Genomic DNA, 57,671 nt, shown 5'->3' on the forward strand with positions numbered 1-57,671 from the left:
TTTTATTAATTAATAAGGCTGCAAATAATGAGTCGATATCGTCCCCCTTCACCGCCAAAATCCGCTTATATTACTCAAGAAGGAGCTCAGGCTCTGCTTGCTGAACTGAAATATTTATGGAAAGAAAAGCGTCCTGCTGTGACTGAAACGGTTCGCGAAGCGGCCGCACAAGGTGATCGTTCTGAAAATGCGGAATACATCTATGGCAAAAAGCAGCTGCGTGAAATTGATCGTAGGGTACGTTATCTTGAAAAGCGTTTAGACGTTTGTACGGTTGTGGATCGTTTTCCTAGCGATCAGGAACGTGTGTTTTTTGGTGCTTGGGTGACACTGGAAGATGAAGCGGGAAACATGAAAGAGTATCGAATTGTAGGACCAGATGAGCTGGACCATAACCCAAACTATATTAGTATTGATTCTCCGGTGGCTAGAGCTTTGCTTAAAAAACAAGAAGGGGATGAAGTGGTTATTCGTCTTGCCGGTGGAGAGAAAACCTATCTTATTGATACTGTTGAGTATCGACAAGTAACCGCATGACTATTTATTACGGCATGGCGCAGTGGCAACATCCAGCTTGGGTGAATTGGCTTTATCCCGCTTCTTTACCGACAGGGGAGAGAATTGGCCGATATTCTCAAGTGTTTTCAACGGTTGAAGTAGGCAGCACTTTTTATACTAAAGTCGATGATGCTCAGTTATTGCGTTGGTATGAGTCTGTTGCGGATGACTTTACATTTAGCTTCAAAGCGCCTCAAACGGTGACTCATCGATTGTTAGAGCGTCCTTGGCGCGATGTGCAACAAGATTGGCTTGATTTTATGCGCTCTTTACAGCCTTTGCAGAGTAAGCTTGGGCCCACTATGCTGCAGTTTCCAGCGGTATGTGATGAGCGCGCGTTAGACACTATTTTGGCGTTGTGTGATATGTGGAGCTTGCCTACGCCCTTGTCTGTAGAGGTGCGTAATCTTGCTTATTTTGATAAAAGCCAAACGGAGCCGCGTTTTTTAGCCAGCTTGTCCAATCGTCATGTAAATCGTGTGGTGATGGACTCGAGGCCAATTTTTTCAACGCCGGCGTATTGTGAAAGTCTGGTTGATGCGCAGAAGAAAAAGCCAAGAGTGCCTTGTCATCCTATCGCTACGGCAAATCATCCTGTCGTACGCTTTATTGGTCATCCGGATTTACCGCGAAATAATGTTTGGCTAGATCAGTGGGCGGTTAAGTTGTCACAATGGGTATCTGCTGGGTTGACGCCCAGTGTGTTTGTGCATTCTTCGGATAATATTGCGGCGCCTACTCTGGCGGCACAATTAGACGCAAAGGTTCGTGCGTTAGTGCCTGGTTATCAAGGGGGCTTGGTTTTGCCACAAAGTCAGGAGCAAGCGAGTCTTTGGTAGTATTTTTGATCATCATGGAGTAAGTAGCAGTATGTGTTGGTATTTTATGTGCCTGAATCTCATTTAGAGCTCGTTAAGCAGGCCGTCTTTTTGGCTGGCGCTGGTTCAATGGGGGACTATGATTCTTGTTGCTGGCAAGTGAAGGGGCGAGGTCAGTTTAGGCCGCTTAAAGGTGCAACGCCTTTTCTTGGAAAGATAAACGAAATGGAGTGTGTTGAAGAATATCGTGTGGAAATGGTATTGAAAGAGGACGTCAAGGCGAATGTGCAAAACGCTTTATTGTCTGCACATCCTTATGAAGAAGTGGCTTATCATTTTATTTCGACACAGTATTGAAATGAATACTGTCTTCGTGAAAACCATAATGACCGCTTTTATGGTCTTCTATGAAAAATTCAAGCGTTTTACTAACGCTGCTAAAAGCTAGCTCATCCCACGGTATATCATGTAGTTCAAACAATGCCACCTCAGAGCTTTCTTCCGTGACGTGGAAATCGGCTTTCTCTAACTCTGCGATATAAAAAAGATGAACCTGATTGATTCTTGGAATGCTAATCATGCTAAACGCTTGTTTGCATATGGCTTTTGAGCCGCTTTCTTCCAGTGTTTCTCGCAGCGCACCTTCACTGGTGGTCTCTTGGTTTTCCATAAAACCAGCAGGCAGTGTCCAAAAACCTAGGCGTGGCTCAATGTTTCTTCGGCACAATAAAACCTTGCCCTGATAGAGGGGGATCGTGCCGGTAATGAGCCTTGGGTTATCGTAGTCGATATACTCGCAACTTGGGCATACCGCACGTAGCCTATTGTCCCCAGTAGGGATGGTCATATTTACAGCGTGACCGCATTGCGGGCAGTATCTCATTGAACTTTCCTTAACGCTTTAATTGAAGTTTGGCGTATTTGACCACTTTGTCTTCGATTTCCTGGATTTCAATCATGTAATGCCCAACCCATAAACTAATTGGGTGCTCTGGAATGAACTCCAAGGTCTCAATGATTAGACCATTTAACGTTTTTGGACCATTGGTGGGCAAATGCCAATTAAGAGTTTTGTTGATTTCTCGAATATGGGTTGAACCCTCTATTCTGAAAGAGCCATCATCGAGAGTCTGTATCTCTTCTTCTTCGTCCTGAGTCGGTGGCGTAAACTCTCCCACAATTTCTTCAAGCACGTCTTCTAGGGCGGCAATACCTTGCACATCTCCATATTCATCCACCACGATGCCCATTTGTTGGTGATCTTTCTGAAAATTGAGCAATACCGTGTTCAATGACGTACTTTCTGGGATGAAATAAGGCTCAACTGTTGCTTTTAATAAAGCGGCTTTAGAGGGGGTTGGATCACGCAGAAACATGGCTGCATGTCGTGCGTGCAGTATGCCGATGATTTTGTTTATTTCACCATTGTAGACAGGCATACGGGTGTGTCTGCTCTGACAAATTTGTTCGATAATTTCTTCTATCGTGTCTTCAAGGTCTATGCCGACGACTTCGTTTTTAGGAATCATGATGTCTTCAACAGACACTTTTTCTAGATCTAAAATAGACAAAAGCATTTCTTGGTGAGCAGCGGGTATTAAGCCGCTTGCCTCGTTTACGACGGTTCTTAATTCTTCAGAGTCTAACGTGTCATGGTTTTTTTGAGAGGCATTGACACCAATCATCCGTAAAAGACCGTTAGATAGCGTATTTACAACAAAGACAAGTGGATACAGTGCCTTTAATAAAACAGACAGTACCCATGAAGCGGGAAACGCAATCTTTTCAGGGTGTATGGCGGCCAGGGTTTTGGGTGTGACCTCTGCAAAAATCAAGATCACCATGGTGAGTGCGCCTGTTGCTATGGCGACACCCGCATCTCCCCAAAGGCGAACAGCAATAATGGTGGCGATGGCGGAAGACAAGATGTTTACAAAGTTATTGCCAATTAATATAACGCCAATGAGTCTATCCGGACGTTCTAGCAAGGAGCTTACTTTCATTGCCGAGCGATTCTTACTCTTCACAAGATGCTTCAGTCGATATTTGTTTAACGACAGCATCCCTGTTTCAGAGCTTGAAAAGAAAGCGGACAGTATGATTAGACAGAAAAGTGTTCCACCAAGAACACTTAAGGGGATATCGTTCAAAAAGGGATCGCCTCAGTTATGTAGATAACAGGATTATTCGTATTTAGGATCTTAGTGTCAAACGACTTTGTGCCTTTGTTTATCAAGGCAATAAAATCTGCAGAACTATTTGGCTACCAAAATAGCCAAGCATCAGCAGGAAAAAGCCGCTCAAAGTGAGTTTTACCGCCAATTGACCGCGCCACCCGGCGATGTATCTTCCTAGTAATAGTCCAGCAAACACAAACCAAGAAGCAATGGTGAAAAAAGTTTTGTGGACAAGGTGTTGAGCAAACATGTCTTCAATAAAGTAAAAGCCTGTCAAAATCGTAACCGTGAGGAAGATGAAAGCGGCCCAAATGAATTCAAACATCAAGCGCTCTAATACTTGTAGTGGTGGTACTCTCAGTAGTTGCTTTAGCTTGTGGTGCTTTAATTGATACTCTTGTATTGAAAGTAATATTCCCACACCGCATGCTGTGGTAAATAAGCTATAAGCGACGGATGCGATCAGGATGTGGGCACTTGTTCCCCAAGAGTTACTGTGTAAGGGTGTTAAATTCCAAGGTTCGATGGCATTTAAGGCAATAATGACAGAGCCTAGAGGAAAAGCAGTCCCAAGTAGTAAGGACAAATCTTTGTCGCGATTGCTGAACCACAGTAAGCTGTTTCCGATTAATGCAATCAACAGCCCAATGGTTAAAAAATTAAAACCGTCTCTACTGAGCAGCAATTGGGTGAGTGAAAAAGTGTGCATTGCAATGGCAAGCGCCCCAATATACTGAGTGGAGCGATTTCTTGGACGTAAATAGTACGCTGTGCCAGCAACTAAACAAGCGATACAAGCAAGCCAAAGCGATAATTGAGTCATGAAACTAAAGGTTCCGCAGGGTAAAGGTATAGGGTGATAATCATTTATCCGTTATAATAGAGACAATTTCACCTTGGATAAACTGAAACCGTAGGTTTTTTCCATTTAGAGCCAAAATTTGAGGGCAAATATGTTCGACAATTTATCGAATCGCTTAACTTCCTCGCTTGATCGTATTCGAGGTCGAGCAAAATTAACTGAAGACAACATACAAGAAGTGTTGCGCGAAGTGCGTATGGCACTGCTTGAGGCTGACGTTGCTTTGCCTGTCGTAAAAGATTTTATTGCTGCGGTTAAAGCGCGTGCGATAGGGACGGAAGTTTCAAAAAGTCTGAGTCCTGGTCAAGTCTTCCTGAAAATTGTTAAGCAGGAGCTTGAGAGTGTCATGGGGCAGGCTAATGATGGCCTTAACCTTCGGGTGGCACGTCCTGCTATTATTTTGTTGGCGGGTTTGCAAGGGGCGGGTAAAACCACGTCTGCGGCAAAATTAGCAAAATACTTAAAAGAGCGTGAGAAAAAGTCAGTTTCGGTAGTCAGTGCGGATATCTATCGTCCAGCCGCTATCAAGCAGCTTGAAACGCTAGCGGGTGAAGTGGGTGTTGACTTCATTCCAAGTGACTTATCACAAAAGCCTATTGATATCGTTAACCATGCTATTGATTATGCCAAAAAAGCGCATAAAGATGTTTTGATTATCGATACTGCTGGTCGTCTTGCTATAGATGAAGACATGATGGCAGAAATTAAGGCCTTGCATGCGGCAGTAAACCCTATAGAAACCCTGTTCGTCGTAGATGCGATGACGGGGCAAGATGCGGCGAATACAGCCAAAGCTTTTGGTGATGTATTACCGCTTACTGGTGTGATCCTGACTAAGACTGACGGTGACGCGCGTGGTGGTGCGGCCTTATCCGTTCGTCATATCACGGGTAAACCGATCAAGTTTTTGGGTGTGGGGGAAAAAACCGATGCGTTAGAGCCTTTCCATCCTGATCGTTTAGCGTCTCGTATCCTTGGTATGGGGGATATGCTTTCCTTAATAGAGGAAGCAGAGCAAAAAATCGATAAAGAGAAAGCAGAGAAGCTTGCTGGTAAGCTGAAAAAAGGCAAAGGCTTTGATTTAGAAGATTTCAAAGAGCAGCTTCAGCAAATGAAAAACATGGGCGGCATGAGCTCTATGTTGGATAAACTGCCAGGTATGGGGCAGTTAGGTAATATCCAAGACAAGGTGAATGATAAGATGTTCGTTCAAATGGAGGCGCTTATTAACTCTATGACGCCAGCCGAGCGACGCAACCCTGATGTTATTAATGGTTCTCGTAAGAAACGTATTTCAACAGGGGCAGGATTGCAAATCCAAGATTTGAATCGTTTGCTGAAGCAGCATAAGCAGATGCAAAAGATGATGAAAAAGTTTAGTGCTAAGGGCGGCATGCAAAAAATGATGCGCGGATTAGGCGGAATGATGCCTGGCGGCGGTGGTTTTCCTAAATAACGAGCGTTATTTGGTTGTTTTTATTGAGGGTTGTTAAAAAACTTTCAATTAAAGTGTTGGGGCGAGTAAATCGCCCTTTTGTTTTTCTAGTTTATCGACTAGAATATGCCGCCTTCTTGTAGTATGAGTCAAAAATTCGACTCGGCAAGAGGTGTTTCGTTAAGCAATAAGGAACCAATCATATGGTAACTATTCGTCTTTCTCGTGGTGGCTCTAAAAAGCGCCCATTCTATCATTTGAACGTGGCTGATAGCCGTCGTGCTCGTGATGGTCGTTATATCGAGCGTTTGGGTTTCTTTAACCCTGTTGCTCGTGGTCAAGAAGAACGTTTACGCATCGATCTAGATCGCGTAAATCATTGGGTTAGCCAAGGCGCTCAACTTTCTGATCGTGCAGCTCAGCTTGTTAAAGAAGCTGGTAAAAACGCTTAATACTGAGGTAGTGCTATGTCTGAATTAAAACAAGCGGCCGCTCCAGAGCAAGCCCTTGTGGTTGGACGCATTACATCAGTTTATGGTGTTAAAGGGTGGGTGAAGTTATATTCGCACACCGATCCAATGCAAGGGATCTTTGATTACAAGCATTGGTGGTTGAAAACCCCTAGTGGGTGGAAGACCGTAGAATTAAGCCAAGGTCGCTTGCAAGGGCGAGGTTTGGTGGCATCAGTAAAAGGTTATAACGACAGAGATCAAGTAAAAGATATCTGCGGTATGGACGTTTATATCGATGCGGCAGAACTACCAGAATTGGAAGAAGGTGATTATTACTGGAGCCAACTGGAAGGACTGAGGGTTATTACCAAAGAGGGTGTCCTCTTAGGGAAGATTTCTCAACTTATGGAAACGGGTGCGAATGATGTGATTGTTGTCCGCGCGTGTGAAGGTAGCTTTGATCGTGAAGAGCGATTGATTCCTTATGCCCCAGGAACTTATGTTTTAAACATTGATTTAGAGCAGCAGGAAATGGTGGTTGATTGGGATCCAGAATTTTAAACCGATAAGCTGAGGTCACAACGTGAAGGTTAGCGTTATATCGCTCTTTCCGGAAATGTTTCAGGCCATTACCCAGTATGGAGTAACAGGCAGAGCCATTAAGTCTGGGTTGGTTGAGGTGGATTTTTTTAATCCCCGCGATTTTACACACGACAGACATAAGACTGTTGATGATCGTCCTTATGGTGGTGGTCCAGGGATGCTGATGAAAGTTCAGCCTCTCAAAGATGCGATTGCGAGTGCCAGATTATCGGTGCCCAATGCAAAAGTTATTTATCTATCCCCTCAGGGGCGTACGCTAACGCAAGAAGGCGTGCAACAACTTGCTAAACAAGCAGAATTTATTCTGGTAGCAGGTCGTTATGAAGGCGTTGATGAGCGTTTGATTCAGTCTGAGATTGATGAAGAATGGTCCATTGGCGACTTTGTCCTAAGTGGTGGTGAGTTGCCGGCAATGGTACTCATGGATGCTGTATTTCGTATGGTGCCAGGAGTATTGGGAAAGCAAGCGTCTGCGGATGAAGATTCATTCTCTGATGGTTTGTTGGATTGTCCGCATTATACTCGTCCAGAAGTGCTAAATGGTGAACCTGTGCCATCGGTGCTGCTTAGTGGCAACCACGAGGAGATTAGACGCTGGCGTTTAAAGCAAAAGCTCGGAAGAACTTTTGAGCGCCGGCCAGACCTTCTGCAGAACCTTGAGTTGGACAAGGAACAGCAGTTGCTGTTAGAAGAGTTTATTCGCGAAACTGAAGATTCAACCTCGGCAGAGTAGGAATTGCGAGCTTATCAGAAAGAAGAACCTTCATGCTGATAAGAAACCATATCATTAGGAGTCACATCCATGAGTAATAAAACTAAACTGATTCAGCAGTTAGAAGCTGAACAAATGACAAAAGAAGTCCCAGCCTTCGGTCCTGGCGACACTATTGTTGTTCAAGTTAAAGTTAAAGAAGGTTCACGCGAGCGTCTACAGGCCTATGAAGGCATTGTAATCTCTAAGCGTAACCGTGGTCTTAACTCAGCATTTACCGTTCGTAAAATTTCTAGCGGTGTTGGTGTTGAGCGTGCTTTCCAAACGTACAGCCCTTTGGTTGAAAGCATCGAAGTTAAACGCCGCGGTGACGTGCGTCAAGCTAAGATCTACTACCTACGCGAGCGTTCTGGTAAATCTGCACGTATCAAAGAAAAATTGGCTAAGCGTTAATTTTTCTTATTTAAAAAAGGCGACGCGAGTCGCCTTTTTTTATGGAACTAACCTACCTAGCTATGGCCTAATAGAGACTATTTATCATGTCTTTGAGGTTCTCCATGACGAAGTCTTTTCGTACTTCTTTTCTCGTTACTGCAATGAGTGTGTTTTTGTTGTCGTTATCAAACTCCCTGTTTGCAGATCAATCGTCCGTTTTATCATCCGTTCAGGCCGCTTTACCTCAATATGAGGTTGAAAGTGCTGAGTTGCATCAGGAAGCAGGGTTGTACGTTGTTGTTTTAAAAAATGGCCCGACTTTACATGTCACGCAAGACGGAAAATATTTTGTCGCCGGGGATTTGTACCGTATAGACAATACCAAACTTGAAAACGTCACAGAAAAAGCAAAATTAACCAAGATTGAGGCACTTCCAGAGTCTCAAATGATTGTTTATAAGGCTAAGAATGAGAAAGCACATATTACTGTTTTCACTGATGTCGATTGTGGTTATTGTCGAATGCTTCACAAAGAAGTACCAAAGTTAAATGAGGCTGGGGTAACGGTTCGCTACTTAGCGTATCCAAGAGCTGGGATCGGCTCGGAAGCTTATCGTAAAATGGTGAGTATTTGGTGTTCGGCAGACCCGAAAGAGTGGCTAACTCAGGTTAAGTTAGGGACAGAAATTCCTGAAAACAAATGTGTTAACCCGGTTGCGGATCAGTATAAACTAGGTAATGAAGTGGGAGTGCGAGGTACGCCGAGTATTGTGTTAGATAATGGCTCATTCCTACCAGGGTATTTACCAGCGGCCGAGTTGGTTAAAGAGCTTGGGTTATAGTCTTATCGCAAAATATTTCACTAAACATGAGTGTTCTTCAGCTGTTTCTACGTTGGGTTTGAAAATTACAGGCGTTATAATAAATCAGTTTGTCACTTAAGCAGGCACAAACACCTTTTTTTGCGTCAACTAAGTGTCCTATAAAAATTAAATTATCTCTGTGGGGTATTGTTTTGAAACCGGTAAAAGTCGGAATTTGTGGGCTGGGGACAGTAGGATCCGGTAGTTTTAATATTTTGCGTAATAATGCAGAAGAAATTACTCGTCGTGTTGGTCGTAGTATTGTGATCGAGCAAGTTGGTGCGCGTCGTGATAATGACTCGTGCGATACGACTGGAGTAAACGTTACCCGTGATATTTTCGACGTGGTCAATAACCCAGAGATCGATATTGTTTTAGAGTTGATTGGTGGTACCTCTGTTGCGAAAGAGCTGGTTCTGACCGCTATTGCTAATGGCAAGCATGTCGTAACAGCCAACAAAGCACTTATCGCAGAGCATGGTAACGAGATTTTTGCGAAAGCCCAAGAAAAGGGCGTTATTGTCGCGTTTGAAGCCGCTGTCGCCGGTGGTATCCCGATTATTAAAACGCTGCGCGAAGGCTTGTCTGCTAATCGAATTGAATGGTTAGCAGGTATTATCAATGGCACAGGCAATTTCATCTTAACTGAGATGAGTGAAAAAAATCGAAATTTCGGTGAAGTGTTAGCAGAAGCACAAGCACTGGGTTACGCAGAAGCAGACCCTACCTTCGACATTGAAGGAATAGATGCGGCGCATAAATTGACAATTTTGGCCTCCATTGCCTTTGGTATTCCCTTACAGTTTGAGAAAACTTACACGGAAGGTATCAGTCGGATTACATCGGAGGACATAGAGTTTGCTCATCAGTTGGGCTACGCGATTAAGCACCTTGGCATTGCGCGTCGTACTAAGGCTGGTATTGAGCTGCGTGTTCATCCTACCCTGATTTCTCGTAAACAATTGCTTGCTAATGTGAATGGCGTGATGAATGCCATTATGGTTCAAGGTGATGTTGTTGGCCCGACTTTGACTTATGGTGCGGGTGCGGGTGCATTACCGACAGGCTCTTCTGTCATTGCTGATGTGATTGATGTGGCTCGCGCTTTAACGGCAGACCCTACTAATCGAGTGCCTCATTTAGCGTTCCAAGCAGACTCGTTGTCTAGTATGCAAATTTTATCTGTAGAAGAAATTGAATGTGGTTTCTTCTTGAATATGACGATTAAAGACCGTGCGGGTGTGTTGGCGAATATCACCCAAATTTTGTCAATGAATGACATCAGTATAGAGTCTCTTATTCAACGCGAACGTGAAGGCAGTGAGCTAGTGCCTTTGGTGGTGATGACGCATGATGTCAAAGAGCGCAATATGAATGCGGCAATTGCAGCGATTGAAGCCTTGCCAGATGTCGCGGGGACTGTGCAACGAATCCGTGTTGAAAACTTGGCGTAAGAGAGAGCAACTATGAAATACATTTCGACTCGTGGAAAAGCGCCAGCGCTTTCTTTTGGTGATGTCTTATTGGCTGGTTTGGCGAATGACGGTGGCTTGTATGTGCCAGAAACTTTGCCTCATTACAGTAAAGAAGAGATCGCTTCTTGGGCGAAGCTAAGCTACCAAGAGCTTGCCTTTAAGGTGATGTGGCCTTTTGTGGAAGGTGATATTCCGGCGGATGCTTTTAAAACCATGATCAATGATGCTTACGCAGGTTTTAACCACAGCGCCATTGCACCCATGGTTCAAGTGGGTAATAACGAATGGATTCTGGAATTATTCCGTGGTCCAACTTTAGCGTTTAAAGACTTTGCTTTACAGTTACTTGGTCGTCTGATGGATTATGTTCTGTCTGAGCGTAAAGAAAAGCTGGTTATCCTAGGCGCCACATCTGGTGACACTGGTTCGGCCGCGATTGAAGGTTGCCGTCATTCAGAGCATCTGAATATTTTTATCTTGCACCCTTACCAGCGTGTTTCAGAAGTACAACGTCGTCAGATGACCACGGTGATTGACGATAATGTATTTAATATCGCTGTAAAAGGTAACTTTGATGATTGTCAAAGTATGGTGAAATCCAGCTTTGCCGATCAGTCTTTCTTGAAGGGCGCTAAATTAGGGGCGGTTAACTCAATTAACTGGGCCCGTATCATGGCTCAGATCGTTTACTACTTCTCTTCTGCCTTGGCTGTGGGCGCGCCGCATCGTAAAGTGTCTTTTTCTGTACCGACGGGGAACTTTGGCGATATCTTTGCGGGTTATTTGGCGAAGAAAATGGGTTTGCCCATTGATCAGTTGGTGGTTGCAACCAACCAAAACGACATTTTGCATCGTGTGATTGCTGAAAATGACATGAGTCGCCAGTCTTTAAATGTCACCTTGTCTCCAAGTATGGATATCATGGTGTCTAGTAACTTTGAGCGTTTGTTGTTTGATGCTCATGTTCGTGATGGCGCGGCAATTGATGATTTGATGGCGCGTTTTAATAAAGGCGATGTGTCGTTAAACGATCAAGCTTGGTCTTTTGTAAAAGCGAATTTTGACAGTTACAAAGTCGATGACCAGAAAACCTGCGAAGTGATTGCCGATGTGTTTGCTAAGACACAATACCTGCTTGATCCGCATACCGCGATTGGTCTTGAAGCGGCTCGTCATTGCTGGAAAGATCAGTCTGTCCCTATGATTACTTTAGCGACGGCTCATCCAGTGAAATTTCCAGAAGCGGTTGAAAAAGCGGGTTGCGAAACACCAATGTTGCCTGAGCACATGAAAGATCTTTTCGAGCGAGAAGAATCTTATGCCGTGCTAGATAATAGCTTGAGCGATGTTCAGGCCTTTGTTGCGGAAAAAATCTAGTTATAGACAGTAAATTGTCTATAATCTATTTAGATGAAAAACGGCCAATCAAAGATTGGCCGTTTCTTTTTGTTTTGCTTTCACTTTCTCTTTTTGTGCCTTTCCTATGAATATTATTTTACTTGATTCTAACAATACTCTTGCCGACGGTTTCTATGGGCTGACTGAGCGCCAACAAACCCATATATCAACGGTGATCAAAGCGAAACAAGGTGATGTGCTGCGTGTTGGCATACTAAATGGAAAAATAGGAGAAGGTATATATGAGCCACCAAGCCAAGATCGAGCGGGTTATATTCATTCATTAAACGTATTTTTATTGCCGCCAGAGCCTTTGCCAATGGTATTGGTGATGGCTTTACCAAGGCCCAATATGTTGAAGCGAACTTTACAAAATGTGACCGCGATGGGAGTGAAGGATTTATATCTTATCCATTCGGCAAAAGTGGAAAAAAGTTACTGGCAAAGCCCTGTCTTGCAAACGGAATCGATTCAGCAGTGTTTAATAGAAGGTCTTGAGCAAGCGAAAGATACTGTGATGCCAAATTGGTCTCTGATTCCTAGGTTTAGACCGTTTGTTGAAGATCAACTCCCTAGTATTTTAAAAGGGAAGATTGGTTTGTTAGCGCATCCCTATCTGGCTAAGCGATGTCCTGTCGATATACAGCAACCCTCTGTATTGGCACTGGGACCGGAAGGGGGGTGGAATGAATTTGAAGTGAGCAAATGGCATGAAGCAGGAATGGAATCGGTTCATCTAGGCGATAGGATTCTAAAAGTTGAAACCGTGGTCCCAGTTTTATTATCACGCTTGTATCCGGCTTAAAAATCAAATGTTGTTATTTGTAAAGCAAAGATATTATTAGGGGAGCTATTGAATACTTTGGTGTAGGATTGGGGGCATATGAGCCATATACGACTTAGAGCCGCTGGGTCGGAGAGTATGCATGACGAACAAATTAGATGAATTGAAAGCTGAAAATACGCTTAAAAATAAAGCCAAACCTTCTTGGCTGACTTTTTTCTACGTAGGGACAACTGACGATATTTTTTCCGAAGATATTCGTCGAGTATTTATTATTAATTTGTTCGCCTCAGTGGGTGTTCTTTTTACCCTTCCTTTAGGTATTGTTGCCCTCTACGAAAGAAAGCCTATTTTGGGCAGTTTCTTATTATTGATAGCCTTATTGTATACGGTTAATCATCTGTATTTGCGTCGTACTCATAATCACGCCTTATCGGGTAATTTTGTTATTTATCCTCTGTACATTTTGATGATTTACCTTGTCTATACCGGTGGGGTAAAGGGAACTGGGCATGTTTGGATTTATTGCGTTCCCGCTGTTGCTTTGTTTTTGCATGGAATGAAAAAAGGCTTAATAGAGCTGGTTTTTTTTACACTGGCTCTCATTATTACCATGTTTTTCACTAATAGCCACTTTGATGATTTTGGTTATGACCCTAGTTTAAAATCCAGAATTCTGTTTTCGTTTATCGTGGTGGTTTTTCTGTCTGGGATATACGAATACTCCATGTCTCGTTTTAATCAGGAATTGAAAGAAACCTCGGCTAAGTTAAAACTCGTAGCCTATCGAGATCCTGTGACGGAACTATTGAATCGAAGAGGCATGCTGCAGCGTTTGGAGGCGAGTTCTTACTCTAGTTTTCATTTACTTCTGGCTGATGTCGACTTTTTTAAGCGAATCAACGACGAATATGGTCATGATGTTGGGGATTACGCACTGGTTGAGTTGGCGAATCTTATTCAAACATCGCTTCCTGAAAAAGGTCTCGCGTCTCGTTGGGGGGGAGAGGAATTCTTAATCGCTGTTTGTGATTGCAGTGAACAGGAGGCTTATACATTGGCTGAATTGATTCGACATAAAATAGAAGAGCATGAGTTTGTTTATTCGGATCATAAATTTCGTATGACTCTTAGTTTTGGTATTGCCACTATGAATGAGTCGACGACATTACGCGAGGCGATTACGCTGGCCGATGGACGTTTGTACCATGCAAAACGTGCAGGGCGTAATCAAACCCGGAGAAATTAATCTCTCTATGAGGGGGGGCCTGCAAGAACGGCTTTGTTAAAAAGCCCTTATGAAGAGCATAAGGGCTTTGGAATTTAATTGCGTTATTTTGTTAGTGCGGGTTTAGAACCAATCACACCGTAATAGGCGATGTAGACGTAGCAAATGATAGGCAGAATAAATGAAATTTGTAGGCCTATCGAGTCTGCAATCAATCCTTGCAAGACTGGCAATATGGCACCACCAACGATGGCAAGGCAAAGCAAGCCGGAACCACGACTGGTTTGTGGACCAAGGTCTTTCAAAGCAAGGCTAAAGATGGTCGGGAACATAATAGAGTTGAAGAGACCAACTAATAAGATAGACCACATAGCAATATGGCCATCGTTTAATATGGCGCTGGTAATTAGTGCAATTGCCGCTAGGGCGTTAAAGGATAGTAGTGTCCCCGCAGAGATACGCTGCATTAGGGCGGCACCAATAAAGCGTCCCACCATGGCTCCTCCCCAATAATAAGCCACGTAATGCGCCGCCTCCATTTCTGCAAGTCCTGCAATATTGTCGAGTCCGAAGAAATTCACCAACAGACTGCCAATGGCCACTTCTGCACCGACGTACATAAAGATAGCAAGAGTGCCTAAAACAAGATGACGGTGCTTGAGAATACTGGCACTGGGTGCTTCCGTAGTATCTTCTTCTATATTTGACGGTGTCGGAAGGTGGATTTTGGTGAAAATAGCGGCCAAAAGCACCAGCAAAATAGCCAAACCAATATAAGGAATGATCACGCTTTCTGCTTCTTGAGCTTTTGTTTCATATTGACCTGCGACTGTAAACAAAAGAGCGCCACCAACGATAGGCGCGACGGTTGTTCCCAATGCATTAAAAGCTTGAGAGAGTGTTAAGCGGCTTGATGCGGTTTCTGTCGGTCCCATCACAGTGACTAGAGGGTTTGCTGCGACCTGAAGGATGGTTATTCCTGCTGCCAAAATAAATAATGCGGCCAAGAATATACTGTACTCTTGTGCTTTTGCTGCTGCGATAAAAAGCAGACAGCCAGCAGCGGCAATCATCAGACCTATGCCTATACCTCGCTGGAAACCGACTTTTTTCACTAGGTTACCGGCTGGGATAGAGACGATAAAGTAAGCGCCGAAAAAGCACATTTGGATCATCATAGCTTGTGTGTAGTTAAGATCGAATACCCCTTTTAAATGAGGGATCAAAATATCATTGAGTGACGTAATAAACCCCCACATAAAAAACAATGATGTTAAGGCGATCAAAGCAAACCGTTGGTTTGACTGTGGCTTATTCGTTGCGGTTGAATGGTTTTTCATATTTTTTCCGATCAGTTCAAACGAGTGAGACGTAATTTTTATCTTTGGAATATTTATTCAAGTCAAAAAAGTGCCGCATCATAGCACTGAACATCTTAACTTTCTGGTCAGCTATTGGTGTGAAAGATGATAGTCTAGAATATTCCTTTTTTGCCTTGGTTTTGTAAGAAAGTCTCTCTTTTCTATTGCTAATGTAACAAAGCTTAAAGTTTTATCTGTTTGATTTTTATACGGTTTATTTTTATCGGATTGACTGTTTCGTGAAGCATGTCTCTTTTTGTATCTTATTCTAGGCAGGTGCGAGTCACACGTCAGGGATCATTTTCGTGTTATTCTTGGGTTATCTGCTAATTCCTATTTTGAGATTGATATGCGTATTGAACGCCGAACTGTCCCTGCGAAACCACATGACTTCCCTTCCACCATGTCTGCGACCTTGCAGCGTGTCTTTTTGTCCCGTGATGTGGTGTCCGTTACTCAGCTAGACTATCGTTTACCACACCTGCTAAGACCGGATGCTTTATTTGACTTAACGAATGCGGCAAAAATACTGGCCGATGCCATCGTTGCTGGGCAAAAGATTTTGATTGTTGGTGACTTTGATGCGGATGGGGCAACCAGTACCAGTTTAGGAATATTGGCGTTAGAAGCGATGGGCGCTATTGCACCTGAGTATTTGGTGCCAAACCGGTTTGAGTTTGGTTATGGACTGACGCCTGAGATAGTGGAAGTGGCTCAAGCACGGTCACCGGATGTGTTAGTGACTGTCGATAACGGCATTGCCAGTATCGAAGGTGTACAGGTGGCAAAAAATTACGGCATGAAAGTGGTGGTGACGGATCACCATTTGCCTGGCGATGCCTTGCCAAACGCTGATGCCATAGTCAATCCCAACCATCCCAACTGTGGTTTTCCAAGTAAAAACCTAGCTGGGGTGGGGGTGATTTTTTATGTTATGTCGGCACTAAGGGCCGAGCTAAACCGCCGCAATTGGTTTAATGAGCAGCATATTCCAGAGCCAAAAATGGCCGATTATTTGGATTTGGTTGCATTGGGGACCGTGGCAGATGTGGTGCCTTTAGATGCCAACAATCGTATTTTGGTTCAGCAAGGCATCAAGCGGATTCAGGCAGGGTTGGCGCGTCCAGGGATTCTTGCCTTATTAGAAGTGGGGCGTCGTGATTATACCCAGTTAAAAGCATCAGACTTAGGTTTTGTGGTTGGGCCAAGACTGAACGCCGCAGGTCGTCTTGATGATATGTCGATCGGTATTGAATGCTTGCTGGCGGTTCATCCGCATCAAGCGCGTGATTATGCACAGCAGTTAGATCAGTTCAATCGGGAGCGCAAAGCGATTGAGTCTGATATGAAAGAACAGGCCGAGTTAGTGCTGGTGTCTTTGTTAGATGAAGAGCAAGAGATGCCCAATGGGATGTGCTTTTATGATGCGGACTGGCATCAAGGTGTGATTGGTATTTTAGCGTCGCGAATGAAAGACAAATGCCATCGTCCTGTTATCGCGTTTGCACGAGTGGGTGAAGATGAGTTAAAAGGTTCCGCCCGTTCCATCCCCGGAGTTCATATTCGCGATGCGTTGGATTTATTAGCCAAACGTTATCCTCAACTGTTAAGCAAGTTTGGTGGTCATGCAATGGCCGCGGGCATGTCCATTAAAGAGTCTCATTATGAAGCTTTTTGTTTAGCGTTTGATGCCATTATTACAGAGTGGGTAACGCCTGCACAATTAGAGGCGACATTGTTCACCGATGGACCGCTGGCACCGGAAGATTTTAGTCTGAGTTTTGCAGAACAAGTTCGTTTATCTGGGCCGTGGGGACAGATGTTCCCCGAGCCGTGTTTTGATGGTGTGTTTGATATTTTGCAGCAGCGTATTGTGGGTGAAAAACATTTAAAACTCATGGTGCGTGAACCAAACAGCGGACTTTTGTTGGACGCAATCAGCTTTTTTGTCGATTTAGATCAGTGGCCCAATGATAAGGCGACGCAGGCACGTTTGGTTTATAAGTTGGATGTGAATGAATTTCGTGGTCAGCGTAATCTACAGTTGTTGGTAGACTATTTAGAGCCCGCTTAAAAGAAAAGAGGGGATTCTTCCTTTTGCTTAACAAATTGGTGTTGGCACTGCGTATCAAGGCAAAAGTTGAGGTATAATGCGCCTCCCTCATACATCACTGTTTTATTTACTGGAGCTCCTTCATGACTGCACTGGTTCTTGACGGCAAACTTTGCGCCAAAGAAACTGAAAACCGCCTACAGGCTCAAGTGACCGAGCTTAAAGAGCGCACCGGTTGCACCCCTATACTAGCGACTATATTGGTGGGCGCTGATCCCGCCTCTGCCACTTACGTGAAAATGAAAGGCAATGCTTGTCGCCGCGTTGGTATGGATTCTATGGCCATTGAGTTACCTGAAACCACCACCACTGAACAGCTACTAGAAAAGATCAATGAGTTAAATAACAACCCAGATGTGCATGGCATTTTGTTACAACATCCAGTACCTGAGCAAATTGATGAGCGCCTATGCTTTGACGCGATTGCGGCACATAAAGACGTTGATGGCGTAACTTGCCTTGGCTTTGGTCGCATGGCTATGCAAGAGCCAGCTTATGGTGCGGCAACGCCTGCGGGTATTATGCGTCTGCTTGAAGCCTACGATGTCAATCTAGAAGGCAAGCATGTTGTGGTGGTGGGTCGTAGCCCGATTCTAGGCAAGCCAATGGCGATGATGATGCTGAATGCCAATGCGACCGTGACGATTTGTCATTCGCGTACACAGAACTTGTCTGAGTTTGTTAAACAAGCTGACGTAATCGTTGGTGCAGTGGGCAAACCAGAATTTATCAAAGCTGAATGGATCAAAGATGGCGCTGTGGTGGTTGATGCTGGTTATCACCCAGGTGGTGTTGGCGATATCGAGCTTGGCCCTTTGACTGATCGTGTGGCGGCTTACACACCTGTTCCAGGTGGTGTTGGCCCAATGACCATTAATACTCTGATTCTCCAAACCGTGGCTTCTGGTCTTAAACAGCTGGGCTAATAGGCTTGAAAGCGTTCTACGATAGCCCCATATTGTTGAGATAATATCGCGATATGGGATAAAAAGCCGTGCCATTAGGCGCGGCTTCTTTTTTTAGACGTTAGCCTCTGTTTTTATAAGTTAACCCCTATTTTTTATAAATTGAACTGCAAAGGTTGGCACGTTATGTCCACAGAAATGTTAAAAGACGCATTAGATTTCGATTTAATCGCTGATGTTTTTGTCACAGAATCCATTACCGCTTCACCTGCAGAGTTGCATGGTCAACTTTGTGGTTATCTTGCTTCTGGCGTGACTTTACCTTTAGAAGATTGGTTGACCATGGTGGTGGAATTTTGTGATATTGAAGGCTGGAAAGAAGACGCTAGCCGAGCGGTGATTATTGAACTTTATACCGCAACACTGACCTTGCTGCAAAATGGCGAATTTGCGCTTGTGCCGAGTATTGCCGATGAGGATGCCGAGTTGTGTGAAAGAGGCGTCACCTTATCGCAATGGGCGCATGGCTTTTTAGCTGGTTACGGTTTGTCGGGGCAAAAAAAGGATTTGTCTGATGAAACCAAGCAAATCTTGCGTGATTTTGCCAATATCTCTGGCATGCAAGCGGAAATGCGTGCATTAGAAGAGAACAATGATAATGAAGCGGATCTTACCGAGTTGGTTGAGTACGTGAGATTGTCAGCGATGATGCTGTATACAGAGCATCATGATATCAACCCAGACGTTGATCACACGAAGCAGAATTCCTTGCATTAAATTGATGAAAACGATATTTCATCACGATGATCCAATGGCATGACAATTATTAAGTGAGACCTTCTATGAAAATCGATACTCAAACTTATCAGGCTCGCCGTGAGCGCTTGATGCAATCTTTGCCGGAAAACAGTGTGGTGATTGTGCGAACGGGCGAGTTAGCCACTCGTAACAATGACTGTGAGTATGAGTTTCGACCCCATAGTAGTTTTTTTTATCTAACGGGATTTCCTGAGCCAAGTGCGTACGCCATTATCCAGGGGCATGGTGAAATGACCTTGGTGACGTTGCCAAAAGACCCTGAACGCGAGCAGTGGGATGGTTTTCGTTTTGGTAGCGAAGGTGCGATAGCTCATTTTGGCGCGAAGAAGGCGGCGCCGTTAGAGGAGCTCGATAAAATCGCATTCTCTGCTTTAGATGGTGCTGGGCCGGTTGTGTATTTGTTTAACGACGATGTCCTGCGTGAAAAAATCGCGGGCTGGCGCGATGCAGTGGCGGCGAAAATCAGAATGGGGGCATCGGCTCCAACGAGCTTCATCGATTTAGCGCCTGCGGTGTCGGAAATGCGTTTGCGCAAAGGTGCAGAAGAGGTTGCCATTATGGAAGCGGCTGCACAAATCAGTGTTGAGGCACATAAACAAGCCATGAGATCGGTTCGTCCTGGTATGAATGAATACCAGTTAGAAGCGGAACTGAATTATGTTTTTATGAAATCCGGTGCGCGCCAACCTGCGTATAACAATATCGTGGCGTCCGGCAGTAACGCGTGTGTGTTGCATTACATTAAAAACGACGAAGTGATCGACGATGGTGATCTGATCTTAATTGATGCGGGGGCGGAGTTGGGATGTTACGCCTCAGACATTACTCGTACTTTTCCAGCGAGTGGTAAATTCAGTGAGCCACAAGCGGCTTTGTATCAAGTTGTATTAGACGCTTATCATGCGGGAATGAAAGAGCTTAATGTAGGAACGCCTTATGAGGCCTGCCACAACGCCGCCGTGAGAGCATTAACCAAAGGTTTGGTCGCACACGGATTGTTAACAGGCGATGTGGATTTCCTGATCGAGAGCAAGGCCTATCGAGACTTTTACATGCACAATACGGGGCATTGGTTAGGTCTGGATGTTCATGATTGTGGTGCCTATAAAATCGCTGGTGAATCACGCTTGTTAGAAGAGGGCATGGTGTTAACCATAGAGCCTGGTTTGTATGTTTCGGCGGATAATGAATCGGTTGAGGAAAAGTGGCGTGGTATCGGTATCCGTATTGAAGACGATGTGCTTATCTGCGCAGAGGGTCCTTATGTATTGACCCATGGTCTACCAAAAGAAATTAAAGATATTGAGGCCTTTATGGCGGAAAATCGATAACACACTCTATAGAGAAGATGGCAAGGCGGAGAGAAGTAAAATGGCGAAGTCGTACGATTTGATTATAGTGGGCGCTGGTATGGTTGGTGCTTTGTCTGCTGTATTACTGGCTAAATCTTCTTTGCGAATCGCCCTTGTCGATAAACATAATGGTGAGTATCGATTGTCTACACCACCAGAGTACGATGCCAGGGTCAGTGCGATTTCCAGTCAATCAAAGAGTTTGCTTGAAAAGGCAAATGTTTGGCAGGGCATATCCCGTGATCGAATTGCGTCTTATGACAATATGGTGGTATGGGATGGCCTTGGCGAGGGGTTTATTGATTTTAATGCTCAGGCAACCGCTATGCCTGAATTGGGGCACTTAGTTGAAAATGCGGTTTTAAATCAGCAGCTAATGGCGCAGGTTCGCCGTTCAGCAAACGTCGATCTGTATTTAGGGGATACATTAGAGTCCCATGAATTAAGTGAGTCTGGTGTCAGAGTAGAATTGACCTCGGGACAGGTTTTGGAGGCCCAGGCCATCATTGCCGCCGATGGTGCCTTGTCAAAGCTACGCACTGAAAATGCTTTCGAGACGGTTGAATGGGATTATGGACATCATGCGATTGTAGCAACGATCGAAATTGCCCAATCCCATCAAAACACCGCTTGGCAAAGTTTTGGTGAAGAAGGCATTTTGGCCTTTCTTCCGCTTCCGTCAGTAGCGCAAAAGCATTATGTTTCCATTGTTTGGTCTGTGCCTCCAAAAGAAGCGGAATTATTGATGGCGCTTGATGAGCAAACCTTTTGCCGACGTTTGCATTATGCCATGAACAAACATTTCGACGTTGTTGGAATGACGCAAGATCGTCAGGCGATTCCATTAAGACAGCGTCATGCCAAACAATATGTCAAAGCTGGATTGGCGTTAATTGGTGATGCCGCGCATACGATTCATCCTCTCGCAGGCCAAGGTGCGAACTTAGGTTTTGGCGATGTGAAAGCGCTGGTAGAGGTGCTCGAAAAAGCGCATCGACGCGGTGAGTCTCTTGGGGCGAGCAAAGTGCTACGACGTTATCAACGTGCCCGTATGTTGGATAACATTGCGATGGCGGCGGGAATGGAGGCTTTTAAGCGCTTATTTTCAACCCAGCAACCCCTGTTGGTTCAGTTGAGAAATATTGGCATGAAACAATTTCATCGTAATACCTCGTTAAAGAGAAAGCTCGTTGCTCGTGCTGCGGGATTATCATCGTTTTCTTAATGTTTGCTGAACATTAATCTATGGCGTAATTTTTTGCGTGTTATGGGTGTTTTTTATCAACAGTAATCTGCGTGCAAACAAGTGCTTACAAAGAAGTGGTTGCAAAAAATGTTTGCTGCCATATTCTGCTTATACTCAGTGTACACGACAAATAAACAAGGCAGAGTGGTATGCAAATCCAAGATCTTTTGAAGCAAACGGACAAGCTTCCTAACGTTCCCGATATTGTTCGTGAATTGGTTCAGCTGCTCAGTGATCCAAATGCGAAATATTCGGATATCAGTGAGCGCGTGTCTCATGATCAGACCATCGCATTAAAAGTATTGCGTGTGGTTAATTCCGCTTATTTTGGATTATCGAGAAAAATATCCTCCATTGATGAAGCAACGGTACTACTTGGTATTGATCGGTTGAAAACTTTAGTAATTGCATCGGGTTTTTCGAATTCGGTAGCAAAAGTAGAAGGGCTGAAGTTGACAGATTTTTGGGCCGATTCCTTTCGGGTTGCCGAACTCGCACAATGGTTTGCCAAGCGGACACCTTTGGTTGAAGCCGATGAAGCTTTTACTGTCGGTATTGTGCACAACATTGGCCGTTTATTACTGCATCTTACCGCGCCGACTCTTGCTCAAGAGATCCAATCCTTAGTGGCAAACCGGAAAGCGGGAAGAGTGAAAGCTGAGCAAGATTTATTGGGTTTTACTTCTCAGGATGCTGGACGAGCATTGATGGATTTATGGAAGTTCCCTGCGGGTTTAGGTTACGCTGTGCAGCATCACAAGCGTCCGTTTGCGAATGGTGAGCCCGACCCACTTTCTTGTGTATTAAATCTAGCCTGCTATTTGAATGCGTGTATCCGAACTGAACGAGACTCTGATTTAGTTCGGGAAGGGTTTCCTTATGCGGTGGCGAAAGCGGCGGGTTTACCAGAGGGAATTGTTTATGAGCTAGATGACGCCTTGATTATTAATGATAGCCTGAATCAGTTACTTCATTGAGCCGCCGTGAACTTCGTGTTGACGCACTAGGTTTGTTAAATAAATGAGAATCGCTAGTGTTCACCATAGTGTTGTGCTAATTTCTTGTCTCATTTTTTTTGGCTCTTTAGTTGGTTGATAAAGTACACAGGTATAGGGTGTCGCGATGACGGTACATAAGATGGTTGATAAACAAAAACATAACATAGTCTTAAGTTACTTAGGTACGTTTGGCTTTATTAGTGCCCTGCTATTTTCCGCAGGATCGCAAGCAAAAGGTGAATTGAATATCTATTCCGCTCGTCAAGAGTCACTGATAAAACCCGTTTTAGATACTTTCTCCGCAGAAAATGATGTGGTTGTTAATCTCATTACTGGTTCCGCTGATGCACTATTGAGTCGCTTAAAAGCGGAAGGTGACGCGAGTCCTGCAGATGTCTTTATCACCGTTGATGCTGGGCGCTTGCATCGTGCTAAAGCCGCTGGTGTGTTGCAATCCATCAATAGCGACATACTAAACACCAATATTCCGAGTCATTTGCGTGATACTGATGGTTACTGGTTCGGCTTGTCACAGCGTGCCAGAGTGATTTTTTATAACCCTGAAAAAGTGTCGGCAAAAGACTTGTCTACTTATGAAGATCTGGCTGATCCAAAGTGGAAAGGCCGAATTTGTGTGCGTTCTTCTGCCAATGTTTACAATCAGTCGCTTGTCGCGTCTATGCTAGACGCTAATGGTCGAGAAAAAACACAGGCTTGGATCAAAGGGTTGGTGTCGAATTTGGCTCGTCCGCCTTTCGGTGGTGATGTCGATCTATTAAAAGCCGTTGCCGCTGGCGTGTGTGATTTAACGTTGGCGAACACTTACTATTATGGTCGCCTTGGCCAAAGTGACAAAGCGGAAGAGCGAGATGTGTACCAGCAGGTGAAGTTATTTTGGCCTAACCAAGATGAAGGCGAACGTGGTGCCCATGTTAACGTAAGTGGCGCCGGTGTGACGGCGGCTGCGACCAACATAGACAATGCGAAACTCTTATTAGAGTTTTTGAGCAATCATGCATCGCAAGAATGGTATGCTCACGTGAATAATGAATACCCTGTGGTGCAAGGTGTTGGTGCACCTGAGATGTTAGTGCCCTTTGGGGCGTTTCGTGCGGATACGATTTCGTTGAGTCAGCTGGGTGATAACAATCGTCAAGCCGTTGAACTCATGGACATTGCTGGCTGGAAATAAACGTATTTGTAAACCGTATCCTTTTTTATTTGGTTTTTGATTTTTAATGGTAGATGTAACTCGTTCGAGTTTAACAAATAAACCTCAGTGGAATGCTTTAAAAACCGTGGCAATACTCATTGCCACGGTTTTAGCCTTGCCTATATTGGTTGTTCTGATCAATGTCTTAATAGGTGATGGTGAGGTCTGGCAACATCTTTATCAGACCGTGTTGGCTGAATACATTTCTAACTCACTTCTTTTGATGTTAGGTGTTGGGATAGGTGTCTTAGTGATAGGGATACCTTGCGCTTGGCTGACTAGCATGTGTGACTTTCCCGGTCGATCATTTCTCTCCTGGGCATTACTTTTGCCCATGGCCATGCCTGCTTATATCATCGCTTATACCTACACTGGCGTATTGGATTTTGCCGGCCCTGTACAAACCTTTATTCGTGAACTCACGGGTTGGCGTTACGGAGACTATTGGTTTTTTGAGATACGTTCTCTTGGCGGTGCCATAGCGATGTTGACCTTGGTGCTTTATCCCTACGTGTATCTGATGAGTCGAGCGGCGTTTTTAGAGCAGTCAGAGAATACGTTAGAAGTCAGTCGGACACTTGGCTACTCTGGTCGCGCTGTCTTTTTTAAACTTGCACTTCCTCTTGCTCGTCCTGCCATTGTAACGGGTTTGACCTTAGCGCTAATGGAGACGTTAGCGGATTATGGTACGGTACAATATTTCAGCGTAAATACCTTTACGACGGGGATTTTACGTACTTTTTATGGCTTTGGAGATGTTGCCGCAGCCTCTCAGTTGGCCGGTGTTTTGCTGTTGTTTGTGGCGATGTTGATTTTATTGGAGCGATATTCGAGACACCGCATTCGTTACCATTCTTCTGGAATGAAAAAAGCCAGTAACCGACGTATGGCGTTAAAAGGAGGAATGCGCATACTCGCTTGTGTTTTTTGTTTGCTGCCTATTTTAATCGGTTTTTTACTGCCTGTGAGTATTTTAGCGTACTGGGCTGTATTCAAAGCAGAAAATCCGGGGGCAAACTTTCTTCAGCTGGCGTGGAACTCTTTTTATCTTGCTGCTGTGGCTTCTTTAATCGTAGTGGGCTTGGCGTTGGTGTTAAGTTACGCGATACGTTTAAATCGGGGGCGTGTTGTTAGCGTGTCGGTTGGCATTGCCGGATTGGGTTACGCTTTACCTGGTACCATTATTGCCATTGGTACCATCGTGCCTTTTGCTTGGTTAGATCACAGAATAATTGATTTTGTACGCTACTACACTGGCGATAGCATTGGGCTGATTTTTTCCGGTACGCTCGTGGCGCTTCTTTTTGCCTATACGGTTCGTTTTATGGCGGTGTCTTTGGGGGCCGTGCAAAACGGCCTTGGAAAGATTAAACCTAGCATGGACATGGCAGGGCGCTCACTGGGTATGTCACCTTATAAAGTTTTAACACGCATCCATGTGCCGTTGTTAAAAGGCTCTGTGTTGACCGCTATGTTGATTGTTTTTGTGGATGTGTTGAAAGAGTTACCAGCCACTTTAGTTCTGCGGCCTTTTAACTTTAATACCTTGGCGGTTCGGGCTTTTGAGCTGGCATCAGATGAGCGCTTAGTGGATGCTGCGCCGGCTTCGTTAATGATCGTACTGGTGGGGTTAATCCCCGTTATCTTGTTGAGCCGATCCATTGCCTCGCACATTGGCAGTTCAAAATAGGATTGTATATGACCTTGTTATCCTCTCATTCCACGTTAAAAGAACTGACATTGACAGATGTGTCGGTGGGCTACGATGGTGACGCTGTCGTCAAAAACGCATCTTTTCAATTGATGGAAGGACAAATCGGTTGTCTGCTTGGGCCGAGTGGTTGCGGTAAGTCTACTTTGTTGCGGGCGATTGCTGGCTTTGAATCTTTGATGACAGGTGAAATACACATTGATGGTCAGGTCATATCGAGTGAATCAATGAGTGTTCCCCCTGAGCATCGTCAGATAGGCATGGTGTTTCAAGACATTGCTTTATTCCCTCACCTTACTATTGCGCAAAATATTGCATTTGGTATATCGGCTTGGCCTAAAGAGGTGGCTCAGCAGAGGGTGACTTATTTGTTGGATCTGGTTGGCTTAGCTGGTTTTCAGAGTCGTTATCCGCATTCGCTTTCAGGTGGTCAGCAGCAACGTGTTGCCTTGGCGCGTGCTATCGCGCCAAAACCGAAACTATTATTAATGGACGAGCCTTTTTCTGGTCTGGACGCCAAGTTAAGAGAAGAGCTTGTACCTGATATACGCGCGATATTACAGCACGAGAAAATGAGTGCACTTTTGGTGACTCATGATCAGATGGAAGCCTTTGCTATGGCCGATCAGGTGTCCGTTATGGATGCGGGTGTTGTGCATCAAACAGGATCGCCTTACCAAATTTACCATCGACCTGCCACTCGATTTGTCGCTAGCTTTATCGGTCATGGCGACTTTTTGCCAGCGACAGTGTGCGGTCCCGATTGTGTGCATTCTGACCTAGGGAATATTCGTGGTGAGTTACACCATGGTTTTGCTGATCATACTTTAGTGGATTTATTGGTTCGTCCAGATGATATTTTGCATGACGATGACAGTGAGTTTGTGGGGGTGATTGTCAGTAAATGGTTTCGAGGATCGCATTTCTTATATCGCGTGAAATTGTCGTCTGGGAAGGTGGTGTATTGTTTTGCGTCCTCCCATCATAATCATGCCGTAGGACAAGAGATAGGTTTGAGTGTGCACTTAGATCATCTGGTTATGTTTCAACGTCAATGAATAAAATGCTCACCCTCGTGGGCATTTTATTCAATAGATAGCGGCAGAACTAAATGGTTCCTATGCCTTGTTCGTGGCAGACTTCTATCATGCCTTCAAATTCGTATTCGCTGAGTTCTAAATGATCCAGCGCGAAGTGTCCAATTTTTTGCCATTCATAGTCTTCTTCAGCATTGCCTATGTGTCGATAGGTCGACCCTATATGCTCCGCCATTTTTAGAATGGCGGCGAAGGTTAGGCTTATGTTGTCGCCGGGCACTCGATTGGTGAATAAATAGTCGATACGATGGTGCTTCGCAATAACTGCACAACAACTTTTGGGCACACCCCAAGATTTTGCGAGATAATAACCCACCACCGAATGGTTGGTTTTAAACGCTTGGTTTTCAAAATCCGTTAGTCTGAAATCTGGGTCTTGATACCCTTTTTCTAGTATTTCCTTATAATTTTTAAAGCGCTTTAGCATGAGTGGAATACCCGCATTATGGAAGAGACCTAGGGCATAGCATTCATTGTGATATTTGAATTTTAACTGGAGGGCTAAGCTTGAACAAATCGCAGCGACGTCGGAAGCGGTGTCCCAAAAACTGTGTAGTGACTTTATTGCTTCGTCTGACAGCTCACTTTTCACGGCCAGGCCATTGACTATATTTGTGATGCTATTGGTTCCCAGTATCATGACGGCTTGTTGAATGGATGTTATTTTTCTGGGTAAATTAAAAGCAGCGGAATTGACGAGTTTTAGAACGGCGGCTGAAAGGCTCACATCCTGGGAAATAATGTCTGATATTCGCGCTATATCCGGATCAGGCATAGCCTGTTCCATATGTAAATCCACCATGATTTGCGGCTGAGGTGGAATGCTGATGCCTTGCAAGATAAGCTTGAGTTGATTTTCGTTTAATGTAGATGACATAGGCACACTTCTTTAAAGGCAAGTAACTTTACCGCTACGTAATTCGTAGCAATTGAATCCAGAGTCTCTATAATAGCGGTTTTTAAATATACTGGGTGAAAATTTTGAGTGTTATTCGACTAAAAGGCCAAGCTGATCGCCGTCTAAGAGCTGGACATCAATGGATTTACAGCAATGAGGTAGATACCTCTGCGACGCCATTAAAGCAATTTACTCCAGGGGATCAGGTTGTTGTCGAAACAGCTCAAGGCAAACCTCTTGGCATTGCGACAATCAATCCTAATACATTGATCTGCGGGCGTCTCATGAGCCGCAGTACCGATACGTTTCTAAACAAATCGACACTCGTTCATCGTATAAAAATTGCCTTGTCATTACGTGAATTAACCTACCCGTCACCTTACTATCGTCTTGTGTTTGGTGATTCTGATGGTTTATCAGGTTTAGTGGTGGATCGTTTTGCTGATATTCTCGTGGTGCAAATATCGACAGCAGGCATGGAGCGTGTAAAAAATGAAATAGTTGAAGCGCTGCAAGATGTGGTTAAACCGTCGGCTATTTTGATGAAAAATGATGGCAAGATGCGCCAAATCGAAGGCCTTGAAACCTATGTAGAGGAAGCTTTTGGAACGGTTCCAGAATTGGTTTTCTTGCAAGAGAACGGTGTGCTGTTCCAAGCCCCCGTTTGGGACGGTCAAAAAACCGGTTGGTTCTATGACCATCGTGAAAACCGTAAAACCATGCAAGGTTTTTGTGCTGGTAAACGTGTATTGGATGTTTTTTCTTACATTGGCGGTTGGGGTGTTCAAGCGGCCTCTGCTGGCGCAACGGATGTGACCTTTATCGATGCTTCAGAAAGTGCATTGAGTCACGTGGGGGAAAACCTTAAGTTAAACCAATACGAAGGCGGTTCTAATTTGATGCATGGTGATGCCTTTGAGGCCATGCAATCTTTGATCGAAGAGAAAGAGCGTTTCGATGTTGTGGTGATGGATCCGCCGGCGTTTATTGCTCGTCGCAAAGACATTAAAGCGGGTGAAGGGGCTTATCATCGCGCTAACCAGTTAGCGATGCGTCTGGTGGCGAAAGGGGGGATTCTCGTATCTGGTTCCTGTTCGATGCACTTAGAAACAGGGCGATTACACGATATTATTCGCAGCAACAGCCGTCAATTAGAGCGTTTTTCGCAACTGATTTATCGTGGCACACAAGCGCCAGATCATCCTGTGCATCCAGCTATCGAAGAAACAGAATACCTTAAAGCCTTGTTTTACCGTATTCATAACAATATGGGTTTGTAAGCACTGGTGCTTTAAAAAGTAAAAAAGCACGTCCAGAAATGGTCGTGCTTTTTTATGCCTAATCTCTCAAGGAGATATGTTGCCAACCGCGCTCCTGAGCAATTTTGGCTAATGTCTCGTCCGCATCTACTGCAATCGGGTGTGTGACTAACTCTAATAAAGGCAAATCATTGCGTGAGTCACTGTAAAAATAACTGTCTTCCATAGAATGACCGGTTTCAGCGAGCCAATCGTTCAAGCGTGTGACTTTACCTGCTTGAAAACTCGGAATGCCGACCACCTTGCCCGTATAGCGGTCGTTAACGATCTCTGGAACGGGGGCGATAATATGATCCATGCCTAAGGCATCACCAATGGGGCCGGTCACAAACTGATTGGTCGCGGTGATCATTAGCAAAAAATGGCCTTGATCTTTATGGTGTTTTAACAGAGCGCTGGCTTTTTCTTGCATCATGGGTTGGATTTTTTCCACCATGAAGCTGTGGTGAAGCTCTATCAGTTCTGCTTTGGAAAATCGTGTGAGTGGCGCTAAGCTAAAAGCCAGATATTCATGTATATCTAAGGTGCCAGATTGATACTGTTGGAAGAACTTGTCATTGGCTTCTTTATAGACTTGCGTATCGACTAAGCCTTTCTCTACGAGAAATTGTCCCCAAGTGTAATCACTATCACCGTTTAACAAGGTACCATCTAAGTCAAATATTGCGAGTGTCACAGTTTCCCCTCAATTCTTTTAAAATCTTCTAAAGTGCGCAAAGTATAGCTTTGCAGACAATAAATAACAGCAGTCTTAATTGTACGAATGAGCGAATTATGGAACAATGAATCCAATTTATTCTTATATTAGAAGGTGATGGCTCGTGATTGATGCAGACGGATACAGACCGAATGTGGGCATCATACTGATGAACGAGCGTGGCCAGCTTCTTTGGGCGAGACGTGTTGGGCAAAATGCTTGGCAGTTTCCCCAAGGTGGCATAAAACCCGATGAGACACCTGAAGAAGCGTTATACAGAGAGTTAAAAGAGGAAGTGGGGTTAGACCCACATCAGGTGGAAATTATCGGGAAAACCCGAGGTTGGCTGCGTTATCGTCTTCCTAAACGCATGCTAAGACACAATAGTAAGCCTTTGTGTATTGGACAAAAGCAGAAGTGGTTTCTTCTGTCTATTCGTTGTCCTGATGCTTCTGTGTGCGTAGATGGAACGGAAAGTCCAGAATTTGATGGTTGGCGATGGGTCAGTTATTGGTACCCTCTTGGCCAGGTTGTGGCGTTTAAAAAAGATGTTTACCGGCGAGCTTTGAAAGAGCTCATTCCTAGCGCACACCGTCGACTAGAAAAAGTGGTAAACTCAACAGCTTAACGTTGACGGATATTAAGAGCGATGGGAGAGTTATGCTAAGTTTGCTGAGGCGTATTACACAAGAGGTGACTGCCGCGCAGTCTTTGTCTGCCGCATTGGATATTATTGTCCGACGTGTTCGTCGTGCCATGCGTGCAGAAGTGTGTTCTATTTATTTGGTGGATACCAACACCTCAGATTATGTCCTAATGGCGACCCGAGGCCTAAACGCGGACGTTGCTGGTAGTGTGAGCTTAAAGGCCGATGAGGGTCTTGTCAGTTTGGTGGGACGAAGAGCCGAGCCCGTTAACCTTGAAGATGCGCATATACATCCATCATTTCATTATTTGAAAGGCACTGGAGAGGAACGTTATCGTTCTTTTTTGGGTGTTCCCATCATACATCATCGCCAAGTGCTGGGTGTTCTAGTTGTACAGCACGAAGACAAACGTCGCTTTGATGAAGGGGAAGAAGCTTTCCTGATTACCTTATCTGCTCAATTAGCAGGCGTTATTGCTCATGCCGAAGCCACGGGGGCGATTACCAATCTAAACGCCAATGCCATACCAAATGGGGCCGATTTTCGTTACAAAGGTGTACCAGGTAGTTCTGGGGTGGCGATTGGTCGTGGTGTTGTGGTGTTTCCGCCTGCTGATCTTGATGTCATTCCAGATCGTCATAGCACAGACTCCGATCAAGAGATTCAAGATTTTTATCAAGCGCTTGACGCCGTTCGGCACGATATTCGTCGAGCAAGTAATCGTATTAGTCAGCATCTTTCCGAAGACGAAAAAGCACTGTTTGATGTCTACCTTAAAATTTTGGATGATAACTCCATTGCGGGCGAAATCGTTCGAAAAATCAAAGAAGGCAATTGGGCGCAAGGTGCACTAAGACAAGTTATTCAGTCTCACATTCAGCAGTTTAATCGCATGGACGACCCTTATCTGCGCGAGCGAGCATCAGATCTTCGTGACCTTGGTCGTCGAATCTTGTCTCACCTACAAGAAAAAGCGCCTAACATTGCGGAACGTTTTAGTGAGCCATCGATTATTGTTGGTGAAGAACTAACGGCTTCTATGTTGGGTGAGATCCCCATTGATAAGATCAAGGGGTTGGTGTCTGTGATGGGGTCTGGTAACTCCCATGTGGCTATTTTAGCCAGAGCCATGGGAATACCCACTGTCATGGGGGCGTTGGATTTGCCTTATGCGCAGCTCGATAAGGTTAATTTGATTGTTGATGGTTATCTAGGAAAAATTTACACACACCCCTCTGACGCTCTGATTGAAAATTATCAACAAATTGTTGATGAAGAACGCTTACTAGAAGAAGAGTATGAAACCCTCAGGGACCTTCCTTGTGAGACGTTAGATCATCACCGTCTGTCGTTGTTTGTGAACACGGGTTTATCTGCTGACATCGCTCGATCCTTGGACCGTGGTGCAGAGGGGATTGGCTTATATCGAACAGAAGTACCTTTCATGGTGCGTGATCGATTCCCGACCGAAGCCGAGCAAGTGGTGATTTATCGCCAGCAACTTGAAGGTTTCGCACCGGCGCCAGTCACCGTGCGTACCTTGGACATAGGGGGGGATAAAGCCCTGCCTTATTTCCCTATCAACGAAGCTAACCCCTTCCTTGGATGGCGTGGTATCCGAGTGACTTTAGATCATTTGGAAATTTTCATGGCGCAGATTCGTGCCATGATTAAAGCCAGTGCGAGCCTGCATAACCTTAAAATTATGCTGCCGATGATTTCAAATGTTGCTGAAGTGGAAGAAGCGCTGGCGTTGATTCGCCGAGGTTATGCCGAGGTTAAAGAGGAAGGTTATGACGTGAAAATGCCCCAAGTGGGCGTCATGATCGAGATTCCTGCCGCGGTTTATCAAGTGAAAGAGCTGGCAGAGCTGGTGGATTTCTTGTCCGTGGGCAGTAACGATTTGACTCAATATCTATTGGCAGTGGATCGCAATAATCCTCGTGTTGCGGATTTGTATAATTCTTTCCATCCTTCGGTTCTGCGTGCCTTGTACAGTATTGTTGATCAGGTCAAAGATGAAGGTGTTGGGCTGAGTGTTTGTGGGGAAATGGCGGGCGATCCAATGGGCGCTATTTTATTGATGGCGATGGGGTATGATGTGCTGTCTATGAGTTCCACGAGTCTGCCTAAAGTGAAAGCGGTCATTCGTAATATTACGTTGGCTCAAGCTCAATATATGCTGAATGAAGTGATGAAATTATCCCATGCTGAAGCCGTTACACAAACCATGACACGACTCATGCGTGAGGCTAATATCGAGCGCTTGATTCGACCATCCAAAACCACAAACGTGGCGTAACACTGAGCAGAGGTTTGCTTTAATATTATGATTTCTTACCCAGATATAGACCCCATTGCCGTCTCCATCGGGCCAATTGCTGTGCACTGGTATGGCATTATGTACTTGATTGGTTTTGCTGGCGCTTATTTAGGAGGGATGTACCGTGCTAAACGTTCCAATGGCCTTTGGACGCCTGAAATGGTCAGTGATGCCATTTTCTATGGTGCACTTGGTGTCATATTAGGCGGTCGAATTGGTTATATCTTATTTTATCAATTTCCTTCGTTTATTGAAGATCCACTGATTATTGTGCGGATTTGGGAAGGTGGCATGTCTTTCCACGGTGGTTTGTTGGGTGTGATTGCCGCGATGTTTTTCTTTTCACGTCGTTACAAAAAGCACTTAGTGGATGTCACGGATTTCCTTTCACCTTTTGTCCCTATTGGTCTAGGGGCAGGGCGCTTGGGGAATTTTATAGGCGGAGAATTATGGGGTAAACCTACTGACGTGTCTTGGGCAATGATTTTCCCAAATGACCCGTTGCAGCTTGCCCGTCATCCGTCTCAGCTGTATCAATTCGCTTTGGAAGGTGTCGCGCTATTTTGCATTATGTGGTTCTTCTCACAAAAAACCAAACCTCGTTACTGCGTTTCTGGCATGTTCTTACTTTTCTATGGCATCTTCCGAATTTTAGTGGAATTTTTCCGCGAGCCAGATGCACAAATTGGTTACCTTGCTTTTGGTTGGCTGACACAAGGCCAGCTGTTGTCGTTGCCAATGGTTTTTATTGGTGTAGGACTGATCGTTGCTGGCTTTAAATTGAAGGCATTTCCTAAAAAGTAGAGTAATTCAGCATTAAATTTTGATAAAACCAGCCACCATAGCTGGTTTTTTATTTTTTGGTACGACTATTTGTTCTCTCTGTACAAGTCAATGACTGTAATGTTGATGACGTTTTGGCATTGGGAGCGCTGAGGTTTATAAAAGAGCTTAATGCCAATGGAACTGCGTTTATTATCTCGGTCTGATTTTCGATCTTTACTGCTTTTTGAAACAGAAAACAGGGCTTGGTTTGAATCGCATATTAATCCACGGGAAGTTGGATTTTACACTGATGAAGGTGTAAAAAAACACATCGAGGAATGTCTTTCGCAGCATCAAAGAAAAGTCATGCTGTCGATGCTAATTATGGACGACGCTGGCGAGATTACGGGACGCATTAACCTAACCGATATAAACCTTGTGCGGTGTGAAGCGTATTTAGGCTACCGGATAGGTGAGAACTTTACCGGACGTGGCATGGCAAAATGGGCCGTTGAAAGTATGATTCAATTGGCTAAAGCGCTTAATTTACAAAAGCTCATTGCTTTTGCCTCCATCGATAATATTGCTTCGCAGAAAGTATTAGCGCACAACGGATTTGTTGAAATAAAAAAACACGAAAACTTCGCTCAAGTGCAGGGCAATAGCATCGACTGTATTGAGTATCATCACATCATATTTTAACAAACGGCGAACGAATCATGTTCGCCGTTTTGTTTTTAGAGCGCTTAAACCGAGAGTCGCTTATACGGAGAAAGGGTAGGCGATAGGGTCGTGGAATTGGTAGCCTTCTACTTCGAAGTCATCCATGGTGACCCACGTTTCTATGTCTTTTAGGGACTTGATTTCTGGGTTGATTTTTAGGGTTGGTAACGGGTACGGTTCGCGTTTTAATTGAACGTCACGCATTAATTCGAGCTGATCTTCATAGATGTGAGCATTCACTATCTTGTGAAAGGCTTTGCCGGGCTTCTTGCCTGTGATCTGTGCCATGATGGCGAGTAATACATACACTTGAACCATGTTGAAGTTAAGCCCAAGCGGCACATCACAGCTGCGCTGGGTGCTGTTTAGATAAAGCGTATCACCCAGCAATGAAAAATGATGACTGTACATGCAAGGGCGAAGGCACGCCATGTGAAATGCGCCAGGGTGATAAAACGTGAGGATTTCCCCGCGGTTATCCACACCACGGCTGAGATCATCCACAATTTGCTTTAATAGATCGATATGACCGCCGTCTGGTTTAGGGAAGTGACGGCCAATGGCACCGTAGCACAATCCCATATCGTCTTCGCCTTTACGATAAGGATTGTTTAGCCACACTTGATTTTCATTGGCATTGGCATCCCAAGTCTTGGTGCCCAGCGCACGAAAATCGGCGGCATTATCGTATCCTCTCAAATAACCAATGATCTCGGCAATGGCCGATTTCCAGTAACTTTTACGCGTGGTCACGAGGGGAAATTCGCCCTTGCTGACATCATAAGTGAGGTCGGCGTTAATCACGGTGAGGCAGCGTTTGCCAGTACGTTCGTTGTTGACCCATTCCCCGTCATTGACAATGCGGTGGCAGAGGTCTAGATATTGTTTCATAAAAAAGCCTTGTCTGTTTTAGCCTCGACGAATATTGGTCATGCAGGTTAAAAAATGCAATCTGGATCGTCATGGGTATAATAAATGCTATGGATTATATCAGAAGCCTTTGCTCTTGGATTGTCGGAGCAAAGAAGAGCCAAGATTTTTAAGCAGGTTATTGTATGTTGTCACTTATTGTTGCTATGTCTACCAACCGAACCATCGGTATTAATAACTCGTTACCTTGGCACTTGCCGAATGACCTGAAATATTTCAAGCAAGCGACCATGGGCAAGCCGATTGTTATGGGACGTAAAACCTTTGAATCGATTGGTAAGCCATTGCCAGGACGTCGTAATATTGTCATCAGCCGTGATCCAACTTATCAAGCAGAAGGCATTGATGTAGTAACGACACTAGAAGACGCTATTTCTCTTGGTGAAGACATTTGCTTAGTGAATGGCCTAGAGGAAGTCATGGTGATCGGTGGCGCGCAAATTTATCAACTGGCGCTTGAGCGTGCAGATCGCTTGTACATCACTCATGTGGATGCAGAAGTAAAAGGTGATGCGTTTTTTCCAGAAGTAGATTGGCCGTCTTTTACCTTGATCGGTGAAGAGGCATTTGCGGCGGAAGGCCCGAATCCTTATGACTACCGCTTTTCTGTGTACCAAAGAACCAGCGCAGAGTAATTCGTTATGTGGCAACAAGTTGAGTTTCAATTGCCAGCGATGCGTCGAGGTTTTCATTTGATCACCGATCAGGTGGAGGCGGCTTTAGCTAAGCTGTCACCTGTGTCGATAGGCTTGTTGCATGTTCAACTGCTGCACACATCGGCCTCGTTGACGATTAATGAAAACGCCGATCCTTCGGTGCGTCGAGACATGGAACGGCACTTTTCTCACATGGTGCCAGAAGATCAGCCGTATTATGAGCACATTTATGAAGGCAGCGATGACATGCCTGCCCATATAAAAGCCAGCCTGTTGGGCTCATCTTTGACGATTCCTGTACGGAGCGGGAGGCTGTATTTAGGTACTTGGCAAGGCATCTATTTAGGAGAGCACAGAGAGCATGGTGGTTCTAGACGGATGGTACTGATGTTGCAAGGGGAGCCTTGTTAGTGCTTCTGACAAAAGACACCAACTTTACGAATAAAGTGGTGTCTTTTAGGTTCAGCATCTTAGTTAACCATGATTTGCTTGCAAGTGGCTTGACCATTTTCAACCGCTTGGTTGGCACTGAGGGCGAGTTCTTCTATGGTTTCACCGTCCTCTGGAAACGCGGCGATGCCGATGCAGAAATCCAAGGGATCTGAGTTACCTTCGAACAAGGTTGATTTTTCATCTTCCGTTGGGGTGATGAGGTGTTTTAGCAAGGTTTTCGCATCTCTCACGCTGGTATTAGGCAGTAACAACAGCAATTTGTCTGGCTCTACTCGTGCCAATACATCGGCTTCACGGATCTTTTTATAGATGTAACGGGCGGATGTCTGAATGGCAATGTTACGTGCTTCCATCGGCAATTTGCTTAGGCGCTCGTTGGCATCAAGGTTGATTTTCGCCATGGTTAATGGCGTATATTGGCGCTTTGCCAAGCCTAGTTGCTTTTTGAAATGGGTCAGTGCCGCCCCACGAGTTAACAGCCCTGTTAGCTCATCAAACGTCGCTTGATTGCGTAAATGTTCTTCTAATGCTTTTTGGTGGCTGATGTCGACCATAAAGCCAATGATTTTCTTAATGCTGCCATCTGGGCCTTTAGTGTAGCTTCTGCCACGCTCTTTTACCCAAAGATAGCGTTGATCCCCTGTTAAAATACGGTATTCCACTTCGTAATAATCTTGGTTTAATGCAACATGCTCATTAACAACCGTTGCCAGTTTTTTGACATCGTCAGGATGAACGATTTTATGCCATTCAACTGTAGAGCGTGGTGTTTTATCCTGAGGATACTTTAAGAGTGTCGCGATGGATTTTGAGCAAGAGACCAAATCAGATTCCGTCTCCCATATCCACAAGCCTGCAGACGATTCTGTCAGTGCGAACTTCAACAAGGTGTTTTCAGCAGCGGAAAGGTCCATGTGGTCTGTGTTATAAACACAGGCTAATACTGACTCACCAAGATGTCGCATTTCAAGTTGCATATTGATGAGTTTGTCACCGACGCGAATCATACTTTCACAACGTTCAATGCTGCCGCTTTGAACTTTTTGGTTCAGTGTGAGCCAATCTTTTGGCGATGCCGCGTCTTCGCAAAGGGATTCCCATGTGCCTGACGGTGTCGCATTGAAGTTTTCAAACAAAATCTCAAAGTTGCGATTGTATGACATAAGCTTGCCCGTACTGCTTTCTATGATAAAAGCAGGTGTTGGCATGTATTTAAACGCGAGTTCGAAAGGGGTGTTCATGACACGCTCCTCTATAAAGTGATCATTCTGGGGTGATCCAAGTAACTTGGTAGCCCGCCTCGTTATCTTCAGCTAGTAATTCGCTTAAAACTGGTAAGAATGCCTTGGCTTCTGCAGCTAACGTCCAAGGTGGATTGACGATTATCATACCGCTTCCTGCCATGCCGCGCTCTAGTTCTGTATTTTTAATACACAGTTCAAGCAAAAGAACATTGCGAATATTGGTCGCCTTCACCGATTTTAAGAGATCGTCAGCTTGTCTGCGGTTTAATACTGGATACCAAATGGCGTAAGTGCCCTGAGGAAAGCGTTTGTAACCGTCTTCTAGTGCTTGAACCACATACTGATAATCTTTTTTCACCTCATAGGGGGGGTCCATTAACACGAAGCCACGTTTTTGTGGTGGTGGCAGCATCGCTTTTACCGCGGCAAAACCATTGTCTTTAACCACATTGGCTTTGCGCTTGTTAGGAAACAGGGCGGCTAAAATTGGATAATCGTTCGGGTGCAGCTCACATAAGTGTAGTTTGTCTTTTGTACGAACGTAATAGTCGACAATTTTTGGGCTACCAGGATAAAACTCCAGCGTGTCGGATGGGTTCATGTCTCTAACAATGTCTAATAATCCTTCCAATGGCTCTGGAAGATTTTTTTCGGTTAGGAGTCGTGATATACCCGAATGGAATTCTTTATTCTTTTGCGCCTGTTCAGAGTGTAGGGAATATTGACCAATGCCAGCGTGTGTATCCAAATAGAAAAAGGGCGCGTCTTTTTTTATAAAATGGCGACATATTTGACTGACCGTCAAATGTTTTAAAATATCAGCGTGGTTGCCTGCATGATAAATATGGCGATAGCTGAGCATGGTCTTTCCTGTGATAAATAAGTGTGTTTTGAATGAAAAAGGCCGCAACGCCTATGTTTGGCAAAGCGGCCTTTGGCATATTGCTGTTTAGATATTAGTCGATTTGACTAATATCACGTACTGCGCCTTTGTCCGCACTGGTCGCAAAGTGTGCGTACACTTTTAATGCTGGAGAGACTTTACGTGGTCGCGCTTCAACGGGTTTCCAGGCGTCAGCGCCTTTTGCGTTCATCGCATCACGACGAGCTTGTAGCTCTTCATCACTAAGCAATACGTTGATCGTACGATTCGGGATATCAATGCGAATGATATCGCCATTTTGCACCAATCCAATGGCACCACCGGCAGCGGCTTCTGGAGAAACGTGACCGATAGACAAACCAGATGTGCCACCAGAAAAACGACCGTCAGTGAGCAAAGCACAGGCCTTGCCTAAACCTTTCGATTTTATGTAAGACGTTGGGTAGAGCATTTCTTGCATGCCTGGTCCGCCTTTCGGTCCTTCGTAGCGTACAATCACTACTTCACCTGCTTTTACTTGGTCATCAAGAATATTCTTAACCGCTTCATCTTGAGACTCTGTAATATGGGCTGGGCCTTCAAACACGAGACAGGATTCATCTACACCAGCACTTTTAACCACACAACCGTCAACCGCGATGTTGCCATACAGTACGGCTAAGCCACCTTCAAGAGAAAACGCGTTTTCAATAGAACGGAAACAGCCATCTTTACGATCGCCATCTAGAGATGGCCAACGAGTCGATTGGCTAAACGCCGTTTGAGTTGGGATACCTGCCGGGCCGGCTTTGTAGAACTCGATCACTTCAGGTGTTGGTGAACGCATGATGTCCCAAGTCTGTAGTGCTTCTTCCATAGTTTTCGCGTGAACCGTATGGCATTGGTTATGTAATAAACCAGCGCGGTCTAATTCACCTAATAAACCAAAAATACCACCTGCACGATGAACGTCTTCGATATGGTATTTAGGTGAATTGGGTGCCACTTTACATAGCTGAGGTACACGACGAGATAGGCGGTCGATGTCTTTCATTGTGAAATCCACCCCTGCTTCATGGGCAATCGCCAATAAGTGAAGAATTGTATTGGTTGATCCGCCCATGGCGATGTCTAGCGTCATGGCATTTTCAAACGCTTCGAAGTTGGCAATAGAGCGCGGTGCCCAGTTTGCTTCATCGTTTTCATAGAAACGTTTGGTGATGTCGACAATACGACGGCCCGCTTCTAAGAATAATCTATGACGGTCTGAGTGCGTTGCCAAGGTGGTACCATTACCAGGCAAACTTAGGCCAAGCGCTTCGGTCAAACAGTTCATTGAGTTCGCAGTAAACATGCCTGAACATGAGCCACACGTTGGGCAAGCAGAGCGCTCATATTCCGCTACTTTTTCATCGGACGCCGTTGGGTCAGCCGCAATCACCATGGCATCCACAAGGTCTAATTTATGTTCTGAAAGTTTGGTTTTGCCCGCTTCCATTGGACCGCCAGAGACAAAAATCACCGGAATATTGAGACGCATTGCTGCCATTAGCATCCCAGGTGTGATTTTGTCGCAGTTTGATATACATACTAAGGCGTCGGCGCAATGGGCGTTCACCATGTATTCAACAGAGTCTGCAATAAGATCGCGTGAAGGAAGACTATAAAGCATACCGTCATGGCCCATTGCGATACCATCGTCGACCGCGATGGTATTGAACTCTTTCGCGACACCGCCTGCTTCTTCAATCTCACGGCAAACCAGTTGCCCAAGGTCTTTTAGGTGTACATGACCTGGTACAAATTGCGTGAACGAGTTGGCAACCGCTATGATAGGCTTTTGAAAGTCATCGTCTTTCATTCCGGTAGCACGCCATAGGGCGCGAGCTCCAGCCATATTGCGGCCTGAGGTGGTAGTTTTGGAACGGTATATTGGCATTATTTTCCCCACAGATTTTTTGCTTTATATAGTTGCCCAGATTTAATGAGTCCATGTTACCAAGATTATTGCTGATGCCCAATGGCAATTTTTAGGCAATATTGAGACACTGTATAAATCAATACCAATACTTCATATTGAAACGGAAATGTTATGGCCGAAAATCTACTATCAGCCCACTCTAACGTTGCATTGGCGAGACAGCCAATCGTAGACAGTCGCCTTGCTGTGATGGGCTATGAACTGCTGTATCGTAAAAATGCTGTCGCAGCACAGGCGGATGTGATCGATGAGGTTGGTGCAACGGCTCAGGTCATTGCGACCAGTCTTTTTGAACTCGGTATGGAAAACCTTGTTGGCACAAGTAAAGCGTTTATTAATTTTCCTCGTTCGTATTTGTTAAGCCCCAGTGGCATGCCTGTTAATAAAGAAAATATTGTCATTGAGGTGCAAGATAATGCTGGCTTTGATGCGGTTCTTTTATCGTCTTTGCGTCGTTGGGTACACGCTGGCTGTTCTATTGCATTAGATGATTTTCATTTCCACAGCAAATTTACGCCGTTTATTGAGCTTGCGGATTATATCAAGTTGGATGTTCAGGCCTTAGGAAAGGACGATTTTCATAAGCAAGTTGAGGCTTTGAGAGGGTTTGATGTCAACATTATTGCTGAAAAAGTTGAGACATGGGAAGACTATCAATTTTGCCGCTTGTTAGGTGTTGAATATTTTCAAGGGTATTTTTTTGAAAAGCCTGAATTGATCGTCAGTAAAGCGTCAAAAGTGAATAGTATGACGCTGTTACAACTGATGTCATCACTGTTAGATACTTCTAGTTTGAGTGTCGACGAGTTAGAGCGAATCGTCAGTCAAGACGCAGGTTTGGTTCATAAACTGCTGCGTTATTTAAATTCTCCCGTAACAGGGTTGGTGGCGTCGGTTGATTCTGTACGCTTGGCGATCATGTTGATAGGGATAGAGAAATTAAAATCACTGACAAACTTATTATTAATGTCTGAAATGGTGGGTGATAGACACGTCTTATTGGAGCAAATTATGATTCGTGCCAAGCACGCAGAGTTGTTTGCACAGAGCCGAGGTTATAACAATCAGGATAAATATTTTTTAGCGGGAATGTTATCTATGATTGATGTTTGTACTGGTATGCAGTTAGACGAAGTATTAGGTGAGTTACCTTTGCCTAGCGAATTTATTAATGCCATCGTTCATCGATCAGGAAGGGTGGGCAACGCGCTTGATTTGGTTGAGCATTATGGTAATGGTCATGCCATTAAAAATCCTCAAGACTTAGACGATCTGAAGAAAACCTATTTGGATGCAATTAAGTGGACAGATGAATTTCTTATCGCGGTATGACGATAAGAATTTGAATCACATTGTTTATTTTGTAGTCCTTTTCTTACATGTCTGTAGGCGTTTCCCGTTTGTTGTGTGGTTTAAAGTGATTGTTTCTTGTAATTATTTTTTATCTTATTGATTTATAAAGATAAAATATGTTTCGTGTCGTTTTTTTTGCATTTGATAAAATTTTCAAAGCTGTTAAATTGCTCTTTATCCAAACGGAATTCATGGATGAAAAGCGCATGAAGTGCTTTATGAAATGCCATTGATGGTGTTGAGGATTGAATCAGGATATTCAAGAGCAAGGGAGTGTTCATCGGAATAACATGGTTTGATGGATAGCGCCGTGCGCAAGGACAGTTTGGATGCTTCATGATGAAGCGAACAGTGACGTTTACTCATCGGAAGAGTTGCTCGACAGGATGTCAGCAAAAAGCAGGGTTGCCAATAGGCGCCCTTTTTTTTGCCTAAAATTTGTTATTTGTCGATTATTCTCGATACGACAAGTATAAAAAAAGCGACTCAGGGTCGCTTTTTTTATACTTTGGTCTTTCAGATGTTGGTGTGATGTTCTATTAGCGCTCTAGGTGCTCTAATTTATCTTCAACACCATCCCACTGCGCCGCATCGGCAAGGGCATCTTTTTTCTCAGTAATGTTTGGCCAAATTAAAGACAAGTCTCTGTTCAGTTCAACAAATACTTCCTGATCTTCAGGCAATTCGTCTTCAGAGAAGATGGCATTGGCTGGACACTCAGGTTCACACAACGCGCAGTCGATGCACTCGTCAGGGTTGATGGCTAAAAAGTTAGGGCCTTCATAGAAGCAGTCTACAGGACAAACTTCAACACAGTCGGTGTATTTGCAGCGAATGCAGTTATCGGTAACGATGAAAGCCATTCGACTTCTCCTTACAAGCTATAAAAATGATTGCGCGCTATTTTAGAGGTATAGACTATTTCGCGGCAAGCAACAATCGTAAATAGTCTACATTTATCTGCTATTAGCTTATATCCACAGCCGCTTTTATCCATATCTTAGCGTGCGATACTGTTGTTATTCCATGGTAGAGTGTCAGTACTACAATGTAGATTTTAGGCGATAAAGGGCGTTTATAGCGTCTAATGGTGTCATGTTATCCAAATCTAGCGCTTCAATGGCGTCTTTTAAGACGTTTTGTTCTGCCTGAGCAAACATATCGACCTGAAGCGGTTGATAACCGCCTTTGTTCTCCTGAATTTTTTTCTTACTCTTTGTGGGCTGTGAAGTGGCTGGCGCCGCGTGTTCAGTGCTATCAAGATCAATGCCTGTGACGACTTCCAATTCCTTTAGTTTTTGCTTGGCGTGTCCTATAACATCACGAGGAACCCCTGCTAATTGGGCAACTTGCAAGCCATATGATTGACTGGCAGGGCCTTCATGAACCTTATGCAGAAAGACGATTTCATCTTCGTACTCTGTGGCGGTTAAATGCACATTGGCGGCGTTTTCTAGTTGGTCTGCTAGTGTGGTGAGTTCAAAATAATGCGTGGCGAACAAAACGTAGCATTTTAGCTTGTTGGCTAAATAGTCGACCGCTGCCCAAGCTAGGGAAAGGCCATCAAAGGTACTGGTGCCTCGTCCTACTTCATCCATTAACACTAGGCTGTGCTTACTGGCATTATTAAGAATGTTGGCGGTTTCTGTCATTTCCACCATGAAGGTTGAGCGACCGCCAGCAAGATCATCTGATGAACCCATACGTGTAAAGATTCGATCTACCACGGATATGGACGCAGATTCCGCTGGAACAAAACATCCCGTATGAGCCAATAGTGTGATTAACGCGATTTGGCGCATATAAGTGGATTTACCGCCCATATTAGGACCAGTAATCATTAATAGTGAGCGTTGCTCATTGAGGTCCAGATCGTTGGGAACAAAAGGATCTGAGATAACCGACTCAACTACCGGATGACGACCGCCGATAATGTGAATGCCGCCGCGATTGTGTAGTTCTGGACAGGTAAAGTTAAGGGCATCGGCTCGTTTTGCAAAATTGTTTAGCACATCAAGTTGTGCCAAAGCTTGGCTGGTGGTTTGTAATTCCCCTAATACAGCATTTAACTGGTCAAGCAATGCCTCATAGAGCTCTTTTTCTCGTGCAAGGGATTTAGATTTTGCACTGAGCGCCTTGTCTTCAAACGCTTTGAGTTCTGGCGTGATAAAACGTTCTGCATTTTTCAATGTTTGACGGCGGACGTATTCCACCGGTGCTTGGTCTGAATGAAGGCGACTAATTTCAATGTAATAACCATGGACTCGGTTAAACCCGACTTTTAAGGAGCTAATCCCAGTGCGCGCTTTTTCGCTGCGTTCCATTTCGGCAAGAAAGTCGGTGGCGTTGGTGGATAAAGCCAATAGTTCATCTAGCGCTTCATCATAGCCTTTAGCAAAGATACCACCATCGCGGACAACCGATGGTGGGTTTTCAACAAGGGCTTTGGCTAAGGTCTCAGTAATATTGGGTTGTGCGATAACACGCTGATTGAGTTCTTGGAGTCGCTCAGAGGTTGCGCTTAATAATAACTCATTGATCTCCGGTGCCGCTTCGAGAGCAAATCTTAGGCGCAGTAAGTCTCTCGGGCGAGCCGAGCGCAGCGCCACTCGAGATAAGATACGCTCTACATCGCCCACTTTTTTCAGTGGGGCATCAAAGGTGTTGTAAGTATGACTCTCACGTAACTCAGCAACCACTTGTTGACGAGCTTGAATTTCATTCAGATCACGAATAGGTGTATGTAACCAGCGTTTTAACAAACGACTGCCCATTGGTGTCGCGCATTCATCTAAAACACTCACTAATGTGTTGCTTGTGCCACCCGTTAAATTGATGTCGATTTCTAAATTACGTCGAGTCGCCCCATCAATCAGGACTGAGTCATCTTTATGTTCAACCATAATAGATTGAATGTGCGGCAAGGCAGAGCGTTGGGTGTCTTTGGCGTATTGCAGTAAAGCCCCAGCGGACGCAATAGCGGCGGTGAGAGATTCACAGCCAAAACCAGATAAATCTTTGGTGTTAAATTGTTGAATAAGTTGGCGATAGCTGGATTCATAATCGAAATGCCAAGGGCCAAGTTCAGCAATGCCTTTTTCCAGTTTTAATGTTTTGCGTGCGGGAAAGTCTTCTGAAATTAAAATTTCTCTTGGCGATAAACGTTGCAGCTCACTAGAGAGGGCTTCATGGCCATCGACTTCAAATAAACAAAAGCGACCACTGGCCATGTCTAAATAGGAGAAACCAAAGATATCCAAGCCTTTGCGCGATTGATGGGCAAGGGATAGCAAAAGATTCTCGCGTTTTTCTTCAAGAAAGGCTTCATCACTGATGGTGCCAGGGGTGACAATACGAGCAATTTGGCGCTCAACTGGGCCTTTACTGGTAGCCGGATCGCCTGTTTGTTCGGCAACCACAACCGATTCCCCCATGCGAACCAAGCGTGCAATGTAGTTTTCGGCAGCATGGAAGGGAATCCCGGCCATTGGAATTGGCATGCCACCTGAGTGGCCTCGAGCTGTGAGGGTGATATCAAGCAACTGAGACGCCCGTTTGGCGTCATCGTAGAAAAGCTCGTAAAAATCTCCCATGCGATAAAATAGCAGTTGGTTCGGATGCTGTGACTTAAGGCCGAAGTATTGGCGCATCATAGGCGTATGGTTATCTGCTGGTGTTTTGCTCATCTGGGAAAGCTCGATTGTGATCCAAAAAATAGAGGGGTATTCTACGGGATATTTTCCAAGGATTTAAGGGATAATGATAATGAATCCAATGCAAAAAATGACACATGCGGCACAACAAGCCGCAGCGCTCTTACAAACAAGGGGGCAGTTACTTGTTACAGCAGAGTCTTGCACTGGCGGCTTAATTGGCGCGGTATGCACGGAAATAGCAGGCAGCTCGACATGGTTTTTTGGTGGTGTGATCAGTTACGCCAATGAAGCTAAGATGCGCGGTTTGTCAGTTAAAGAAGAAACCCTGTCAGCCTTTGGGGCCGTGTCCGCACAAACTGTGACAGAGATGTGTGCCGGTGCTTTGCAGCTTGGGGGGAATATTGCGGTGGCGGTAAGTGGTGTGGCTGGCCCTGCTGGTGGCTCAGATGACAAACCAGTAGGGTGTGTTTATATTGGTTGGCAACGGCTTGGTGAAGCAGCCAAAGTAGAGCGATTTCAGTTTTCTGGAGATCGTCAGGCGGTAAGAGAGGCGACGGTTTTAGCGGCGCTTCATGGTGTAAAGCGGATGCTTGAAAGTGATGAAAAATAATACTGTTTTTATATACAGTATTTCTTGAGATTACCTAAAAAAAACGCTAGAGTTACCGACAACGATAGTTAATCACACTGAAAAGTAGCCACAAGGAATTCACTATGTCTTCTATTGCAGACAACAAGAAAAAGGCGCTAGACGCAGCGCTGTCTCAAATCGAGCGTCAATTTGGTAAAGGCGCCATCATGAAGATGGGCGAAGGTGCCAAGCTTGATATTGATACCGTTTCTACTGGATCGTTAGGTCTGGATATTGCACTAGGTGCAGGTGGTCTTCCTTATGGCCGTATTTGTGAAATTTATGGACCAGAGTCTTCTGGTAAAACAACACTAACATTGAGTGTGATTGCCGAAGCGCAAAAACAAGGTAAGACATGTGCATTTATCGATGCGGAGCACGCTTTAGACCCTTCTTATGCAGAAAAACTGGGTGTAAATATTGCGGACCTTTTGATTTCTCAGCCAGATACGGGTGAGCAAGCGCTTGAAATCGTTGACATGTTGGTACGTTCTAACAGTGTTGATGTGGTGATTGTGGATTCTGTGGCGGCTTTGGTGCCTAAGTCTGAGATTGAAGGTGAAATGGGCAGCTCCTCTGTTGGTGTTCAAGCTCGTTTGCTATCTCAAGCAATGCGCAAATTAACGGGTTCTATTAAGAACGCAAATTGCCTTGTTATCTTTATCAACCAAATTCGTATGAAAATTGGTGTGATGTTTGGTTCTCCAGAAACAACAACGGGCGGCAACGCACTGAAGTTCTACTCTTCCGTTCGCTTGGATATTCGTCGCATTGGCTCGGTGAAACAGGGCGATGAGGTGATTGGTAATGAGACTCGCGTTAAAGTGGTGAAGAACAAAATTGCACCGCCATTCAAGCAAGCTGAATTCCAAATCATGTACGGCGCTGGTATTTACCGTATGGGCGAAGTGATCGATTTGGGTGTTAAGCAAGGCTTTGTCGACAAGGCTGGTGCTTGGTATGCCTATAATGGTAATAAAATTGGCCAGGGTAAAGCCAATGCTGCTCAATTTTTAGCGGATAATCCAGAAATGGCAAAAGAGATTGAAGCAAAAATTCGTGAAGATCTTCTGCCTAAAACGGCGAAAGCCGATGGCAAAGCGAATGCTAAAGAGGCGAAAGACACTGAAGTTGAAAAAGATGAAGATGTCGAGCAACTTGATTTCTAAACTGGATTTTTAAACACAGTATCCTTAAAAGCAGACCTAGCGTCTGCTTTTTTGTTTTTACGAATAAGGCTTCTGTGTAAAGTTTATTGGTGTGTTTAAAACTATTCTTCTATGATGACCTATTTATATTAGGTATTAACGGGACGATCATCATGTTGATTGGGCAATGGTTGCTTATTTTATTGAGCGTACTTTTTTTTGGCCTCTTTCTTTTTGTTTTTTTGCGTTACTTATCGTTGAAAAAAAAGGCGTTAGCGCTAGGCATTACTCAAAAGGACGTGTTTATTCAGCAGGATGATAGCCTACAAACCCCGTCTACCGAAGAAACATCGCAATGGTTAGCCTTATTAAAACAGCAGCAATATATCTGCACTCAGCTTACCGAGGAATTGCCAAAGTCTGATTTTCAAGGGCGAGCGGCTTTATCGTGTTGGGCTATCTTTTTAGAGATAGAAATCCACATTATTGAACAATCTATTCCGCATTCTGATGTGGTTGGGTTATTAGACGCTTTTAAAGGGATTTTGGATAAGGTGGATAGAGCTCAAGAAATTGATGATCTGTTGAAATCATTAAAGGTGAATCAATCTTTATTAAGCGAGTTAAATAAAGTGATTCAAAAAACGGGTGATAAGGTTTTTGCTCAAGTCAATATTACTTCTGAGTTAAATGCCCAGCTCAGTACGCTGCAAAGCCAGTTGGCAGCAGAAGCGGAACTCGATGAATCGCTTGCTGCGCTAAGGGCTCAAATGGCGAGTATGTGTGAGTTTGTTGAGCGATTAAAGCTTCATTTAGCTGAGGTAAAGCAAGAAGCCAACAGTGCCTTGTATGTTGAAGCGATTGAGACGTTTTTAGAGGGAATGGATCAATCGATTTTTTTAGATTCCGTGCGTTCAGAGTTACACGATAAAGTCTCGGATTTAAAGCAATTGGCATTGCACCAAAACGCGATTATGGTTGAGTTAAAGGAGCAGGTTCGCAAAGCGAGGGCAGGTCATGAAGGAGACGGTAGGCATGTTGGTGTCTATGACATTTACATTGTTAGACTGGAAAAGGCGCTGTTGGAAAGTAGTCGAGTGGTTAAGCGATTAGAGAAAAAATTAGAAAGCTTACAGACCATTAAATACAACCTCAATATTGATGTTATTAAGCGAGATGAAGCGCTTAAGCAGAAACACGCTTTGTTGCAGAAAAAGGATGTGAATACTCAGCAAAATACCGATATATATGATGTATTTGATGAAGAAAGAAGCACGATGAAGAATATGGAAGACCTGCTTTATCAAGATTCATTCACCGAAGAGTCAGATTCATTTGCGAGCGAACAAGCTTCGAAGCTAAGTTCTTTGCGTCAGATGGTTAATGAATCTGAGTTATATGTAGAGATGCTTGAACGCGATCTGGATAAAGCTCGGGCGTTACGTGAAAGTCTAGAACATAAATTGCTTCACCCTGAATCAATAGAGGGGACTGCTGACAATGACGCGGACGTCATGGCTAGCCAAGACTTGGAAGAGTTTGAGAACCTTAAAGAAGTGAATACGGAATTAGAGGAAGAGCGTAAGCGTCTTGAAGCTGCTCTGTATGATGGACAAGTTCAGGCTGCTGAATTTATAAAATTACAGAAAAAAATTGAAGAGCTAGACGATAAAATAGCATTAACACAAAAAAACTATGTTGAGATGGAGGAACGTTATGTTGCTGCTTTGATGGCAAAAGGAGCAGACACATAAACAATCTATATGACGACAAAAACGAGTTACTGTCTTAGCGGCATGACGGTTTAACTTTCGTCAGACTCAGAAACAGCGTATTTAATCTGTTCAAAATTGAATCCTCGATATTGAAGGTAGCGTGATTGCTTTGCCTTCTCTTTGAAATCTTCACTGATTTCGTTACCGAATTTTCTCTCCTTGAGTTGTTTTGCTAATGCAAACCAATCCACATCGGCATTGGCAATGGTGGATTTAGCCAGTTCACTGCTGATGCCTTTCTGCATTAATTCCTGTGAAATTCGGCTTGCACCAAGTGGTTTGCTTAGTCGGCTTCGGACAAAGATTTCGGCAAAGCGCTCGTCGTTGAGATAGTTCATTTCTTCAAGACGTTCAATGGTCGCGCGGATGTCTTCTTCCTCGTGTCCTCGTGTTTTTAATTTGCTTATCAGCTCTTTTTTACTGTGTTCTCGGTGGCTTAGTAGCGACAAGGCTTGGTCAAATATAGATGTCTGATGTTCTTTCATGTTTGCCTCTGTGCTTATCGTGACTAGGTGTCTATTTTATCAGCTGGATGAAGTTTTTACATTTCATTTATAATTAACTTTGTTTTTGTGTTTTTTTAGTTTTTTATTCTTGATTATATAAGTAAATAAGATGATAAAACTGCATATCTTGTGTGAATATGGGCAATATGACTTTGTCTTTATTTGAGGTTTTTCTATGCGTGTTTGCGTGTTGGGTGCGGGTGTTGTTGGTTTGACGTCAGCTTATTATTTGGCGAAAAAAGGCTTTGAAGTAACGGTAATTGATCGCCAAGAAGGGGTGGCGTTAGAGACCAGTTTTGCTAATGCAGGGCAGATTTCTCCTGGTTACTCTGCGCCTTGGGCTGCACCAGGTATTCCTCTTAAGGCGATAAAATGGCTGATGCAAAAACACGCGCCGTTAAAAGTCAGCGCAGATCCTGAGCTAAAAAAACTCGCTTGGATGGGCAAAATGTTGGCAAACTGCAATGAAAAATCCTATGACGTCAATAAGTCTCGTATGGTTGCCTTGGCTGAATACAGTCGCGATCAGTTTATCGCTATGCGCAAAGAGATTGGCATTAAGTACGATGACGGTCAGGGTGGATTAACTCAACTTTTCCGTAAAGACGAGCAAGTTGAAGCGTCTGAAAAAGATATCAAGGTACTAAAAGCTTTAAATGTGCCTCATCAAGTATTAACGCCCACACAGATTCTAGAGGTTGAACCTGGCTTAACTCCCGTTATTCACAAGTTTAAGGGCGGGCTTCGTTTAGTTGGGGATGAAACAGGAGATTGTTTTGTTTTTTGCCAAGAGTTGAAGAAACACTGCGATGCTTTAGGTGTGACATTTAAATTTGGCGCGGCGATTGAACGTTTGGTTGTAGAAGGTGGTAAAATACGCGCGGTTAAAACGGATCAGGGTGACTTTGAGTTTGATAATGTCTTGGTGTCCATGGGCAGTTATTCAAAAGAGTTGCTTAAGGCGATCGATATTTCTATTCCTGTTTACCCAGTGAAAGGGTATTCCTTAACGGTGCCAATTACCGATTCGCAGTTCGCGCCTATTTCTACCGTGATGGATGAGACCTATAAGGTGGCCGTGACGCGATTGGGTGGTCGTATTCGGGCTGCTGGGACCGCGGAGCTGAATGGTTACAATCTTGATCTACCTAAGGTACGCACAGAAACCATTACTCATGTTGTTCACGATTTATTCAATCAAGGCTGTGAATTGTCACAAGCGGACTATTGGACAGGGCTTCGTCCCATGACACCAGATGGTACGCCTGTTGTTGGTCGCACAGGTGTTGATGGTTTGTATTTAAACACTGGGCACGGAACATTAGGTTGGACAATGAGTTGCGGTTCGGCGGCCGTGATTGCGGATATTATGTCTGGCGATAAGACTGAGATCGATTCACAAGACCTTTCTGTGCAACGTTATAAGTAATAGCCGGTTTTAAAAGTTTAAGGGGCAAAAATGGCAAGGCCACTCACGGCAACGGTAGATTTGGAAGCGATTCTGCAAAACTATCGTTATGCAAAAAAATTACAGCCAACTTGTAAAGCGTTTGCGGTGGTTAAGAGCAATGCATACGGGCATGGTGCGGTTGAAGTATCGCGTTATCTAGACAAAGAGGTGGATGCTTTTGCAGTGGCAGCCATTGAGGAGGCTATTGCTTTACGTGAGGCGGGTGTTGTGTCGCCTATTTTGTTGCTGGAAGGCGTATTTGAAGGCGAAGAGTGGGCTCTGTGTGAAAAGCATGGCTTTTGGTCTGCTTTAGAAAATGCTCAGCAGCTTGATGAATTACAAGCCAGTCACGCCAAAATCGAGAAGATTTTCTTGAAGCTGGATTCAGGAATGCATCGACTCGGTGTGGATAAAGAAGCGGCGCCTGTGTTTGTTGCGGCACTAAAAGACAGTGGTCAAGTGGGAGAGGTGGTTCTAATGACACACTTTGCTTGCGCCGATGATCTATCTGACTTAACGACGATGCAACAGTTAGCGTATTTCGAGCAAACTCGTCAATCGATTGGGGATATTGAGGCCAGTGTAGCGAACTCTGCCGCGATTATGAAATGGAGTGTGCCTGAAGGTGGTTGGATTCGTCCAGGTATCATGTTGTATGGTATTTCACCTTTTGCTGAAGTAAGTGGGCGAGCCATAGGCCTGCGCCCTGCGATGACATTGTCGTCGAAAGTGATTTCGACCCGCAAACTGAAACAAGGCGATCGAGTCGGTTATGGTCTTGGTTATGTTGCGGCAGAAGATCATGTACTGGCAACGGTTGCTGTGGGGTACGGTGATGGTTATCCGCGTCACGCGGTAAACGGCACGCCGTTGCAAATTGATGGAAAACCTGCCTGTTTAGCGGGTCGAGTCTCCATGGATATGATTACGGTGCGCATGCAAGATTCTGCCGTGGAGCCTGCAATGGGTCAGGAAGTGGTGTTGTGGGGTGGGGATGTGCCCGTTGAAGAAGTGGCGGATTATGCCGGCACTATCGGTTATGAACTGGTGACTCGTATGACAGCAAGACCGCATTATCGCTATGTTCGCGGTGAACACGCTTAGTAATACCTTCCTAGAAATACTAAGCAAAAGTAGGTTTACACCAGTAAATCCTACTTTTGCTTAAGTTATGCACAAAATAAGCGTTAAAATACGACGGTTTCTTTTGAAAATACCCATCCTTTGCGTGTACTATTTTGTGCTTTTCGTTGCATCGAGTCGGCACGAGTTAATCTGCCATTCACGCAATCCAATTCGTCCAGAAAAATAGAGATAGAGACTCATCCCATTATGAAGAGTTCTGAGTTACGCCAGTCATTTTTATCGTACTTTGAAAGTAAGCAGCATCAGGTTGTGGAATCCAGCTCATTGGTTCCTGGAAATGATCCTACCTTGCTATTTACCAACGCTGGCATGGTCCAGTTTAAAGATGTGTTTTTGGGCGAGGATATTCGCCCATACTCACGCGCAACAACGTCTCAACGTTGTGTTCGAGCGGGTGGTAAACACAATGACTTAGAAAACGTCGGTTATACCGCACGTCACCATACTTTCTTTGAAATGTTGGGTAACTTCAGCTTTGGCGATTATTTCAAAAAAGACGCGATTCATTACGCTTGGGAGTTTCTTACTGTTGTTTTAAAACTGCCAACAGAAAAACTGTTGGTAACGGTTTACGCTGAAGACGATGAAGCCTTCGATATCTGGAATAAAGATATTGGCTTGCCAGTTGAGAAAATCATTCGTATTGGTGACAACAAAGGTGGTCGTTACCAGTCTGATAATTTCTGGGCGATGGGTGACACAGGTCCTTGTGGTCCTTGTTCTGAAGTTTTCTATGATCATGGCGAGCATATCTGGGGTGGCCCTCCAGGGTCTGCTGAAGAAGATGGCGACCGCTTCATTGAAATCTGGAACGTGGTTTTCATGCAGTTCAATCGTTCTGCCGATGGCCATATGGCGCCCCTGCCTAAACCTTCTGTAGATACGGGAATGGGTTTAGAGCGCATTGCCGCCATTTTGCAAGGTGTTCACAGTAACTACGAAATCGATTTGTTCCAAAATCTAATTAAAGCCGCAGCGCAAGTGGTGGGTACTGACGATCTGAGTGCTCAGTCTCTACGCGTCATTGCTGACCACATTCGTTCTTGTTCCTTCATGATTGTCGATGGTGTGATTCCATCTAATGAAGGTCGTGGTTATGTGTTGCGTCGTATTATTCGTCGCGCGATTCGTCACGGCAACAAGCTAGGACAAAAAGGCGTGTTCTTCCATAAATTGGTTGAAGCGCTTGACATTGAAATGGGTGAAGCTTATCCAGAGCTCACTAAGTTGAAGGAGCGTGTGGCTTCTATTCTATTAAAAGAAGAAGAGCAGTTTGCGAAAACCCTTGATCAAGGAATGAAGATTCTTGAAGAAGTGATTTCTGAACTTGGTGATCAAAAAGTGATTCCGGGTGAGACGGTTTTCAAGCTTTTCGATACTTATGGTTTCCCTGCGGATTTAACCAATGACGTGGCTCGTGAAAATGATCTGGAGATAGACGAGGCTGGATTTGAAGTGGCGATGGACGCACAGCGTGCTCGTGCGCGTTCAGCCAGTAATTTCTCTATGGATATGTCGAGCGGCGTTAAGTTAGATTCTGTGACTGAGTTTACCGGATACGAGAATCTAAACGGCACGTGTGAAGTTGAGATGATCCTTGTGGATGGCGAGTCCGTTGACGCTATTGAAGCGGGTCAGACTGCTGCTGTCATTTTGAAGGCGACACCTTTTTATGCGGAATCGGGTGGTCAAGTTGGTGACCAAGGTTGGTTACGTGGTGCGGGCGCGTTCAAAGTATCTAACACGACGAAGCAAGCAAAAGCGCATTTGCACTATGGTGAGTTAAAAGAAGGTCGTCTGGCAGTAGGGGATCAAGTCACGGGTGAAGTAGATCGTACCTTACGTATGGCGACCACATTAAACCATTCTGCGACACATTTAATGCACGAAGCCTTACGTCGTGTATTAGGCGATCATGTTTCGCAAAAAGGCTCTTTGGTGAATTCTGAGCGTTTGCGCTTTGACTTTTCGCATTTTGAAGGGGTTAGTGCGACGGAAATTGAGCAAATAGAAGACATGGTCAACGAGCAAATTCGCTTAAACCGCCCTGTAGAAACTGACATTATGGACGTTGAGTCAGCGAAAGCAAAAGGCGCCATGGCGTTGTTTGGCGAGAAATACGACAGCGAAGTGCGTGTATTGACGATGGGCGCAGATTACTCAATCGAGTTATGTGGCGGTACTCATGTTAGTCGTACGGGTGATATCGGTTTCTTTAAAATTATTGCTGAGAGCGGTATTGCTGCGGGCGTTCGTCGTATTGAAGCCGTGACAGGTAAAGTGGCAATTGATACAACGCGCCAGACTGAATCTGTGCTGGATGGCATTGCGAGTCTTGTTAAAGGCAATAAAGACAGTGTGTTAGACAAGGTGGTTGCCTTAAACGATCATGCGCGCAGCTTGCAAAAAGAGTTGGATGTATTGAAAGGCAAGATGGCCGCATTGGCGGGCGCCGATTTGGCTTCTCAAGCCGTGGACATCAACGGTGGTAAACTGTTGGTCGCTCAAGTTGAAGTGGAAGATCCTAAAGCGTTACGCGATTTGTTGGATGAATTGAAAAGCAAGCTTGAGTCCGCTGTCATTTTATTGGCTGCGGTGAACGATGGTAAAGTGAACTTGATTGCTGGTGTGACCAAAGAACTGACTAAAAATGTGAAGGCTGGTGATTTGATTAAGATGATTGCGCCTTATGTTGATGGTAAAGGTGGTGGTCGTCCTGATATGGCTCAAGCGGGTGGCAACAACCCAGATGGTTTGCTAGAGGCGCTTGCGTTGGTGCCTGATTGGGTTGCTGAAAGGGTATAACTTGATTGGTTCTGTCTGAGCTTCGATTTGGGCTCTCTTGACTTAAATAATGGAAAAATTATGGCGCTGTTAGTTCAAAAATACGGTGGCACTTCGGTTGGCACGATAGAGCGTATTGAAGCCGTTGCGGATCGAGTGTTGAAGCATAAGCAACAAGGTGACGACATAGTTGTCGTCGTTTCTGCTATGAGTGGGGAAACCAATAGACTGATCGATCTTGCAAAGCGCATTGATGCGTCACCAAGCGCTCGAGAAATGGATGTGCTGTTATCAACAGGAGAGCAGGTTACAATTGCACTGTTGTCGATCGCACTGATGAAGCGTGGTCTAGATGCTCGCTCTTATACCGGTTCACAGATCCGCATTACCACTGACAACGCTCATGGCAAGGCGCGTATTCAAAAAATTGATACTGAAGCGATGCGTGCGGATTTGGACGCTGGTCGAGTCATCGTTGCGGCCGGTTTTCAGGGCGCAGATGAGTTTGGCAATATCACGACATTAGGTCGCGGCGGATCTGATACGACAGGCGTTGCTCTAGCGGCGGCGTTAAAGGCAGATGAATGTCAAATCTACACGGACGTAGACGGTGTTTATACTACCGATCCTCGTGTAGTAGATAGTGCACGACGTTTGGATAAAATTACCTTTGAGGAAATGCTGGAAATGGCCAGTTTAGGCTCTAAGGTATTGCAAATTCGTTCTGTGGAATTTGCGGGAAAATATCAAGTGCCACTTAGGGTGCTATCCAGTTTTGTTGAAGGTGAAGGTACATTGATTACTACTGAGGGGGTTAAGGGTATGGAACAGCCAGCGGTTTCTGGAATTGCGTTCAATAGAGACGAAGCGAAATTAACCCTGAAAAGGGTGCCTGACATCCCAGGTATTGCCTCGCGTATTCTTGGTCCTATCAGTGATGCCAATATTGAAGTGGATATGATAGTGCAAAACGTTTCAGTGGATGGTACGACTGATTTTACCTTTACGGTGCATCGCAACGAATACGATAAAGCGTTGTCAACGCTGAATTTGATTGCTGAAGAGCTGGGGGCAAGTGCGGTCTTGTCTGATGCAAAAATTGCTAAGGTATCTATTGTTGGCGTGGGCATGCGTTCTCATGCTGGTGTTGCCAGTACCATGTTCAAAGCACTAGCGGCTGAGTCGATCAATATTCAGTTGATATCCACTTCTGAAATCAAAGTGTCTGTCATTATTGATGAAAAATACATGGAATTAGCCGTTCGTGCCTTGCATTCTGCGTTCAAATTAAGTGATGCAACACCGGAAGTGAGAGAAGCGTAACATTTGGATACATAAAAGCCTTAATTAATGGATAGTTTAATTTTTATTGAGAGGCTACAATTACTTTTGTAGGAATTGCCTTACAAGACTTGTCGGGTAATTCTTCTTAATAAATGTTGAAAGCTATTACAGGGAGATATTCTTATGCTTATTCTAACTCGTCGTGTCGGTGAAACTTTAATGGTTGGTGATGAAGTTTCTGTCACTGTATTAGGTGTAAAAGGGAATCAAGTGCGTATTGGTATTAATGCGCCGAAAGATGTGTCTGTTCACCGTGAAGAAATCTATCTTCGCATTCAAAAAGAACAAGACGATCAAATTTCTGAAGATTAATTTTTAAAAAAACCTTTACAAGACAAATGTGTCGTATATAATGCGCCCCACTTGTTACGGAGAGTTGGCCGAGTGGCCGAAGGCGCTCCCCTGCTAAGGGAGTATGGGGTGAAACTCATCGAGGGTTCGAATCCCTCACTCTCCGCCATTTCAAGTTTGTCTTTTTAGAGACTATCCTCTCTAAGTTAAAAGATAAAAATTGTGATGCACCCGTAGCTCAGCTGGATAGAGTACTCGGCTACGAACCGAGCGGTCAGAGGTTCGAATCCTCTCGGGTGCACCATTTTAAAACAATTCAAAGCTATCCACTTTGATTTGTTAGTCGTGAAAATATTGCTATGCACCCGTAGCTCAGCTGGATAGAGTACTCGGCTACGAACCGAGCGGTCAGAGGTTCGAATCCTCTCGGGTGCACCAATATCAAATAATGATTTTGAGCAGTCCTCTTTAAATCATAGATCAAAAGCAATCATTGCTACGCACCCGTAGCTCAGCTGGATAGAGTACTCGGCTACGAACCGAGCGGTCAGAGGTTCGAATCCTCTCGGGTGCACCATTATTCTACTTCCCAAATCTACGCACTTTCGAAAACCTATTTTTTTATTAAACTCACCTATCTTGTTTCGTTTTCAGATCTCTATGTATGTTCTTGCTATGATGTCTTCGAATGTCTTTATGATTTCGTATGTGCTTTTACAGCGTCGTAGAGTGTGAAGATTCTCTTGAACTTCTTCAAAGCCAAATCTCAAATGCCCGCACCATTGTTTTAGTCTGCCTAGCGTGTCCGTATCGTTGCAATATTTTTGTAGCTCTGTGCTATAGCTGGCAAAAAGTGTTTTAAGGAGTGCTTTATCTATCGTGTTCACATGTCCGTTTAGTTGCTCTCTTATTTGTTGGAAGACAAATGGGTTGTTGAGTGAGCCTCGGCCGATCATAAAGTGCTGGCAGCCTGTGATTGATTGGCAGCGTAAGAGTGATTCGATGTCTACTATGTCGCCATTCGCAACCACTGTCATGCTTGTTTTATCTTGAATTTCACCTATTTTTTCCCATCTTGCTGGTGGTTTGTAGCCATCTTTCTTAGTACGTCCATGGATTGTTAAAGTGCTAACCCCTGCGGCTTCAATAGCGGCCACATTATCAAACAATAATGCTTCATCTTCGAAGCCTAAGCGGATTTTTGCCGATACCGGTATTTCGTTAGGAAGCGTTATCCGAATGGCATTCATGATGCTGTAAAGAGCATCTGGTGTTTGCAGTAGTACTGACCCACCGCCATGTCCGTTAACACGTTTGGCTGGACATCCGAAATTGACGTCAATATGAGTGGCTCCAGCCTGTATAGCATTCAATGCACTTTCTGCCATAAGCTCTGCATTGCTGCCCAGTAGTTGAGTGTGAACAGGGTGGTTGTGAGTGGTTCTTGCTTGGGTTGTATTTTCAGGGACGAGGC

52 protein-coding genes and 4 tRNA genes (1 of these 56 running past the window's edge) are annotated in these 57,671 nt (G+C 44.5%); 42 read left to right on the top strand and 14 right to left on the bottom strand.

Annotation, left to right across the window (positions count from 1 at the left end):
• Positions 1 to 27 precede the first annotated feature (27 nt).
• Genes greB through DKT73_RS06655 form a run of 3 tightly spaced genes read left to right on the top strand, consistent with a single transcriptional unit; the run spans position 28 to position 1,733 of the window.
• Positions 28 to 537, top strand: coding sequence for a transcription elongation factor GreB (gene greB / locus DKT73_RS06645; protein ID WP_111637785.1), 510 nt, complete (start codon positions 28 to 30; stop codon positions 535 to 537).
• Complete coding sequence (locus tag DKT73_RS06650) at positions 534 to 1,397, top strand: DUF72 domain-containing protein (RefSeq protein WP_111637786.1); 864 nt, start codon at positions 534 to 536, stop codon at positions 1,395 to 1,397. Before greB ends, DKT73_RS06650 begins: the two co-directional genes overlap by 4 nt.
• A 48-nt stretch (positions 1,398 to 1,445) precedes the next feature.
• Positions 1,446 to 1,733 carry a YqfO family protein gene (locus DKT73_RS06655; protein ID WP_232827802.1) on the top strand — a complete coding sequence of 96 codons (288 nt, stop codon included), beginning with the start codon at positions 1,446 to 1,448 and terminating at the stop codon, positions 1,731 to 1,733.
• Here the strand turns inward: DKT73_RS06655 and DKT73_RS06660 are convergent.
• The 3 genes from DKT73_RS06660 to DKT73_RS06670 all read right to left on the bottom strand — a co-directional run bounded on the left by DKT73_RS06660 (position 1,714) and on the right by DKT73_RS06670 (position 4,376).
• Positions 1,714 to 2,259, bottom strand: coding sequence for an NUDIX hydrolase (locus DKT73_RS06660; protein ID WP_111637788.1), 546 nt, complete (start codon positions 2,257 to 2,259; stop codon positions 1,714 to 1,716). The genes DKT73_RS06655 and DKT73_RS06660 overlap by 20 nt on opposite strands.
• A 10-nt stretch (positions 2,260 to 2,269) precedes the next feature.
• The gene (locus DKT73_RS06665) at positions 2,270 to 3,526 is read right to left on the bottom strand and encodes an HlyC/CorC family transporter (protein ID WP_111637789.1); all 1,257 of its coding nucleotides are present in this window, start codon (positions 3,524 to 3,526) and stop codon (positions 2,270 to 2,272) included.
• Positions 3,527 to 3,608: 82 nt separating this feature from the next.
• A complete protein-coding gene (locus DKT73_RS06670; RefSeq protein ID WP_111637790.1) occupies positions 3,609 to 4,376 on the bottom strand; it encodes a cytochrome C assembly family protein in 768 nt (255 codons plus the stop codon).
• 130 nt (positions 4,377 to 4,506) lie between these two features.
• Here DKT73_RS06670 and ffh point away from each other — a divergent pair, with 130 nt between their 5' ends.
• The 10 genes from ffh (at position 4,507) to DKT73_RS06720 (ending at position 13,821) form a co-directional block, all read left to right on the top strand.
• The gene (ffh, locus tag DKT73_RS06675) at positions 4,507 to 5,871 is read left to right on the top strand and encodes a signal recognition particle protein (RefSeq protein WP_111637791.1); all 1,365 of its coding nucleotides are present in this window, start codon (positions 4,507 to 4,509) and stop codon (positions 5,869 to 5,871) included.
• A 182-nt stretch (positions 5,872 to 6,053) separates the two neighbouring features.
• Positions 6,054 to 6,302, top strand: a complete 249-nt coding sequence (rpsP, locus tag DKT73_RS06680) for a 30S ribosomal protein S16 (RefSeq protein ID WP_111637792.1) — start codon at positions 6,054 to 6,056, stop codon at positions 6,300 to 6,302.
• 15 nt (positions 6,303 to 6,317) lie between these two features.
• Positions 6,318 to 6,863 (top strand): ribosome maturation factor RimM, encoded by a 546-nt coding sequence (gene rimM, locus DKT73_RS06685; RefSeq protein ID WP_111637793.1) that lies wholly within the window; start codon positions 6,318 to 6,320, stop codon positions 6,861 to 6,863.
• A 22-nt stretch (positions 6,864 to 6,885) separates the two neighbouring features.
• A complete protein-coding gene (gene trmD, locus DKT73_RS06690) occupies positions 6,886 to 7,638 on the top strand; it encodes a tRNA (guanosine(37)-N1)-methyltransferase TrmD (RefSeq protein ID WP_111637794.1) in 753 nt (250 codons plus the stop codon).
• A gap of 69 nt (positions 7,639 to 7,707) precedes the next feature.
• On the top strand, positions 7,708 to 8,070 hold the full coding sequence (gene rplS, locus DKT73_RS06695; protein WP_111608147.1) for a 50S ribosomal protein L19: 363 nt from the start codon (positions 7,708 to 7,710) through the stop codon (positions 8,068 to 8,070).
• A 104-nt stretch (positions 8,071 to 8,174) separates the two neighbouring features.
• Positions 8,175 to 8,894 carry a thioredoxin fold domain-containing protein gene (locus DKT73_RS06700; RefSeq protein ID WP_232827803.1) on the top strand — a complete coding sequence of 240 codons (720 nt, stop codon included), beginning with the start codon at positions 8,175 to 8,177 and terminating at the stop codon, positions 8,892 to 8,894.
• A gap of 173 nt (positions 8,895 to 9,067) precedes the next feature.
• Positions 9,068 to 10,369: a homoserine dehydrogenase gene (locus DKT73_RS06705; protein ID WP_111637838.1), complete on the top strand. Its 1,302-nt coding sequence runs from the start codon at positions 9,068 to 9,070 to the stop codon at positions 10,367 to 10,369.
• A 12-nt stretch (positions 10,370 to 10,381) separates the two neighbouring features.
• Entirely contained in the window at positions 10,382 to 11,767 is a 1,386-nt protein-coding gene (thrC, locus tag DKT73_RS06710) for a threonine synthase (protein WP_111637795.1), read from the top strand.
• Positions 11,768 to 11,873: 106 nt separating this feature from the next.
• A complete protein-coding gene (locus tag DKT73_RS06715) occupies positions 11,874 to 12,593 on the top strand; it encodes a 16S rRNA (uracil(1498)-N(3))-methyltransferase (RefSeq protein WP_111637796.1) in 720 nt (239 codons plus the stop codon).
• A gap of 121 nt (positions 12,594 to 12,714) precedes the next feature.
• Complete coding sequence (locus tag DKT73_RS06720) at positions 12,715 to 13,821, top strand: GGDEF domain-containing protein (RefSeq protein WP_111637797.1); 1,107 nt, start codon at positions 12,715 to 12,717, stop codon at positions 13,819 to 13,821.
• Between the two features lie 83 nt (positions 13,822 to 13,904).
• Here DKT73_RS06720 and DKT73_RS06725 read toward each other — a convergent pair whose 3' ends face one another.
• Complete coding sequence (locus tag DKT73_RS06725) at positions 13,905 to 15,140, bottom strand: sugar MFS transporter (RefSeq protein ID WP_111637798.1); 1,236 nt, start codon at positions 15,138 to 15,140, stop codon at positions 13,905 to 13,907.
• A gap of 370 nt (positions 15,141 to 15,510) precedes the next feature.
• On the opposite strand from DKT73_RS06725, the gene recJ reads away from it, so the two are divergent.
• The 9 genes from recJ to DKT73_RS06770 all read left to right on the top strand — a co-directional run bounded on the left by recJ (position 15,511) and on the right by DKT73_RS06770 (position 26,576).
• Entirely contained in the window at positions 15,511 to 17,235 is a 1,725-nt protein-coding gene (recJ, locus tag DKT73_RS06730) for a single-stranded-DNA-specific exonuclease RecJ (protein ID WP_111637799.1), read from the top strand.
• Between the two features lie 122 nt (positions 17,236 to 17,357).
• Positions 17,358 to 18,200 carry a bifunctional methylenetetrahydrofolate dehydrogenase/methenyltetrahydrofolate cyclohydrolase FolD gene (gene folD / locus DKT73_RS06735; RefSeq protein WP_111637800.1) on the top strand — a complete coding sequence of 281 codons (843 nt, stop codon included), beginning with the start codon at positions 17,358 to 17,360 and terminating at the stop codon, positions 18,198 to 18,200.
• A 165-nt stretch (positions 18,201 to 18,365) separates the two neighbouring features.
• The gene (locus tag DKT73_RS06740) at positions 18,366 to 18,956 is read left to right on the top strand and encodes a UPF0149 family protein (RefSeq protein ID WP_111637801.1); all 591 of its coding nucleotides are present in this window, start codon (positions 18,366 to 18,368) and stop codon (positions 18,954 to 18,956) included.
• Between the two features lie 65 nt (positions 18,957 to 19,021).
• Positions 19,022 to 20,329 carry an aminopeptidase P N-terminal domain-containing protein gene (locus tag DKT73_RS06745; protein WP_111637802.1) on the top strand — a complete coding sequence of 436 codons (1,308 nt, stop codon included), beginning with the start codon at positions 19,022 to 19,024 and terminating at the stop codon, positions 20,327 to 20,329.
• A 40-nt stretch (positions 20,330 to 20,369) separates the two neighbouring features.
• Positions 20,370 to 21,575, top strand: coding sequence for a UbiH/UbiF/VisC/COQ6 family ubiquinone biosynthesis hydroxylase (locus tag DKT73_RS06750; RefSeq protein ID WP_111637803.1), 1,206 nt, complete (start codon positions 20,370 to 20,372; stop codon positions 21,573 to 21,575).
• 170 nt (positions 21,576 to 21,745) lie between these two features.
• Positions 21,746 to 22,573 carry an HDOD domain-containing protein gene (locus DKT73_RS06755; protein WP_111637804.1) on the top strand — a complete coding sequence of 276 codons (828 nt, stop codon included), beginning with the start codon at positions 21,746 to 21,748 and terminating at the stop codon, positions 22,571 to 22,573.
• Between the two features lie 160 nt (positions 22,574 to 22,733).
• A complete protein-coding gene (locus tag DKT73_RS06760) occupies positions 22,734 to 23,786 on the top strand; it encodes a Fe(3+) ABC transporter substrate-binding protein (protein WP_111637839.1) in 1,053 nt (350 codons plus the stop codon).
• Positions 23,787 to 23,832: 46 nt separating this feature from the next.
• The gene (locus DKT73_RS06765; RefSeq protein WP_111637805.1) at positions 23,833 to 25,497 is read left to right on the top strand and encodes an ABC transporter permease; all 1,665 of its coding nucleotides are present in this window, start codon (positions 23,833 to 23,835) and stop codon (positions 25,495 to 25,497) included.
• An 8-nt stretch (positions 25,498 to 25,505) separates the two neighbouring features.
• The gene (locus DKT73_RS06770; RefSeq protein WP_111637806.1) at positions 25,506 to 26,576 is read left to right on the top strand and encodes an ABC transporter ATP-binding protein; all 1,071 of its coding nucleotides are present in this window, start codon (positions 25,506 to 25,508) and stop codon (positions 26,574 to 26,576) included.
• A gap of 49 nt (positions 26,577 to 26,625) precedes the next feature.
• Here the strand turns inward: DKT73_RS06770 and DKT73_RS06775 are convergent, their stop codons facing one another.
• Positions 26,626 to 27,492, bottom strand: coding sequence for an HDOD domain-containing protein (locus DKT73_RS06775; RefSeq protein ID WP_111637807.1), 867 nt, complete (start codon positions 27,490 to 27,492; stop codon positions 26,626 to 26,628).
• A 104-nt stretch (positions 27,493 to 27,596) separates the two neighbouring features.
• Here DKT73_RS06775 and DKT73_RS06780 point away from each other — a divergent pair, with 104 nt between their 5' ends.
• Positions 27,597 to 28,793, top strand: coding sequence for a class I SAM-dependent rRNA methyltransferase (locus tag DKT73_RS06780; RefSeq protein WP_111637840.1), 1,197 nt, complete (start codon positions 27,597 to 27,599; stop codon positions 28,791 to 28,793).
• Between the two features lie 58 nt (positions 28,794 to 28,851).
• Here the strand turns inward: DKT73_RS06780 and DKT73_RS06785 are convergent, their stop codons facing one another.
• On the bottom strand, positions 28,852 to 29,508 hold the full coding sequence (locus DKT73_RS06785) for a histidinol-phosphatase (RefSeq protein WP_111637808.1): 657 nt from the start codon (positions 29,506 to 29,508) through the stop codon (positions 28,852 to 28,854).
• Positions 29,509 to 29,653: 145 nt separating this feature from the next.
• Between DKT73_RS06785 and DKT73_RS06790 the strand changes: the two genes are divergently transcribed.
• From DKT73_RS06790 to DKT73_RS06805, 4 genes are all read left to right on the top strand, one after another.
• Positions 29,654 to 30,157: an RNA pyrophosphohydrolase gene (locus tag DKT73_RS06790; RefSeq protein WP_111608164.1), complete on the top strand. Its 504-nt coding sequence runs from the start codon at positions 29,654 to 29,656 to the stop codon at positions 30,155 to 30,157.
• A 32-nt stretch (positions 30,158 to 30,189) separates the two neighbouring features.
• Positions 30,190 to 32,478 carry a phosphoenolpyruvate--protein phosphotransferase gene (ptsP, locus tag DKT73_RS06795; protein ID WP_111637809.1) on the top strand — a complete coding sequence of 763 codons (2,289 nt, stop codon included), beginning with the start codon at positions 30,190 to 30,192 and terminating at the stop codon, positions 32,476 to 32,478.
• Between the two features lie 27 nt (positions 32,479 to 32,505).
• Positions 32,506 to 33,303, top strand: a complete 798-nt coding sequence (lgt, locus tag DKT73_RS06800; RefSeq protein ID WP_111637810.1) for a prolipoprotein diacylglyceryl transferase — start codon at positions 32,506 to 32,508, stop codon at positions 33,301 to 33,303.
• 150 nt (positions 33,304 to 33,453) lie between these two features.
• The gene (locus tag DKT73_RS06805) at positions 33,454 to 33,966 is read left to right on the top strand and encodes a GNAT family N-acetyltransferase (protein ID WP_232827805.1); all 513 of its coding nucleotides are present in this window, start codon (positions 33,454 to 33,456) and stop codon (positions 33,964 to 33,966) included.
• 60 nt (positions 33,967 to 34,026) lie between these two features.
• On the opposite strand, the gene DKT73_RS06810 is transcribed toward DKT73_RS06805, so the two are convergent.
• Complete coding sequence (locus DKT73_RS06810) at positions 34,027 to 34,878, bottom strand: thymidylate synthase (RefSeq protein ID WP_111637812.1); 852 nt, start codon at positions 34,876 to 34,878, stop codon at positions 34,027 to 34,029.
• 164 nt (positions 34,879 to 35,042) lie between these two features.
• Here DKT73_RS06810 and folA point away from each other — a divergent pair, with 164 nt between their 5' ends.
• Both folA and DKT73_RS06820 read left to right on the top strand, forming a co-directional pair.
• Positions 35,043 to 35,552, top strand: coding sequence for a type 3 dihydrofolate reductase (gene folA / locus DKT73_RS06815; RefSeq protein ID WP_111637813.1), 510 nt, complete (start codon positions 35,043 to 35,045; stop codon positions 35,550 to 35,552).
• A gap of 6 nt (positions 35,553 to 35,558) precedes the next feature.
• A complete protein-coding gene (locus DKT73_RS06820; RefSeq protein ID WP_111637814.1) occupies positions 35,559 to 35,984 on the top strand; it encodes a secondary thiamine-phosphate synthase enzyme YjbQ in 426 nt (141 codons plus the stop codon).
• 59 nt (positions 35,985 to 36,043) lie between these two features.
• Here the strand turns inward: DKT73_RS06820 and DKT73_RS06825 are convergent, their stop codons facing one another.
• The 3 genes from DKT73_RS06825 to ilvD all read right to left on the bottom strand — a co-directional run bounded on the left by DKT73_RS06825 (position 36,044) and on the right by ilvD (position 40,071).
• Positions 36,044 to 37,267, bottom strand: a complete 1,224-nt coding sequence (locus DKT73_RS06825; protein WP_111637815.1) for a sensor domain-containing diguanylate cyclase — start codon at positions 37,265 to 37,267, stop codon at positions 36,044 to 36,046.
• A gap of 22 nt (positions 37,268 to 37,289) precedes the next feature.
• Positions 37,290 to 38,132, bottom strand: a complete 843-nt coding sequence (locus DKT73_RS06830) for a 23S rRNA (adenine(2030)-N(6))-methyltransferase RlmJ (protein ID WP_111637816.1) — start codon at positions 38,130 to 38,132, stop codon at positions 37,290 to 37,292.
• A 94-nt stretch (positions 38,133 to 38,226) separates the two neighbouring features.
• Complete coding sequence (gene ilvD / locus DKT73_RS06835; RefSeq protein WP_111637817.1) at positions 38,227 to 40,071, bottom strand: dihydroxy-acid dehydratase; 1,845 nt, start codon at positions 40,069 to 40,071, stop codon at positions 38,227 to 38,229.
• Positions 40,072 to 40,224: 153 nt separating this feature from the next.
• On the opposite strand from ilvD, the gene DKT73_RS06840 reads away from it, so the two are divergent.
• Positions 40,225 to 41,445: an EAL and HDOD domain-containing protein gene (locus DKT73_RS06840; RefSeq protein ID WP_111637818.1), complete on the top strand. Its 1,221-nt coding sequence runs from the start codon at positions 40,225 to 40,227 to the stop codon at positions 41,443 to 41,445.
• A gap of 560 nt (positions 41,446 to 42,005) precedes the next feature.
• Here DKT73_RS06840 and fdxA read toward each other — a convergent pair.
• Both fdxA and mutS read right to left on the bottom strand, forming a co-directional pair.
• On the bottom strand, positions 42,006 to 42,329 hold the full coding sequence (fdxA, locus tag DKT73_RS06845; RefSeq protein ID WP_111609069.1) for a ferredoxin FdxA: 324 nt from the start codon (positions 42,327 to 42,329) through the stop codon (positions 42,006 to 42,008).
• Positions 42,330 to 42,509: 180 nt separating this feature from the next.
• Positions 42,510 to 45,152, bottom strand: a complete 2,643-nt coding sequence (mutS, locus tag DKT73_RS06850) for a DNA mismatch repair protein MutS (protein WP_111637819.1) — start codon at positions 45,150 to 45,152, stop codon at positions 42,510 to 42,512.
• A 79-nt stretch (positions 45,153 to 45,231) separates the two neighbouring features.
• Between mutS and DKT73_RS06855 the strand changes: the two genes are divergently transcribed.
• The 3 genes from DKT73_RS06855 to DKT73_RS06865 all read left to right on the top strand — a co-directional run bounded on the left by DKT73_RS06855 (position 45,232) and on the right by DKT73_RS06865 (position 48,655).
• Positions 45,232 to 45,732: a CinA family protein gene (locus DKT73_RS06855; protein ID WP_111637820.1), complete on the top strand. Its 501-nt coding sequence runs from the start codon at positions 45,232 to 45,234 to the stop codon at positions 45,730 to 45,732.
• 104 nt (positions 45,733 to 45,836) lie between these two features.
• Complete coding sequence (gene recA, locus DKT73_RS06860) at positions 45,837 to 46,922, top strand: recombinase RecA (protein WP_198666560.1); 1,086 nt, start codon at positions 45,837 to 45,839, stop codon at positions 46,920 to 46,922.
• Between the two features lie 152 nt (positions 46,923 to 47,074).
• Entirely contained in the window at positions 47,075 to 48,655 is a 1,581-nt protein-coding gene (locus DKT73_RS06865) for a coiled-coil domain-containing protein (RefSeq protein WP_111637821.1), read from the top strand.
• A gap of 50 nt (positions 48,656 to 48,705) precedes the next feature.
• Here DKT73_RS06865 and recX read toward each other — a convergent pair whose 3' ends face one another.
• The gene (gene recX / locus DKT73_RS06870) at positions 48,706 to 49,161 is read right to left on the bottom strand and encodes a recombination regulator RecX (RefSeq protein WP_111637822.1); all 456 of its coding nucleotides are present in this window, start codon (positions 49,159 to 49,161) and stop codon (positions 48,706 to 48,708) included.
• Between the two features lie 196 nt (positions 49,162 to 49,357).
• On the opposite strand from recX, the gene DKT73_RS06875 reads away from it, so the two are divergent.
• From DKT73_RS06875 to DKT73_RS06915, 9 genes are all read left to right on the top strand, one after another.
• Positions 49,358 to 50,611 carry a D-amino acid dehydrogenase gene (locus tag DKT73_RS06875; RefSeq protein ID WP_111637823.1) on the top strand — a complete coding sequence of 418 codons (1,254 nt, stop codon included), beginning with the start codon at positions 49,358 to 49,360 and terminating at the stop codon, positions 50,609 to 50,611.
• A gap of 30 nt (positions 50,612 to 50,641) precedes the next feature.
• Positions 50,642 to 51,736 carry an alanine racemase gene (gene alr / locus DKT73_RS06880; protein ID WP_111637824.1) on the top strand — a complete coding sequence of 365 codons (1,095 nt, stop codon included), beginning with the start codon at positions 50,642 to 50,644 and terminating at the stop codon, positions 51,734 to 51,736.
• Between the two features lie 228 nt (positions 51,737 to 51,964).
• Positions 51,965 to 54,583, top strand: a complete 2,619-nt coding sequence (gene alaS, locus DKT73_RS06885) for an alanine--tRNA ligase (protein WP_111637825.1) — start codon at positions 51,965 to 51,967, stop codon at positions 54,581 to 54,583.
• Positions 54,584 to 54,643: 60 nt separating this feature from the next.
• On the top strand, positions 54,644 to 55,885 hold the full coding sequence (locus DKT73_RS06890) for an aspartate kinase (RefSeq protein WP_111637826.1): 1,242 nt from the start codon (positions 54,644 to 54,646) through the stop codon (positions 55,883 to 55,885).
• Between the two features lie 144 nt (positions 55,886 to 56,029).
• Positions 56,030 to 56,218, top strand: a complete 189-nt coding sequence (gene csrA / locus DKT73_RS06895) for a carbon storage regulator CsrA (protein WP_012071293.1) — start codon at positions 56,030 to 56,032, stop codon at positions 56,216 to 56,218.
• Between the two features lie 58 nt (positions 56,219 to 56,276).
• A tRNA-Ser gene (locus tag DKT73_RS06900) sits at positions 56,277 to 56,366 on the top strand.
• A 58-nt stretch (positions 56,367 to 56,424) separates the two neighbouring features.
• Positions 56,425 to 56,501, top strand: a tRNA-Arg gene (locus tag DKT73_RS06905).
• Between the two features lie 57 nt (positions 56,502 to 56,558).
• Positions 56,559 to 56,635: transfer RNA gene (locus tag DKT73_RS06910), tRNA-Arg, on the top strand.
• A gap of 62 nt (positions 56,636 to 56,697) precedes the next feature.
• Positions 56,698 to 56,774, top strand: a tRNA-Arg gene (locus tag DKT73_RS06915).
• Positions 56,775 to 56,847: 73 nt separating this feature from the next.
• Here the strand turns inward: DKT73_RS06915 and DKT73_RS06920 are convergent.
• Positions 56,848 to 57,671: the 3' portion of a tRNA dihydrouridine synthase gene (locus DKT73_RS06920; protein ID WP_198666562.1), read on the bottom strand. Its footprint extends 121 nt past the window's final position; 824 of the gene's 945 nt are visible here — the last part of the coding sequence; its start codon lies off the right edge, out of view; it ends in the stop codon at positions 56,848 to 56,850.

Origin of the sequence: Marinomonas shanghaiensis, assembly GCF_003259175.1 — a bacterium.
Lineage (GTDB): Bacteria > Pseudomonadota > Gammaproteobacteria > Pseudomonadales > Marinomonadaceae > Marinomonas > Marinomonas shanghaiensis.

Bases quoted from the DNA above. Each gene is read 5' to 3' on its own strand.
- folD (WP_111637800.1), top strand. From the start codon at position 17,358: ATGACTGCACTGGTTCTTGACGGCAAACTTTGCGCCAAAGAAACTGAA.
- DKT73_RS06750 (WP_111637803.1), top strand. From the start codon at position 20,370: ATGGCGAAGTCGTACGATTTGATTATAGTGGGCGCTGGTATGGTTGGT.
- DKT73_RS06760 (WP_111637839.1), top strand. From the start codon at position 22,734: ATGGTTGATAAACAAAAACATAACATAGTCTTAAGTTACTTAGGTACG.
- alr (WP_111637824.1), top strand. From the start codon at position 50,642: ATGGCAAGGCCACTCACGGCAACGGTAGATTTGGAAGCGATTCTGCAA.
- ptsP (WP_111637809.1), top strand. From the start codon at position 30,190: ATGCTAAGTTTGCTGAGGCGTATTACACAAGAGGTGACTGCCGCGCAG.
- DKT73_RS06745 (WP_111637802.1), top strand. From the start codon at position 19,022: ATGAAAATCGATACTCAAACTTATCAGGCTCGCCGTGAGCGCTTGATG.
- greB (WP_111637785.1), top strand. From the start codon at position 28: ATGAGTCGATATCGTCCCCCTTCACCGCCAAAATCCGCTTATATTACT.
- mutS (WP_111637819.1), bottom strand. From the start codon at position 45,152: ATGAGCAAAACACCAGCAGATAACCATACGCCTATGATGCGCCAATAC.
- fdxA (WP_111609069.1), bottom strand. From the start codon at position 42,329: ATGGCTTTCATCGTTACCGATAACTGCATTCGCTGCAAATACACCGAC.
- DKT73_RS06775 (WP_111637807.1), bottom strand. From the start codon at position 27,492: ATGTCATCTACATTAAACGAAAATCAACTCAAGCTTATCTTGCAAGGC.
- folA (WP_111637813.1), top strand. From the start codon at position 35,043: ATGTTGTCACTTATTGTTGCTATGTCTACCAACCGAACCATCGGTATT.
- DKT73_RS06865 (WP_111637821.1), top strand. From the start codon at position 47,075: ATGTTGATTGGGCAATGGTTGCTTATTTTATTGAGCGTACTTTTTTTT.
- DKT73_RS06670 (WP_111637790.1), bottom strand. From the start codon at position 4,376: ATGACTCAATTATCGCTTTGGCTTGCTTGTATCGCTTGTTTAGTTGCT.
- DKT73_RS06820 (WP_111637814.1), top strand. From the start codon at position 35,559: ATGTGGCAACAAGTTGAGTTTCAATTGCCAGCGATGCGTCGAGGTTTT.
- DKT73_RS06755 (WP_111637804.1), top strand. From the start codon at position 21,746: ATGCAAATCCAAGATCTTTTGAAGCAAACGGACAAGCTTCCTAACGTT.
- DKT73_RS06740 (WP_111637801.1), top strand. From the start codon at position 18,366: ATGTCCACAGAAATGTTAAAAGACGCATTAGATTTCGATTTAATCGCT.
- DKT73_RS06840 (WP_111637818.1), top strand. From the start codon at position 40,225: ATGGCCGAAAATCTACTATCAGCCCACTCTAACGTTGCATTGGCGAGA.
- DKT73_RS06810 (WP_111637812.1), bottom strand. From the start codon at position 34,878: ATGAAACAATATCTAGACCTCTGCCACCGCATTGTCAATGACGGGGAA.
- DKT73_RS06650 (WP_111637786.1), top strand. From the start codon at position 534: ATGACTATTTATTACGGCATGGCGCAGTGGCAACATCCAGCTTGGGTG.
- DKT73_RS06875 (WP_111637823.1), top strand. From the start codon at position 49,358: ATGCGTGTTTGCGTGTTGGGTGCGGGTGTTGTTGGTTTGACGTCAGCT.
- DKT73_RS06805 (WP_232827805.1), top strand. From the start codon at position 33,454: ATGCCAATGGAACTGCGTTTATTATCTCGGTCTGATTTTCGATCTTTA.
- rpsP (WP_111637792.1), top strand. From the start codon at position 6,054: ATGGTAACTATTCGTCTTTCTCGTGGTGGCTCTAAAAAGCGCCCATTC.
- rimM (WP_111637793.1), top strand. From the start codon at position 6,318: ATGTCTGAATTAAAACAAGCGGCCGCTCCAGAGCAAGCCCTTGTGGTT.
- thrC (WP_111637795.1), top strand. From the start codon at position 10,382: ATGAAATACATTTCGACTCGTGGAAAAGCGCCAGCGCTTTCTTTTGGT.
- recX (WP_111637822.1), bottom strand. From the start codon at position 49,161: ATGAAAGAACATCAGACATCTATATTTGACCAAGCCTTGTCGCTACTA.
- DKT73_RS06660 (WP_111637788.1), bottom strand. From the start codon at position 2,259: ATGAGATACTGCCCGCAATGCGGTCACGCTGTAAATATGACCATCCCT.
- DKT73_RS06715 (WP_111637796.1), top strand. From the start codon at position 11,874: ATGAATATTATTTTACTTGATTCTAACAATACTCTTGCCGACGGTTTC.
- DKT73_RS06770 (WP_111637806.1), top strand. From the start codon at position 25,506: ATGACCTTGTTATCCTCTCATTCCACGTTAAAAGAACTGACATTGACA.
- DKT73_RS06890 (WP_111637826.1), top strand. From the start codon at position 54,644: ATGGCGCTGTTAGTTCAAAAATACGGTGGCACTTCGGTTGGCACGATA.
- DKT73_RS06830 (WP_111637816.1), bottom strand. From the start codon at position 38,132: ATGCTCAGCTATCGCCATATTTATCATGCAGGCAACCACGCTGATATT.
- lgt (WP_111637810.1), top strand. From the start codon at position 32,506: ATGATTTCTTACCCAGATATAGACCCCATTGCCGTCTCCATCGGGCCA.
- recJ (WP_111637799.1), top strand. From the start codon at position 15,511: ATGCGTATTGAACGCCGAACTGTCCCTGCGAAACCACATGACTTCCCT.
- DKT73_RS06725 (WP_111637798.1), bottom strand. From the start codon at position 15,140: ATGAAAAACCATTCAACCGCAACGAATAAGCCACAGTCAAACCAACGG.
- alaS (WP_111637825.1), top strand. From the start codon at position 51,965: ATGAAGAGTTCTGAGTTACGCCAGTCATTTTTATCGTACTTTGAAAGT.
- DKT73_RS06825 (WP_111637815.1), bottom strand. From the start codon at position 37,267: ATGAACACCCCTTTCGAACTCGCGTTTAAATACATGCCAACACCTGCT.
- ffh (WP_111637791.1), top strand. From the start codon at position 4,507: ATGTTCGACAATTTATCGAATCGCTTAACTTCCTCGCTTGATCGTATT.
- DKT73_RS06765 (WP_111637805.1), top strand. From the start codon at position 23,833: ATGGTAGATGTAACTCGTTCGAGTTTAACAAATAAACCTCAGTGGAAT.
- DKT73_RS06855 (WP_111637820.1), top strand. From the start codon at position 45,232: ATGAATCCAATGCAAAAAATGACACATGCGGCACAACAAGCCGCAGCG.
- ilvD (WP_111637817.1), bottom strand. From the start codon at position 40,071: ATGCCAATATACCGTTCCAAAACTACCACCTCAGGCCGCAATATGGCT.
- recA (WP_198666560.1), top strand. From the start codon at position 45,837: ATGTCTTCTATTGCAGACAACAAGAAAAAGGCGCTAGACGCAGCGCTG.
- csrA (WP_012071293.1), top strand. From the start codon at position 56,030: ATGCTTATTCTAACTCGTCGTGTCGGTGAAACTTTAATGGTTGGTGAT.
- DKT73_RS06720 (WP_111637797.1), top strand. From the start codon at position 12,715: ATGACGAACAAATTAGATGAATTGAAAGCTGAAAATACGCTTAAAAAT.
- DKT73_RS06700 (WP_232827803.1), top strand. From the start codon at position 8,175: ATGACGAAGTCTTTTCGTACTTCTTTTCTCGTTACTGCAATGAGTGTG.
- rplS (WP_111608147.1), top strand. From the start codon at position 7,708: ATGAGTAATAAAACTAAACTGATTCAGCAGTTAGAAGCTGAACAAATG.